The sequence below is a fragment of the Arenimonas sp. genome (genome assembly GCF_036275555.1).
Lineage (GTDB): Bacteria > Pseudomonadota > Gammaproteobacteria > Xanthomonadales > Xanthomonadaceae > Arenimonas.
In genome coordinates this window covers 1-56,019 of record NZ_DASUDO010000039.1, presented here as the reverse complement: position 1 = coordinate 56,019, position 56,019 = coordinate 1, and the positions used below count along the sequence as shown (strand labels likewise).

Below are 56,019 nucleotides of genomic sequence, written 5' to 3'. Positions count from 1 at the left end.
CAGTTTTTCCGGCGAATGTCGCAATGCAGCAGTGATTGGCACGTTGCTTGCTTGTCTCCGCCGGACTTCTTCCTGGCTCCCACCCATGCTCGATACCTCCCGGACGCCGTCCCCCGAACAGGACGGTGCCGAAGACGTGCTGCGCTCCGACGGCACGCTTGCCCTTCGGCCCTCGCGGCGCGGCCTGTACGTCCCGGTGGCGGCCAAGTTCACGCTGGTGCTCGTGCTGGCGCTGGCGTGGATGGCCTTCAGCATCTGGCTGTCGCAGCCCTGGCTGGGGGAGCTGACGCGCCTGGCCGGCCTGCCGTTCGCGCTGGTCACCATCGCCTTTATCGCCTACGTGCCGGGCTTCATGAACGCCTTCCTCGCGGGCTCGATCCTCAGCGACCGCCGGCCGGTGCGGAAACCCGTGGCGCATTACCCGGACATCGACGTGCTGGTGGCCTGCTACAACGAAGCCGGCAACATCGCCGACACCCTGCGCAGCCTGGCGGCGCAGGACTACCCGGGCCGCCTGCTGGTCACGGTGATCGACGACGGTTCGACCGACGACACCCTCGCGATCGCGCGCGAACAGGCCCTGCACCTGCGCCGCGCCGGGCTGGCCATCCACGTCGTGCCGATGCCGCGCAACGGCGGCAAGGCCGCCGCGCTCAACCACGGCCTGGCCAACACCCGCGCCGGGCTGGTGATCACCGTGGACGGCGACTCCTACCTGCGCACCGACGCGATCCGCAAGCTGGTCGAGCGCTTCCTGTCCGATCCCCCGAACACCGTGGCCGTGGCGGGCGCGGTGCTGGTGCGCAACTCGCGCGTGAACTGGCTGACCCGCGCCCAGGAGTGGGACTACTTCCACGGCATCGCCGCCGTGAAGCGCATGCAGAGCATGTACCACGGCACGCTGGTGGCGCAGGGCGCGTTCTCGCTCTACACGCGGCCAGCGCTGGAGCAGGTCGGCGGTTGGCCCGAATGCGTGGGCGAGGACATCGTGGTGTCCTGGGCCCTGCTCGAAACCGGCGCCCGCATCGGCTACTGCGAGGAGGCCTGCCTGTTCACCCAGGTGCCGGACCGGCTGGGCCAGTTCTCGCGCCAGCGCCAGCGCTGGTCCCGCGGCCTGATGGAAGCCTTCGCGCGCCACGGCCGGCTGCTGCTGAAGCCGCGGCTGAGCACGCTCTTCATCTGGTGGAACCTGCTGTTCCTGCCGATGGACCTGGTGTTCACCCTGATCTTCATCCCGGGCATCGTGGCGGCGCTGCTGGGCCACTACTGGATCGTGGGGATGATGACGCTGCTGGTGCTGCCGCTGGCCGCGGTCTGGAACGCGATCATCTTCCGGGTGCAGCAGCGCATGTTCAAAGGGCAGGGCATGCGCGTGCGCCGCAACATCAGCGGCTTCCTGTTCTATTCGCTGTTCTACACCCTGATCCTGCAGCCGGTCTGCGTGATGGGCTACCTGGCCGAGCTGTTGAGCCTGCGCAAGACCTGGGGGACGAAATGAGGCGCCTTGCGCTTGCACTGCTCGCGGCGCTGTCCGCATCCGCCGCGGCCGCCGATGCGCCGGGCCCCGCGCTGCGCGCCGAGGGTTTCGCGTCGTCGGATTCGGACGGCAACGACGCCCGGCGCGCCAGCCTGGGCTGGGACGTCTCGCGCCGGGACATCGAGCACTGGTGGGGCTTCCGCGCCGAGCGCGCCCGGTTCTCGGGCGAGGGCTGGAGCGATCGGGAGGAGCGCTTGTTCGTGCGCGCCGCAGGTGGCGAGGGCGGCTGGCGCTGGCAGGGCGAGGCCGGGACCAACGGCGACGACCTGCTGGGCAGTGCCAGCGTCCACAGCACCGATGCCCGCCGCAAGGAGTTCTTCCTCGAGCGCGACGTGCTGGAAACCCGCCGCGGCCTGGCCGAGGGCCGGGTGCACACCTATGCGGGCGCCGCCCTGGACTGGCCGCTGTCGGAGCGCTGGAGCGCCACCGGCCTGGTCGGCCTGCAGGACTTCGGCGGCGACAACCTGCGCCGGCACCTGCGGGCGAACCTGGTCTACGCGCTGGCGCCGTCGCAGGGCCTGAGCCTGCAGCTGCGGCTGCGCCAGTTCAACGACAGCGACCCGCGCGAGCTCGACTACTTCGCGCCCGGCCGCTACCGGCAGGCCCTGGGCGTGGTGTCGCTGCGGCGCTTCGTCGGTGGCTACCAGTGGCGGGCCACGGCGGGCCTGGGCCGGCAGGACTTCACGGGTGTCGCCAGCCAGCCGGCGCGCCTGCTGGAGCTCGATTTCCAGACCCCGAAGGACCGGGGCCACTACCTGCGGGTCACCGCGGGCTACTCCGACGCGCCGGCCGACGGCGCCAGTGGCGGCGCCGACTACCGCTATCGCTACGTGCGCCTCGAAGGCGTCTGGGCCCTGTGAAGCCACCTGTAGGAGGGCCTTCAGGCCCGAAGCTTTTCGGCGAAGGGCTTCGGGCCTGAAGGCCCTCCCACAGGGAATTCCGGGAGGGCGGAAACGCGAAAAGCCGGCTTGCGCCGGCTTTTTGCTTTCTTGCGTCGAATTGGTCGGGGAGACAGGATTTGAACCTGCGACTTCTACGTCCCGAACGTAGCGCTCTACCAGGCTGAGCTACACCCCGAGGGATTCGAGCCGGCTATTCTAGTGACCGAACCCGGCCTCGGCAAGCCCGGCGTTCACCGGGCCGCCCGGGGCGGCTCGCCGGGCGGCGCCAGAAGCTAGAATGCGCCATCGCCTTGGAGTGTCCCGCCTTGATCAAGCCCCGCACCACGCCCGGGGTCATGGAGCTGCTGCCCCGTGACCAGATCGCCTTCCAGCGCATGCTCGACGTCATCCGGCGCAACTACGAGCGCTTCGGCTTCCTGCCGGTGGAAACGCCGGTGTTCGAACTGTCCGAGGTGCTGCTCACCAAGACCGGCGGCGAGACCGAGCGGCAGGTGTACTTCGTGCAGTCCACCGGCGCGCTCAACAATTCGTCCGAAAGCGGGGGCGGCCAGCCCGAGCTGGCGCTGCGCTTCGACCTGACCGTGCCGCTGGCGCGCTACGTCGCCGAGCACGAGCATGACCTCGCGTTCCCGTTCCGGCGCTACCAGATCCAGCGCGTGTACCGCGGCGAGCGCGCCCAGCGTGGCCGCTTCCGCGAGTTCTACCAGTGCGACATCGACGTGATCGGCAAGGACGCGCTCAGCGTGCGCCACGACGCCGAGATGCCGGCGGTGATCCACGCGGTGTTCTCCGAGCTCGAGGTCGGCCCGTTCACCATCCAGCTCAACAACCGCAAGCTGCTGCGCGGCTTCTTCGAAGGCGTGGGCATCGCCGACGGCGAGCGGCAGGCGCTGGTGCTGCGCGAGATCGACAAGATCGACAAGCGCGGCGCGGACGCCGTGCGCGCCACCCTGGTCGGCGCGGACTTCGGGCTCGCGGACGGCGTGGCCGACCGGATCATGGCCTTCGTGCAGGTGCGCTCGAGCTCGCATGCCGATGCGCTGGCGCAGCTCGACGCGCTGGGTACCGGCAGCGAGATGCTGGAGCAGGGCCGCGCCGAGCTGCGCGAGGTGCTGGCGCTGCTGAAGGGTTACGGCGTGCCCGAGAAGAACTACGCGCTGAACTTCTCGATCGCCCGCGGCCTCGATTACTACACCGGCACCGTTTACGAGACCACGCTGGACGAACACCCGCAGATCGGCTCGGTCTGCTCGGGCGGCCGCTACGAGAACCTGGCCAGCCACTACACCAAGTCGAAGCTGCCGGGCGTGGGCATCTCGATCGGCGCGACGCGCCTGTTCTGGCAGCTGCGCGAGGCCGGCATCGTCTCCACCGCCGAGAGCTCGGTGCAGGCGCTGGTGGGCCTGATGGATGATGCCCGCCTGCCGGATTCGCTCGACATCGCCCGCCGCCTGCGCGCGGCCGGCATCAATGCCGAGGTGCAGCTGGAGGTGAAGAAGCTGGCCAAGCAGTTCCAGTATGCCGATCGCGCCGGCATCCGCTTCGTGCTGCTCTACGGCGAGGACGAGGCGGCGCGCAACGTGGTCAAGGTCAAGGACATGGCCTCGCAGGACCAGTACGAACTGGGCCGCGAGGAGCTGGCCTCGGTGCTCAAGGTCGAGCTGGAGCAGCAGCGCGCGATGGGGAAACCGCTGAAATGAAACCCATCACGCTCGACGGCCGCGGCCTCAACCGCGCTCAGCTGGCGGAAATCGCGCTGGGCGCGCCGGTGCGGCTCGACCCGGCGCAGATGCCGGCGGTGCAGCGCGCGGCGGATTTCCTGGCCGACCAGGTCAAGAAGCAGGAGCCGATCTACGGCGTGTCCACTGGTTTCGGCAGCAACGCCGACAAGCTGTTGGGCGCGCACCGGCTGCGCACCGGACTGCCGGGCGCTTCCGAGTCCAGCGACAGCGTGCTGGAAGAACTGCAGCACAACCTGATCGTCACCCATGCCGTGTGCGTGGGCGAACCGTTCCCGGCCGACGTGGTGCGGGCGATGATGGCGATCCGCATCAACACGCTGATGCGCGGCCATTCCGGCATCCGCCCGTCGGTGCTCGAGGCGATGGCCGCGCTGCTCAACGCCGGCATCGTGCCGGTGGTGCCGCGCAAGGGCTCGGTGGGCGCCAGCGGCGACCTCGCGCCGCTCTCGCACCTGGCCATCGTGCTGCTGGGCGGCGGCGAAGCTTTCTACGGCGGCGAGCGCCTGCCGGGCGCCGAGGCGCTCCGGCGTGCCGGGCTCGCGCCCGTGAAGCTGTCGCACAAGGAAGGCCTGGCGCTGAACAACGGCACCGCGCAGATGCTGGCCACCGCGGTGCTGGCGATCGAGAAACTCGAGGACCTGCTCGACACCGCCGACCTGGCCGCCGCGATGACGCTCGACGCCTTCGCCGGCCGCCTGCGCGCCTTCGACCCGCACGTGCACGCGCTGCGCCCGCATCCGGGCCAGGTGCACGTGGCCGCGAACCTTCGCCGCCTGCTCGACGGCTCCAGCCTCGCCGACATCGCCTACCACCTGGTGCCGCGCTTCCGGCAGTGGCAGCCCGAGAGCTGGGCGACGCCCGAGCAGCAGGCCCTCGGCTTCGACATCGGCTGGGACTGGGTGCCGTTCAGCCAGCGCCACGGCCGCGAGAAGTTCTACCAGCGTTTCCGCCCGTTCCGCGGCGGCAAGAAGCACCAGCCCCAGGACAGCTACTCGCTGCGCTGCATCCCGCAGGTGCACGGGGCGGTGCGCGATGCGCTCGAGCAGGCCAAGCGCGTCATCGACATCGAACTCAACGCCGTCACCGACAACCCGCTGCTCTTCCCCGATCTGGAAGGTGCCCGCGAGATCGAGGACCAGGTGGTTTCCGCCGGCCACTTCCACGGTATGCCGCTGGCGCTGGCGATGAGCTACCTCAAGGCCGCCATCCCGGTGCTGGCGTCCATCTCCGAGCGTCGCCTCAACAAGCTGGTCGACCCCGCCACCAACGACGGCCTGCCGCCCTTCCTGATCGGCAACGAGGACGGCACCGAGAGCGGCTTCATGATCGTGCAGTACACCGCCGCCGCGCTGGTGAACGACCTCGCCAGCCGCGCGCATCCGGCCAGCGTGTACTCGATCCCGACCAGCGCCAACGCCGAGGACCACGTGTCCATGGGCGCGAACGAAGGCCGCCACGTGCTCGAGATGACGGCCGACCTGGCGCAGGTGCTGGGCCTGGAGCTCTACACCGCCGCGCAGGCGCTCGACTACCGCCGCGACATGATCAACGCCGCCCGCCGGCTGGCCCGCGAGGCGGACGCCGAGGCGCTGGCCGCCAAGGTGCTGGGCGCGCCGCTGCCCGGTCATCCCGATCGCCCCGGCTTCCTGGCCGAGGTCGAGGCGCTGCGCGGCGAGTTGGCCGCGGCCGGCGAATTCCAGCCGGGCCGCGCGGTGCAGGCGGCCTGGGCCGCGCTGCGCGAGGCGATCCCGTTCATGGGGCGCGACCGCGCCATGGATGGCGACGTCGCCACCGCCGTTCGACTGGTCGAAGAGGGACGCCTGCTGTCGGCCGCCCGCGCCGCGCGCGACTAGAAACCCGCCGGCCTCGGGGCCGCGTTCCCGGCGCTCACTGCGCCGGGCCGGGCCTAGCTGATGCCCTCGGCCGCGTGCACGCAGTTGCGGCCGCGGTTCTTCGCCATGTACAGCGCGTCGTCGGCCTGGTGCAGCGCGTCGTCCACGCCCAGCCCCGCGCCCGGCCGCAGCAGGAACACGCCGATGCTGGCGCTGATGCGGATGTTGTTGCCGGCGTAGCGCACCGGCTCGCCGCAGATCTTCAGGCGCAGCTGCTCGGCCACCTGCACCAGCCGGTCGCCCGTGATGTCGGGCAAGGCCACCACGAACTCCTCGCCACCGAAGCGCGCCAGCAGCGCACCGTGGTCCACCAGGTTGTCGTGCAGGCAGCGGCCCAGCCAGCGCAGGCATTCGTCGCCGGCGAGATGGCCGTGGGTGTCGTTGACGTCCTTGAAGTGGTCCAGGTCGATCAGCAGCACGCCCAGCGACTGCCGGTGCTCGTTGGCCTGGTGCAGCTGCTGCTCGAACATGTCGCGGAAATGCCGGCGGTTGAACAGCCCGGTCAGCGCATCGCGGCGGTTGGATTCGCGCAGGCGCTGGTTCGCCTCGGCCAGCTGCTCCAGCGCGGTGCTGAGCTCCGAGGTGCGGCGCGCGACGTGGCGCTCGAGCTGCTCGTTGTGCTCGCGCACCAGCCGCTCGTTTTCGCTGCGCAGGCGCGCATAGCGGTAGGCGAGGGCGAAGGAGAGCAGGATCATCTCCATCGCCGAACCGATCTGGATGCCGTATTCAGTGAAGAAGTTCTTGTCCAGCAGGCCGAACGACACCGAGGCATACAGCGCCGTGCCCAGCAGCAGGAAGGCCCAGGCCATCAGGAACACCTTGGCCGGCGCGTAGCCATTGCGGATCGAGGTGATCGCCAGGTACAGGATGAACAGCGCGCCCGGGAACACCGCCAGCGTCATCGGCCGCACCACGGTGCGGTAGTCGAGCACGAAGGTGGCCAGGCCCATCAGCAGGAAGAACCCGATCAGCGCCAGCGAAATCTTGTTGGCGATCGGCTGTCGCGTCTCCAGCTCCAGGAACACGCGGCAGAACTGGTGCATCGCCACCTGCGACACCGCCATCGACAGCGGGATGGCCAGGTTGGCGAACCAAGGCGAGTTCGGCCACAGGTATTCGAAGGCCAGGCCGTTGAGGCAGAACATCACCAGGCCGAAGCCGGTGACATGGAACATGTACCAGAAGTGGCTGGCATCGCGCAGCGACAGCCACAGCACGAGGTTGTAGCAGAGCAGCGCCACCAGGATGCCGTAGAACAGGCCGATGCCGAACTGCGAGTCGCGTTCGAGCTCGGCGAAGGCGGTAGGGGTGTACAGCGCCAGCGGCACCTGCATCGAGCTGCGGCTGGCCACGCGCACCAGCAGCTCCACTTCGGTGCGCTGCGGCAGCGTCACCCAGAAGTTCGGGTGCCGGTAGCGGATGCTGCGCGCGCTGAACGGCAGGGTGTCGCCCGAGGCCATGTGCTCGACCCGGCCGTCTGGATAGCGCAGGTAGATGTCGACGTTGTCGAGCAGCGGGTAGTGCAGCACCAGCAGCCAGCGCTGCTCGGCCGGGTTCTGGTTGAACAGCGGGGCATGGAACCAGTACGCGCCCTGGGTGAATCCGAAGGCGGCGCTGTCGCCGGGCAGGGGCTTGAAGTCACCGCGGCTGGCCCGCGCGAACATGGCCGAGGCGTCGGCCCGGCCGGTTTCGTCGATGCCGTAGCTGAGGTGGGGGGTGAGCGCCAGCCGCTCCACGCCGGGCTCGAGCACGGCGGGACCGGCCGCGGTGGCGGCGGCGGCGCCGAAGGCGAGCAGCAGGCCCAGCAGCAGTGCGATCCAGCGGTTCGACGTCACGTCGGTCCCCCCTCCGAGGCGCGCCCATTATGCGCGGTGGCGGGGCGGACGGGTTCACTCCACGGGCTTGCTTTTGTAATAACACGCTATTACATTAGCGCCATGAAACGCCGCGACCCCGCCAGCCCGCCCCGCCGCCCGGACCTCGAGGACCTGATCCAGGCCCTCCTGACCCTGCGCTCGCCCGGCGAACTGCGGGCCTTCCTGGAAGATCTCTGCACCCCGTCCGAGCTCGAGGCCATGGCCGACCGCTGGGGCGTGGTGCCGCACCTGGTTGCGGAGGTCCCGTACCGGGAAATCCACGACCGCACCGGCGTCAGCGTCACCACCATCGGCCGCGTTGCCCGCTGCCTGGACCTGGGCGAGGGCGGCTACCGCCTCGCCGCCGAGCGCCTGGGCCACCGGGCCCACGACGCTTCGCACTGAATCCCACTGTTTCGGAACCCCGGAGGGCGTCATGAGGACGCACGACCGTTTACGCATTGCCATCCAGAAGTCGGGCCGCCTGTCCGACCCCGCCCGCGACCTCCTGGCCCGCGCCGGGCTGTCGTTCCGGGAAAGCCGCGACCGCCTGTTCTGCTACGGCGAGTCCCTGCCGATCGACCTGCTGCTGGTCCGCGACGACGACATCCCCGGCCTGATCGCCGAGGGCGCCTGCGACCTCGGCGTGGTCGGCGGCAACGTGCTCGAGGAGCAGGCTTGCGAACGCCTGGCCGACGGGCGCGGCGAAGCCTTCCGGCCGATCCGCGAACTCGGTTTCGGCCGCTGCCGCCTGTCGGTGGCCGTGCCCAATGACTGGGAATGGACCGGCCCGCAGCGCCTCGCCGGCCTGCGCATCGCCACCAGCTATCCGCAGCTGATGGCGCGCTGGCTGCGCGAGCAGGGCGTCGAGGCCACCCCGGTGATGCTGTCGGGTTCGGTCGAGATCGCGCCGCGCCTGGGCAAGGCCGAGGCCATCTGCGACATCGTCTCCACCGGCGGCACGCTGATGGCGAACCAGCTCAAGGAAGTGGCCGTGATCCTCGAGAGCCAGGCCCTGCTGGTCGCGCCCTCGCAGCCCTTTGGCGACGAGCGCGCGGAGCTGGCGGCGATGCTGCTGCGCCGCCTTGACGCGGTGATGAGCGTGCGGGCGAGCAAACTGGTGCTGTTCCAGGCGCACCGCGACCAGGTGGCCGAGCTGGTGAAGCTGCTGCCCGATGCCGAGACCCCGACCGTGATGGCCATCGAAGGCCAGCGCGACCAGGTGGCGCTGCAGGCGCTGTGCCGCAGCGCGATGACCTGGCAGCGCCTGGAAGACATGAAGCGCGCCGGCGCCTCCGGCCTGTTGGTCCTCCCCGTGGAGCAGATGCTGGCATGAAGCGGATCGAATGGAACCGGCTCGACGCCGACGCGCGGCGCGATTGCCTGGCGCGTCCCGGCGCGGGCGACCAGTCCGAGGTCGAGGCGGCGGTGAAGCGCGTGTTCGAACAGGTGCGCGCCGATGGCGACACCGCGCTGCGGGCGCTGACGCGACGCTTCGACGGCGTCGAGCTGGCCCGCTTCGAAGTAACCCCCGCGGAAATGGCCGCCGCCGTCGCCACCGTGCCCGCCTCGCTGCGCGCGGCCCTGGCCGAGGCGCGCGAGCGGCTGCTCACCTGGCACCGCGCCGGCATGGCCAGCGAGTTCGAGGTCGATACCGCGCCCGGCGTGCGCTGCGGCCGGCTGCTGCGCGCGATTCCGCGCGTGGGCCTGTACGTGCCGGCGGGCAGCGCGCCGCTGGTATCCACGGCGCTGATGCTGGGCGTGCCGGCGGTGCTGGCCGGCTGCGACGAGATCGTGCTGTGCACGCCGCCGCGCGCCGACGGCAGCGCGGACCCGGCGGTGCTGGCGGCGGCGGAGCTGTGCGGCGTGCGCCGCGTGTTCAAGCTCGGCGGCGCCCAGGCCATCGCCGCGATGGCCTTCGGCACCGAGACGGTGCCGCGCTGCGACAAACTGTTCGGCCCCGGCAACCGCTACGTCACCGCGGCCAAGCAGCTGGCGGCGATGATGGCCGGCGGCCCGGCGATCGACATGCCCGCCGGCCCGTCCGAGGTGCTGGTGATCGCCGATGCCGGCGCGCCGCCCGTGCACGTGGCCGCCGACCTGCTGTCGCAGGCCGAGCACGGCCCGGATTCGCAGGTGGTGCTGCTGACCGATTCCGCGGAACTCGTGGACGCGGTCGCCGCCGAAGTGCGGCGGCAGGTCGCCGAACTGCCGCGCGAGGCGATCGCCACGCGGGCGCTCGAGTTCGCGCGGCTGGTGAAGGTGGATTCGCTGGACGAAGCCTTCGCCATCAGCAACGAGTACGCGCCGGAGCACCTGATCCTCGCGCTGCGCGAGCCGCGCGCCTGGCTGGACAAGGTCAGCTGCGCCGGCTCGGTCTTCCTCGGCGATTTCGCGCCGGAGGGGCTGGGTGACTACTGTTCGGGCACCAACCACGTGCTGCCAACCAATGGCGCCGCGCGTGCCTGGAGCGGCGTCAGCGTGGCCAGCTTCCAGAAATCCATCAGCGTGCAGGAGGTCAGCCGCGCCGGCCTGGCGGCGATCGGTCCCTGTGCGGTCGAGATCGCCCGCGCCGAAGGCCTCGAGGCACACGCGCAATCGGTGCTGCGGCGCCTGGAGAACGTGCGATGAGCGCCATCCTGTCCCTCGTGCGCGAAGACCTGCGTGAGTTCGCGGGCTACAGCTCGGCGCGCCGCGCCGGCGTCACCGGCAATGTCTGGCTCAATGCCAACGAGAGCGCGTGGCGCAACCCCGCCGACGCGGGCCTGGGCGCCAACCGCTACCCCGATCCGCAGCCGGCGGCGCTGCGCGCGCGGCTGGGCGAGATTTATGGCGTGCGTGCCGAACAGGTGCTGGTGGGGCGCGGCAGCGACGAGGCCATCGACCTGCTGGTGCGTGCGCTGTGCGTGCCGGGCCGCGACGCGGTGGTGATCTCGCCGCCGGTGTTCGGCATGTACGCCGTCAGCGCGCGGCTGCAGGGTGCGCCGCTGGTGGAAGTACCGCTGCGCGACACCGAGGCGGGCTTTGCTTCCGACCTCAACGCGATGGCCGACGCCGCGGTGTCCAACGGCGCCAAGCTGGTGTTCGTGTGCTCGCCGGCCAACCCGACCGGGCAGGCGATCCCGCCCGCCGACCTGCTGGCGCTGGCGCGCCGCCTCGCGGGCCGCTGCCTCGTGGTGGTGGACGAAGCCTACGGCGAGTATTCCGACCAGCCCTCGGTGGCCGGCTTCATCGACCAGCAGCCGAACCTGGCGGTGCTGCGCACGCTGTCGAAGGCGCATGCGCTGGCCGCGGCCCGGATCGGCTGCCTGCTGGCCGCGCCCGAGCTGGTGGCGGTGCTGCGCAACTGCCAGGCGCCGTATCCGCTGCCTTCGCCCTGCGTGCAGCTTGCGCTGGCCGGCCTGTCCGAGCCGGCGCTGGTGCAGACCCGCAGCCGGGTGATCACCGTGCGCGCGGAGCGCGAGCGGCTGCAGCACGAACTTCCGGGCTTGCCCGGGGTGCGGCGCGTGTATGCCTCGCAGGGCAACTACATCCTGGTGCGCTTCGACGATGCCGGCGCGGCGTTCGCGCGGCTGTTGGCCGCGGGCGTGGTGGTGCGCGACATGCGCGCCTCGCCGCAGCTCGGCGACGCGCTGCGCATCAGCGTCGGCAGCCCGGCGGAGAACGACGCCATGCTGGCGGCGCTGCGGGCGGGGAGGGCGGCGGCATGAGCGGCCAGCGCATCCTGTTCGTCGACCGCGATGGCACGATCATCGAGGAGCCGGCTGATTTCCAGATCGATGCCTACGAGAAGATCCGATTCGTCGAGGGCGTGATCCCGGCCATGCTGAAGCTGCGCGACGCCGGCTTCCAGTTCGTGCTGGTGACCAACCAGGACGGCCTGGGCACGGCCAGCTTCCCGCGCGAGAGCTTCGAAGGCCCGCACGCGCTGATGCTGCAGGTCCTCGCCTCGCAGGGCATCACCTTCCGCGAGCAGCTGATCGACGAGAGCTTCGAGCACGAGAACAAGCCGACCCGCAAACCGGGCCTCGGCCTGGTGATGCACTACCTGCGCGACCGCGGCATCGACCTGGCCAATTCGGCCGTGGTCGGCGACCGCGACACCGACCTGCAGCTCGCGGCCAACCTGGGCTGCCGGGGGTTCAAGCTCAAGCCGGGGCCGGATACCTGGGCTTCGATTGCGCACGAGCTGGCCGACGCGCCGCGGGTGGCGAAGGTCGAGCGGGTGACCAAGGAGACGCGCGTGCGGATCGAGCTCGACCTCGACCGCGCCGCCGATCCGGTCGTGGCCACCGGGCTGGGCTTCTTCGACCACATGCTCGAGCAGCTGGGCAAGCACGGCGGCTTCGCGCTCCGGCTCACCTGCAGCGGCGACCTGCACATCGACGAGCACCACACCGTCGAGGACAGCGCGCTGGCGCTGGGCCAGGCGCTGAAGCAGGCGCTGGCCGACAAGCGCGGCATCGGTCGGTACGGCGATTCCTCCGGGCAGGGCGCGATCACGCTGCCGATGGACGAGACGCTGGCGAAGGCGGCGGTCGATTTCTCGGGCCGGCCCTATTTCGTCTTCGAGGGCAGCTTCCCGCGCGCCGAAGTGGGCGGGTTGGCGACCGAGCTGGTGCCGCACTTCTTCCGTTCGCTGTGCGAGACCGCGGGGCTGAACCTGCACCTGTCCGTGCAGGGCGAGAACACGCACCACATGGTGGAGGCCTGCTTCAAGGCCACGGCGCGTGCGCTGCGCCAGGCCATCCGCCGCGAAGGCCGCGAGCTGCCGACCACGAAGGGCGCGCTGTGAAGGTCGTGCTGGTCGATTCCGGCGGCGCCAACATCGGCTCCGTGCGGTACGCGCTGGAGCGGCTGGGCGTGTCCGCCGACATGACGGCGGATGCCAACACCATCCTCGCCGCCGACCGCGTGATCCTGCCGGGCGTCGGCGCCGCCGCCCCCGCCATGGCCCGCCTCCAGCAAATGAACCTGGTTGATTTGCTTCGGGGGTTGAAGCAGCCGCTGCTGGGTATTTGCCTCGGGATGCAGCTGCTGTTCGAGGGGTCGGAGGAGGGCGATGTCGAATGCCTGGGGCTGGTGCCGGGACGGGTGCGGAAGATGCCGGCATCGCCGGGCGTCCGGGTGCCGCACATGGGCTGGAACCGGCTGCGGCCGACGCGGCCGGATCCGCTGCTCGCGGGCGTGGGCGAGGGTGCGCAGGCCTACTTCGTGCACAGCTTCGCGGCGCCGGTGACGGCCGACTGCCTGGCGTCGTGCGAGCACGGCCAGCCGTTCGCGGCCATGGTCCGGCGCGGCAACGTCGCCGGCGCCCAGTTCCACCCCGAACGCTCGGGCGCCGTCGGCGCGCGATTGCTCCAGAACTTCCTGCAGGCCGACCCGGCATGAGCGACTTCACCCTTTACCCCGCCATCGACGTGCGCGACGGCCGCGTGGTGCGCCTGCGCCAGGGCGACTACGCGCAGGAAACCCGCTACGCCGACGATCCGCTCGAGCTGGCGGCGCGTTACGCGGCCGCGGGCGCACGCTGGCTGCACCTGGTGGACCTCGACGCCGCGCGCGCGGGCGGCTACACGCTGGCGCCGCTGCTGGGCGAGCTCAAGCGCCGTACGCGCCTGAAGGTGCAGACCGGTGGCGGCGTGCGCGGCGAAGTGGACGTGGAGTCCCTGCTGGCCGCCGGCGCCGACCGCGTGGTGGTCGGCTCGCTGGCCGTGCGCGAGCCGGGCCGCGTCGCCTCCTGGGTCGCGCGCTACGGCGCCGAGCGCATCACCGTTGCGCTCGACACCCGGCGCGACGCCGAAGGCCGCTGGCGCCTGCCCGTGCACGGCTGGACCGAGGAGGGCGGCCGCGAGCTCGACGTGCTGGCCGCCGCCTACGACGAGGTCGGCCTGCGCCACCTGCTGTGCACCGACATCAGCCGAGACGGCATGCTCAGCGGCCCGAACTTCGACCTCTATCGCTACCTGTGCGAGCGCTTCCCGCGCCTGCGCGTACAGGCCTCGGGCGGTGTCGCCGACGCCGGCGAAGTGGCCGTGGCCAAGGCCAGCGGCTGCGGCGGAATCGTGCTGGGCAAGGCGCTGCTGGACGGCCGCTTCACCCTGGCCGACGTGATCGCGGAGCAGGCGCCATGCTGAGCCGTCGCCTGATTCCCTGCCTCGACGTGAAGGACGGCCTGGTCGTCAAGGGCGTCAAGTTCCGGGACCACGTCGTGATGGGCGCGATCGAGGACCTGGCGATGCGCTACCGCGACGAGGGCGCCGACGAGCTGGTCTTCTACGACATCACCGCCAGCCCGCAGGGCCGCGGCGTCGACCGCGCCTGGGTCGAGCGCGTCGCCCGCATCATCGACATCCCGTTCTGCGTGGCGGGCGGCATCCGCTCGGTGGCGCAGGCGCGCGAGGTGCTGCTGGCCGGCGCCGACAAGATCTCGGTGAACACGCCGGCGCTGGAGCGCCCGGGGCTCATCAACGAACTGGCCGCTGAATTCGGCGTGCAGTGCGTGGTCGTCGGCATCGACAGCCTGCGCGACGCCGATGGCGAATGGCGCGTGCGCGCCTACACCGGCGACCCCGACCAGACCCGCGCGCTGCCGCGCCGCACCCTGGACTGGGTGGCGGAGGTGCAGCAGCGCGGCGCCGGCGAGATCGTGCTCAACTGCATGGGCTCCGACGGCGTGCGCACCGGCTATGACCTCGAGCAGCTGCGCGCCGTGCGGGCGATCTGCGAGGTGCCGCTGGTGGCTTCGGGCGGCGCAGGAACGGCGCGCCATTTCGCCGAGGTCTTCCTCGATGCCGACGTGGACGCCGCGCTGGCGGCCAGCGTCTTCCACTCCGGCAGCGTCCGGATCCCCGAACTCAAGACCGCCCTGCGCGCGCAGGGCATCGAGGTGCGCGATGTCGCCTGAGCAGATCGCCGGCCTGGCCTGGGACAAGCAGGGCGGCCTGCTGCCCGCCGTGGTGCAGGACGCCGGCACCGGCCGGGTGCTGATGCTCGGCTACATGGATCGCGCCGCGCTGGATGCGACGCTGGCCAGCGGCCGCGTGACCTTCTACAGCCGCAGCAAGCAGCGCCTGTGGATGAAGGGCGAGACCAGCGGCGACGTGCTCGAGCTGGTCCGGCTGGAGGCCGACTGCGATGCCGACACGCTGCTGGTGCAGGCCCGCCCGCGCGGCCCCACCTGCCACCTCGGCCGCGAGAGCTGCTTCCCGGAAGCGCCGGGCAGCTTCCTCGCCGAACTCGATGCGCTGGTGCAGGCGCGCGAGCGCGAACGCCCGGCCGGCAGCTACACCACGTCGCTGTTCGAAGGCGGCGCGCGCCGAATCGCCCAGAAAGTGGGCGAGGAGGGCGTGGAAACGGCGCTGGCCGGCGTGGCCCAGGACGACGACGCGCTGCTGGGCGAGGCGGCCGACCTCGTCTTCCACCTGACCGTGCTGCTGCGTGCGCGCGGGCTGGGCCTGGCCGACGTCGAACGGGTGCTGCGCCAGCGCCACGCCGCCAAGCGCTGAGATCCGCCGCCGGGTGATAATCGGGGCCTCGCCGGAGGACCCCATGCCCGCCATCGCCCGCGCCCTGCTTTGCCTCAGCCTGTTGTGGCCCCTGGCCGCGCTGGCGCTGCCGCCGCCGTGCAACAGCGGCCGCGTGTTCGAGGATCGCGACGGTGACGGCCGCTGGTCGCGGGGCGACCGGCCGCTGCCCGGCGTGCTGGTGTCGGACGGCCTGCGGCTGGTGCGGACGGATGCCGAGGGCGGTTACGGGCTGCCGGTCGAGGACGGCCGGACGATCTTCGTGGTCAAGCCCGCGGGCCACGCTTTCCCGACCGGCGAGGATGGCCTGCCCGAGTTCTGGCGGCACCAGCAGTACCACGCGGGCCCGGCGCTGAAGTACGGCGGCATCCCCGACGGATTCCCGGCCTGCCGCGATTTCGCGCTGCGGCGCACGGCGCCGTCGCGCGGCGCGCTCGACGTACTGGTGTTTGCCGATCCGCAGGCCAAGACCGCCGCCCAGGTGGATTACTACGACCGCGACATCATTTCCCCGCTGGTAGCCGCGGCGAAGGGTCGTCCCGCCGCGGCCCTGGGCCTGACGCTGGGCGATATCGCCAACGATGACCTTTCCCTGTACCCGGCGCTGAAGGCGGCGACCGCGCGCCTGCGCACGCCCTGGCTGCACGCGGCCGGCAACCACGACCTCGATTTCGACGCCGCGACCGACGAGGATTCGCTGCGCAGCTTCCGCAACGCCTTCGGCCCGGACACCTTTGCTTGGGAGGAGCCGCAGGCCAGCTTCATCGTGCTCGACGACGTGATCTACCGGCCCGGGCAGAAGCCGGCCTACATCGGCGGCCTGCGCGAGGAACAGTTCACCTGGCTCGCGGCCTACCTCGATACGCTGCCGCGCGATCGGCGCCTGATGATCGCTGTGCACATCCCGTTCTTCGACGAGCCCGGCCGCGAGACCTTCCGCCGGGCCGACCGCGAGCGGCTGTTCGCGCTGCTGGCGCCGTTCGCGAAAGTGCTGCTGCTCAGCGGCCACGGCCACGTCCAGCGCCACCACTACCACGACGCCGACGACGGCTGGCATGGCGCCTCGCCGCTGCACGAGTACAACGTCGGCGCCGCCTGCGGTGGCTACTGGGGCGGCGCGCCCGACGCCGAGGGCCTGCCCGATGCGCGCATGTCCGACGGCACGCCGAACGGATACGCCCGCCTGCGCCTCGCCCGCGACGGGGGCTACGCGCTGCACTGGCACGCCGCGCGCGCCGGCGACGAGGCGATGTCGCTGCACGCGCCGAAGGTGCTGCGGCGCGGCCACTGGCCGGGCGTTGGCCTGTTCGCCAATGTCTACATGGGCGACGCCGATACGCGGGTCGAGGTGCGGGTCAACGGTGGCGACTGGCAGCCGATGCGGCGCGTGGACGCCGCGGACCCGGCGCTGGTGGCCGAGAACGTGCTCGACGACCTGGCCGTCGCGCTCCGCGGCTACGACCGTCTGCCCGAGGCGGAAGCCTCGACCCACCTCTGGCGCTTCAACCTGCCGACTGACCTGGCGGCCGGCGAGCACGCCTTCGAAGTGCGCGCCTTCGACCGCTGGCGCGGCGAGCTCAGGGCTTCGGGGTCTTATCGGCTGGTGGACGCAGCGGAGTGAGGACGGCTGCCTTGGTGTTTTCCCCGGCCGTCGCCTCGAAGGCGAAGGGGTAGGGCAGCGCCGGGCCGGGTTCGAACCCGGCGCGCCACGCCGCCAGCCGCTCGCCGATGCGCGCCCCGCGATTGATCTGCGGGCGCGACGGTTCCAGGCCCTCGGCCAGTTCGCGCGCTTCGATCGCGGCGGTGGCCTGCACGAAGGCGGCATCGAAGTCGGTGGTCGCGTTCAAACCCTCCACCAGCCAGGCGCGCCCGAAGAAGGTCGCCACCGAGTCATTGCCGCAGCCAAACGAGGTGCGTTCGCGGTGCGCCGCCATCAGCAGCAGCGTGTCCGGCCCGCGCAGGGCCTTGGCGAAACCGCCCGAGTAGCAGGCCGAGATCACCAGCACGCGGTGGCGGATGCCGGCGTCGTCGAGCGCCGCGCGCAGTTCGCCGGGCGTGAGCAGCCGGTCGCGCCGTCCCTCGCGGCGCAGCAGCAATTCGTGCTGCTCGGTGCCGTGGGTGGTGAAGTAGGCCAGCAGCAGGTCTTCGTCGGGATCCATGCGGGCGGCGATGCCGTCCAGCGCCTGGCGCAGCGTGTGCGCGTTGGCTTCCGGCAGCGCACGCACCGGCGGCGGCTCGACGTGGTTGGCGAGCAGGATCACGCGGCCTTCGGCGTCCAGCCGCTGGGCGGCGAGGTCGCGCAGGTAGTGCACTTCGTTGCGGAACACCTGCTCGCTGCCGTCACCGGCGAAGCCGAGTACGAACAGGTCGGGATGGCCCGGCCGCTGCGGCGCCAGCTGCGCCAGGTCGGCGGCGAGCTGGGGGTCGGGTCCGCGCGGCGCCGGCGCGGGCTTGGTGAGGGATTTTGCGGACGCCAGGGCGACGCCGGCCGCCAGCAGCGGGCCGGCGAACAACAGCGCGAGCCCGGCGGCCCGGCGGCTCATCCCGCGGCCGGATCGATCGCGTCGAAGGTTTCGACGCGGCGGTGGCCGCCGGTATCCGCGCCCAGGCGCGGCTGCGGATAGTCCTCGCGTCGGTCCACCAGCACGGTGCCCAGGCCGGCGTCGCGCGCGGCGTCAAGCTCCTCGACCACGTCGGACAGGAACAGCACGTCGGCCGCCGGCACGCCCAGCGCCGCGACGATGCGGCGGTAGCTGCCGGCCTCGCGCTTGCCGCCAACTTCGGTGTCGAACCACTGCGAGAATAGCGGCTGCAGGTCACCTGCGGCGCTGTTGCCGAAGAACAGCTTCTGCGCCGGCACCGAACCGGAGGAGTACACGTTCAGCCCATGCCCGGCGGCATGCCAGCGACGCAGCGCGTCGGCCGCATCGGGGTAGATGTGCGCGCGGAAATCGGCGCGGCCATAGCCGTCCTTCCACACCATGCCCTGCAGCGCCTTGAGCGCGGTGTGCTTGCGGTCGGCGTCGATCCAGCCCTGCAGGGTCTCCACCACCAGCGCGTCCTGGCAGGCGCCGCCCAGCTCGGTGGCCACCGCATCCAGCCACCGCCGCACTTCCGGCTCATGCCCATGCGCCGCCACGAACCCGGGCAGCGCCCGCCGCGCATACGGAAACAGCACGTCCTTCACGAACGAAATGCTGCTGGTGGTGCCCTCGATGTCGGTGAGTATGGTTTTCATATTTTTGGACGCGGATTAACGCGGATAGAGCAAATTCTTGGTTGGTGTTTCGATCGCTGGTGACTGACGGTCCTGCCGCGCGCTGCCGGACCGCCCATGTATCAACTTCTTTTTGCTCTATCCGCGTTTATCCGCGTTAATCCGCGTCCAAAAGCCTCCAGAACAACGCTCACCCAGCCTGGCCGGGTTCGTAGCGGGGGAAGCGCTGGGCGATGTCGGTGCCGGTGAAGTGGCCGACCCAGCCATCGGGCTCGGTGAAGAAGCGGATCGCCACGAAGCTCGGCTCCGGGCCCATGTCGAACCAGTGCGTGGTGCCGTCCGGCACGCCGACCAGGTCGCCCTGTTCGCAGCGGATCTCGTAGACCTTGTCGCCCACGTGCAGGGTGAACAGGCCCGAGCCGGCGACGAAGAAGCGCACCTCGTCTTCCTTGTGGAAATGCTCGTCGAGGAACTTGGCGCGCATCGCGTCCTTGTTCGGGTTGTCCGGCGCGATCGACACCACGTCCACGGTCTTGAAGCCGTTCTCGGCGACCAGCCGGTCGATGTCGGCGCGGTAGGCGGCCATCACCTCGTCGGGCGTGGCGCCCGGCTGCACCGGCTGGGCGGCCTGCCACTGCTCGAAGCGCACGCCGATCCCGCGCAGGCGCTCGGCCATCGTGGCCAGGTCTTCGGTCGACGACAGCGGGGCCGACGGGTTGGTCTCGTCGAAGATGCGGAGGCGGCTCATGCGTTCAGTCTCCTCAGGTCGAGCTCGCAGGCGAACAGGAATTCGAAGGCCTCGAGGTGGCGGCGGGCCTCGGCCATGGTGCGGCCCCAGGCGTAAAGGCCGTGTCCATCGATCAGGTAGCCCCACATCGGCTGCTGGTCGAGCAGGGTGTCGACCCACGCGGCCAGCTCGGGCATGTCCTGCGTATTGGCCAGCACGGGCACGTCGATGGCCATTTCGTGGGTGTGGTTGCCGTGGAAAGCCTTCAGCAGCTCGTAGCCTTCCAGGTGCACGTGGCCCTGGGCCGCGTACAGCCGCGACGCCACCGTCTGCACGTGCGAATGGGTGTGCAGCACGCAGCCGATTTCGGGGTAGCGGGCGTAGAGCTGGGTGTGCAGCAGGGTCTCGGCCGAGGGGCGGTGCGGCGTGGCCACCGGCTGGCCCTTGAAGTCGACCACCATGATGTCCTCCGCCACCAGCCGGCCCTTGTCGCGGCCGGACACGGTGATGGCGGCGTGGCGGTCGTCCATGCGCATCGAGAAATTGCTGCTGGTGGCCGGCGTCCAGCCCAGGGCGGAGAGCTCCCGGGTGTTGGCGACGATCTCGGCGGCGCAGGCGGCCAGGCGGGCAGGGTCGAAAGGCAGGTTTTCCATGCCCGGAAGTCTAGCCGATGGCGCCGGCGGCGTCGGCTTGACCTGCATCAACGCTGTATTCACCGGGAAGGCATAGACTGCCCCCAGCCATCGGAATCCTCCGTAGCCAGACGAGACCGCCATGAACACCCAGAACCCGTCCCGCCGCCGTTTCCTCGTCCACGCCGCCGTCGCCGCCGTTGCGATCCCGTTCGCGGGCCGCTTCATCAGCACCGCACAGGCGCAGGCCCTGCCCAAGCTGTCGCTGGACGACCCGACCGCCAAGGCCCTGGCCTACGCCGAGGACTACACCAAGGTCTCGCACCCGAGCTTCAAGCCCGGCAGCAACTGCGCCAACTGCCAGTTCTTCACCGCCGCCACCGGCGCCTGCACCCTGTTCCCGAAGAACTCCGTGCCGGCCACCGCCTGGTGCAGCGCCTGGGCCAAGAAGGCCTGATGCCCACCGCCGGCCGTCTCGGCCGGTGAGACCACGGGGCCGTTAGAATCCCCGGCAGTGTCCTTGCCGGGGTTTGCCTTGTCCGCTTCCGAATCCACCTTCCTGCTGCTGGGCCTGCTGGCCGGACTGGTCCTGGCCGGGGCCGCGTCGCTGTGGATCGCCCGGCGCCGGCTGGACGAGGCCCGCGCCGCCGGCCGCGCCGAGCGCGAGCCCGAACTGGCCCGCGTGGCCAGCGAACTGCAGTCTGCCCAGGCCCAGGCCGCCGATCTTCGCCATCGCCTGTCCGTGCTGGAGGCCGAGTACCGCCAGCTGCGCGACCAGCGCGAGGCCGGCGAGACCCGCGCCGCCGCCCTCGAGGCGCGCCTGCAGGAGCAGCAGCAGGCCGCCGAACAGCGCTACCGCGACCTCGAGAGCTCGCGCGAGCGGCTCAAGGCCGAGTTCCAGGCCCTGGCCGCCGATATCCTCGAGGACAAGTCCAAGCGCTTCGGCGAGGCCAACGTGCAGCAGCTGGGCCAGCTGCTCAATCCGCTGCGCGAGCAGATCGATGGCTTCCGCAAGGTCGTCACCGACTCCTACGAGAAGGAAAACAACTCCCGGGTGGCGCTGCAAACCCGCCTGGACGACCTGGTGCGCCTGAACCAGACGCTCGGCCAGGAGGCCCAGAGCCTCAGCCGCGCGCTCAGCGGCGACAACCGCAGCCAGGGCTACTGGGGCGAACTCAAGCTCGAGCGCCTGCTTGAAACCGCGGGCCTCGAGAAGGGCCGCGACTACCTTACCCAGGAGAGCTTCAAGGACGGCGACGGCGACCGCTACCGGCCCGACGCCGTGCTGCGCCTGCCCGAGGACAAGAGCATCGTCATCGACGCCAAGATGGTGCTGCTCGACTACCAGCGCGCCTGCGAGGCCACCGACGAAGCCGAGCGCGAGCAGGCCTTCGTGCGGCACGGGCTTGCGCTGCGCGCCCACGTGAAGGAGCTGGGCGAGAAGGACTACAGCCGGCTCGAGGGCCTCACCAGTCCCGACATGGTGCTGATGTTCGTGCCGGTCGAGGCTGCCTTCCTCGAAGCGCTGCGGCGCGATCCCCAGCTCTACGCCTACGCCTTCGAGCGCAAGATCATCCTGGTCGGGCCCAGCAACCTGCTGGCCTCGCTGCGGCTGGTGGCGCAGATCTGGCGCACCGAGCACCAGAACGCCAACGCCAAGGCCATCTCCAGCCGGGCGGCGGTGCTGTACGACAAGTTCGCCGGGTTCGTGGACGACCTGGCCAAGGTCGGCGAGGCCCTCGGCAAGGCGCAGAAGGCGCACGACGATGCGCTGGGCAAGCTGGCGTCCGGTCGCGGAAACCTCGTGCGGCAGGCCGAAATGCTCCGCAAGCTGGGCGTATCCCCCAACCGCCGGCTGCCGGCCTCGCTGGCCCAGGACCCGGATGCCGCGGCGGCCGACGAGGATGCGCCGGAGACGGAATAAGCCCCGTCCACTTTTTCATGACCTTCCCGCGGCCGGGCTTGGTTAGACTCCGGGATTGATTTCGCGGAGCCCGCCCGAGATGCGCCGATTCCTCGCTTTCCTGCTGGCCGGCCTGTGCCTGCCCGCCACCGTCCTCGCCCAGGCGCCGGCCGCACCCGGCCTGGATGAACGCATCGATGCGATGTTCAAGCCGGTCGCCGACGCCATCGCCGGCGTGGTCCTGCACGCGGTGCCGGTGGGCGGGCAGGGCGCCGCGATCCCGCTGATCGTGGCCTGGCTGATCCTCGGCGGGCTGGTCGCCACGGTGGCCTTCCGCTTCATCAACGTGCGTGGGTTCGTGCACGGCTTCCGCCTGATCCGCGGCGATTACGCCGATCCCGGCAGCGTCGGCGAAGTCAGCCACTTCCGCGCCCTGACCGCGGCGGTGTCGGGCACCGTGGGGCTGGGCAACATCGCCGGCGTCGCGATCGCCATCACCATCGGCGGGCCCGGCGCCACGTTCTGGATGATCGTCGCCGGCCTGCTGGGCATGTCGGCCAAGTTCGCCGAGTGCGCGCTGGGCGTGATGTATCGCGTGCAGAACGCCGATGGCACGGTGTCGGGCGGCCCGATGTACTACCTCAGCCGCGGCATCGCCGCCAATTACCCGGCGCTGGCGGGGCTGGGCATGGCGCTGGCGGGCTTCTACGCGCTGTGCGTGATGGCGGGCGCGGCCGGCTCGGGCGCGATGTTCCAGGCCAACCAGGCCTATGCCCAGCTGCTGCAGGTCACCGGCGGCGCGGAGGGACCGCTGGCCGGCCGCGGCTGGCTGTTCGGCATCGGCATCGCCACGCTCACGGGCCTGGTGGTGCTGGGCGGCATGACCCGCATCGGCGCGGTCACCGCGCGCCTGGTGCCCGGCATGGCCCTGCTCTACGTCCTCGGCGCGCTGTTCGTGATCGGCAGCAACGTCGGGCAAGTCCCGGCGGCCTTCCAGGCCATCCTCGAGGGCGCCTTCACCGCGCCGGGCGTGCAGGGCGGCGTGATCGGCGCGCTGATCATGGGTTTCCAGCGCGCGGCCTTCTCGAACGAGGCAGGCCTGGGCTCGGCGGCGATCGCGCATTCGGCGGTGAAGACCCGCGAGCCGATGAGCGAGGGCTTCGTCGCGCTCTGGGAGCCGTTCATCGACACCGTGGTCATCTGCACGATGACGGCGCTGGTGATCATCATCACCAACCAGCACACGGTCGGCGGCGCCGACGGCATCGCGCTCACCTCCAATGCCTTCGCGACGGTGGCGCCGTGGTTCCCGTACGCGCTGACGGTGGTGGTCTTCCTGTTCGCGTTCTCGACCATGATCACGTGGGCCTACTACGGCGCGAAGGCCTGCGGTTTCCTGTTCCGCGAGTCGCGCTGGGCGCAGGCGGCGTTCACCTGGGTATTCCTGGCCATGGTGGTGGTGGGCTGCAGCGTGCCGCTGTCGAGCCTGATGGGCATGGCCGACTCGCTGGTGCTCTCCATGGCGCTGCCCAACCTGATCGGCGTCTACCTGCTGATGCCCGTGCTCCGGCGCGAACTGGCGTCGTACCAGGCGCGCCTGGCCTCGGGCGAAATCCGGCCAGTCGTGCGATCCTGACGCCCCCTCGCCCCCGAGTCCCCGATGACCGCCACGCCGCTGCCCGAACCCACGCTGTCGCTGGGTGAACAACTTCGCCTCGTGATCGAGCAGATGCCCGAGGGCGAGATCAGCCTGGGCGCGCTGATGGACGTGTTCGGCGACGAAGGGCTGCTCCTGCTGACGGCCTTGATGGTGCTGGTGTTCCTGGTGCCGGTGTCGATCCCGGGCGTGAGCACGGTGTTCGGCGGCGCCATCCTGCTGGTGGGCGTGAGCCGCCTGACCGGCCGGCCGCTGTGGCTGCCCCGGCGCCTGCGCGAGCGGGCGCTGCCCGGCGCCCGCGTGCGCGCGGCGCTGACCGGCGGGCTGTCCTGGGTGCGGCGCTTCGAACGCATCAGCCGGCCGCATCGCCTGCGGTCGCTGGCCGAATCACGCGGCTGGCTGGTGCTCGGCAACCTGGCTTTCATCTCGGCGGCGGTGCTGCTGATGGCGCCGCTGAGCTTCCTGCCTTTCAGCAACACGCTGCCGGCGATCGCGCTGCTGTTCTACGCCATCGGTTTCATCCAGCGCGATGGCGGCGCGGTGCTCATTGGCCATGTGGCCCAGCTGTCGGCGGCGGTCTATTTCGGCGCCGTGGCCGCCGGCGGCGGCGCAGCGCTCTCCCGGTTCCTGGGGTGATCGCCGCCCGGCGCGGGCGGTTCAGGCCTTGCGGTAGTTGTCCTGCACCGGGTACCGCCGCGCATACGCGATGAACGCCAGCGCCGCGACCGCGGCGAAGCCCGCGAAGAAGAACATCAGGAAGGCGTTCTCGCTCCAGCCCTGGCCCGTGATCCAGCCGATCACGGTCGGGTGGCGCACGGTGACATTGGTCAGCAGCACCCAGAGCCCGCCGAAGGTGCTGGTGAGGTACCAGAAGGCCATGATCACGCCCTTCATCGCGTGCGGGGCCTGGCTGTAGGCGAACTCCAGCGCGGTCGCCGAGACGAGCACCTCGCCGAACGTGAGCAGCAGGTAGGGCCAGGTCTGCCAGCCGATCGACAGGTTGGCGCCGGCATCGAGCTGCAGCTGGATGGCGCCGGCGATGACCCAGGCCACCGCCGAGAACGCGATGCCCCAGCCCATCCGCCGCAGCGGCGTCGGGTTGAAGCCGAAGCGGCGCAGGGCGGGGTAGAGCACCAGGTTGTTGAACGGGATCAGCATCATCACGAACAGCGGGTTCAGCGCCTGCATCTGCGAGGGCGAGGCGAACCAGCCGCGCAGGAACCCGGCCACGCCGTCGGGCAGGGACGAGAACGTGGGCATCACCATCTCGCCGCCCTGCAGCACCCAGGTCGAGGCCTTCTGGTCGAAGAGTGACCAGAACGGGGTGACCAGGGCGAACACGATCAGGATGCGCAGTACGGCCCGCACGCCGTCGATCGCCGCGTCGGGGTGGGCGCCGCGGGCGCGCTCGAGCTGGAGCGATGCGCCCCAGCCGACGCCGCCGATCAGCGTGCCCAGCGCGAGGCAGGCGGTGATCACGAAGCCCCATCCGCTCGGCCAAAGTGATGCGCCGGTGGCCCAGAGCCCCAGCATCAGGGTCGCCACGAGGATCGCCAGGGCGGCCATGATCGTGCCGAGGCCCGGTGCGCCGCGCGTCAGTGCGGTCTTCACGACGCTGAGGAAGGAATCCGGGTCCGGTCCGGACGGCGGGACGTTGACATACTGCTTGCGGCCCAGCCAGAAGATGAGCGTCGCGATGAACATCAGGATGCCGGGGATGCCGAAGGCCCAGGCGGCGCCCCAGTTACGCAGCACCAGCGGCATCAGCAGCGACGCGAAGAACGAACCGAAGTTGATGATCCAGTAGAACGCGTCGAACACCACGCGGGCGCGGCTCTTGTTGGTCTGGTCGAACTGGTCGCCGACGAAAGACACCACCAGCGGCTTGATGCCGCCCGAACCCAGCGCGATCAGGAACAGGCCGGTGAAGAAGCCCGATCGGCTGTCCTCGAACATCGCCAGGCAGGCGTGGCCCGCGCAGTAGATCAGCGAGAACCACAGGACGGTGTTGTACTTGCCGAAGTATCGGTCGGACAGCCAGCCGCCCAGCAGCGGGAAGAAGTACACGCCGATCACGAAGGTGTGGAAGATGTCCTTGGCGTAGCCCTGCCGGTCGAGGATCGGCAGCGCGGCCAGCAGTACGCTGGCGGCGAGGAACTCCACCAGGATGTTGCGCATGCCGTAGAAGCTGAAGCGCTCGCAGGCTTCGTTGCCGATGATGTACGGGATCTGCCGCGGCAGCGGTGCCGCGGGTACGGATTCAGCGGCGACGGACGGCGGATGGGGCATGGACTACTTCTTGTTCTGGTCGAAGATGCGGAAGAGGATCCAGGCCAGCAGCGCCACGGCGAGTGCGCCGGCGGTGGTGGTCCAGCCGGACGCGTAGAACAGCAGGCCACAGGCCAGCAGCGCGCCCAGGCCCAGCAACTTTTCCTTCAGGCCCGACGGCCGCTCCGGCGTGCCCACCAGCAGGCTCAGGCCGGCCGCGACGTAGGCCATCACCACCAGCAGCACGACCATGCCGATGATGGTTTCGAACTGGCCGGCCACGGTGGGGGCGAGGGTGAGGAAGGCGATCGCCGTCATCGCGCTGGCGACGATCAGCAGGCCCCAGCCGGCCGAGCCGTTGGGCAGCAGACGACCGAAGAGGCCGGGCAGGTAGCCGCGCTGCGCGGCGCGGGCGCCGGACTCGCCGGAGACCAGCATCCAGCCGCCGAGCGTGCCGGTGGCCTTCAGCGCCGCGGCCGCCGCGATCACCGGGATCGCCCACGGCCCGAAGATGCTGCCGGCCACCAGCGCGAAGGGCGCGCTCGAGGCCGCAAGCTCGGCGGCCGGCACGATGCCCATCACCAGCACCGACGACATCAGGTACACCACGCCGGCGAGCAGGATGCCGCCCAGCGTCGCGCGCGGCACGTTGCGGTCCGGGTCGTCGACGATGCCCGCGACCATCGCGCCGGTTTCCAGCCCCACGAAGGCCCAGAAGATCGGCGCGAGGTTGCTGATCACGACCGCCGTGTCGGACCGGCCGGTGACGTTCCAGGCTTCGCGGTACAGGCCCGCGTCGAAGTGGCCCCAACCGCCGACCAGCACCACCGCCACCGGCAGCAGGCCGAACACGACGCACAGCGACTGGAACTTGGCGACCTGGCGGGGGCCGAGCAGGTTCACGGCGAACATCAGCCAGATCAGCGCGACCTGGCCGGTGATGCGAATCGTGGTGTCGCCACCGTCCAGCGGCAGCAGGGTGACCAGGTAGCCAAAGGCGGCCACCGCGATCGCGTTGTTGCCGATCCACGACGAGGCCCAGTAGAGCGACGTGGCCAGGAAGCCCATGTCCCGGCCCAGGGCGGGCCGGACGTAATCGTCGGGGCAGTTGAGGTCGGGGTAGTCGCGGGCCAGGCGGGCAAAGGCACCGCCGAGGATCACCGCGATCACGGTGCCGACCAGCCAGCTGAGGGCGGTGACGCCGCCCTGGCCAGCCAGCGAGGCGGGCAGCAGGAAGAATCCCGATCCGATCATGTTGTTGGCCACCACGAAGGTGGCCAACAGCACGCCGATCTTCTTGGGCGAGGACGCCGTCATGCGGTCAGGCAGGGCAGGCCGCCGGTGCAGCGGCCCGCCGGGCCCTCAGCGCTTGTCCGGCGCGTCTTCCTTGAACTCGGGCATCTCCGGGGAGTCGAGCTGCTCCTGGCCCTTGTTCAGGCGCGAGTTGCGCATGCCGTAGACGAAGTACAGCACGATCGCGCCAAGCACGTACCAGCCGAAGAACACCAGCACGCGGGTCTCGACGGTGAAGATGAGCGCGAAGCAGGCCACGATGCCGACCAGCGGCAGCACCGGGTACAGCGGCACCTTGAAACCACGCGGGATGTTCGGGTGGGTGCGGCGCAGCCAGATCACGGCCAGGCAGACGATGCCGAAGGCGGCCAGCGTGCCCACCGAGGTCATGTCGCCCAGGGTGTTGATGTCGAAGAAGGCCGCGGCGATCGCCGTAAGCAGGCCGACCACGATGGTGTTGACCCAGGGGGTGCGGAACTTCGAATGCACCTTGGCGAAGACCGAAGGCAGCAGGCCGTCGCGGGCCATGGTGTAGAAGATGCGGGTCTGGCCGTACATCAGCACCAGCACCACCGAGGTCAGGCCGACGATGGCGCCGACCTTGATGATCTTGGCGAACCAGGCCCAGTCGGCGCCGAGGGCGTCCACCGCGACCGCGACCGGATCGGGCACGTTCAGCATCTTGTAGTTCACGACCATCGTCATGACGATCGAGACCAGGATGTAGAGGATGGTGCAGACGACCAGCGAGCCGATGATGCCGATCGGCATGTCCTTCTTGGGGTTCTTGGCTTCCTGGCCAGCGGTCGAGACCGCCTCGAAGCCGATGTAGGCGAAGAACACGATCGAGGCGGCGCGCAGGATGCCGTCCCAGCCGAACTCGCCCTTGTTGCCGGTCGGCTCGGGGATGAACGGGTCCCAGTTGCCCTTGAGCGCGTCGTAGTTCTGGATCACGTACCAGCCCACGACCAGGATGAAGGCGATGATCACCGTCATCTTCACCGCGACGATGAAGTTGTTGACCTTGGCGCTCTCGGACACGCCCACGACCAGCAGGGCGGCCAGTGCGGCGCAGATCAGGAAGGCGGGCAGGTTGAACAGCGTGGTCACCGCGGTGCCGTCGGCGTTGAGCACGGCGGCGCCGTTGCGCACCAGCGCGTGGCCGTAGGGGCCGGTCAATTCAGGTGGGATCACCAATCCGTAGTCACCCAGCAGGCTGACGACGTAGCCGGACCAGCCGACCGCGACCACCGAGGCGGCCAGGCCATACTCGAGCAGGAGCAGCGCGCCCATGATCCAGGCGGCGAACTCACCGATGGTGGTGTAGCTGTAGGTGTAGGCCGAACCGGACACCGGCAGCGTCGAGGACAGCTCGGCGTAGCACAAGCCCGCCAGCGCGCAGACCGCGCCGGCGATCAGGAAGGACAGCAGCACTGCTGGACCGGCATGCAGCGCGGCGGCATTGCCGGTGCGCACGAAGATGCCGGCGCCGATGATGCAGCCAATGCCGAGGAAGACCAGGTTCCAGGGGCCCAGGGTGCGCTTGAGCTGGCTGTTCTCGGTTTCGCGCTGGACCTGTTCGACGCTCTTTCGGAGCAGGAGCCGCTCCAGGAAGGTCCGCTGGGTGGTGCTGGCCATCAATCTATCCCCTTGTTCATCTCGTTCTGGGCCCGGCCATCTCGGGGACGGCGGGCATATTCTCGGCCGCGACCCGGGTCGCGGGCGGCGGCTAACCTTAGCCCAGCAGGCCGGGAGCCACAAGCCATTCTGGCCCCGCCTGCAGCCGCTATGCTGTGTGCCCCGCACCGGCTGCCCGACATGACCCAAGCACGTTTCGACCTCGCCTCGGCGCTGGCCGCGCACCGGACCGCCGACCTGGCGGAACAGGCCGCCGGCCGGCTGTTCGCGGAGTTCCTGGCGTCATCGCCCGACGCGTTCGAGCGGCATCATCCACCGGGGCATTTCACCGGCTCGGCCTGGCTGGTCAGCGCCGATGGCCAGCGCGTGCTGCTCACCCACCACCGCAAGCTGGGCCGATGGCTGCAGCTGGGCGGGCATGCGGACGGCGATCCCGACCTTGCAGCGGTGGCCTTGCGCGAGGCACAGGAAGAGTCCGGACTGACCGACCTGGTGGTCGAACCGGTGATCTTCGACCTCGACCGCCACGCCATCCCGGCCCGCGGCAGCGAGCCGGAGCACTGGCACTACGACGTGCGCTTCGTGGTGCGCGCCACCGGCAGCGAAGCCTTCGAGGTGAACGAGGAATCGCTGGCCCTGGCGTGGAAGCCGATCGCGGAGATCGCCGCCGATCCGGACGCCGACGAATCCCTGCGCCGCATGGCCCGCAAGTGGCTCAGCCGTTTATAAAAGGGATCAGACGCGGCCGTTGAATTCGCCGGTGGCGGTGCTGACCCAGATCTTCTCGCCGTTGGTGATGTACTCCGGCACCATGATCTCGATGCCGGTGTTCAGGCGCGCCGGCTTCGGGCGCTTGGTGGCGGTGCCGCCCTTGAGTTCCGGCGGGGTCTCGACCACTTCCAGCTGCACGCTCGGGGGCAGCTGCACGGCCACCGGGGCGTCCTCGATCAGCTGGATGTAGCAGCCTTCCAGGCCCTCGGTGATGTAGCCCGCGCTGTCGCCGACCACGTCCGCGTCGAGCTGGTAGGGCGTGTAGTCCTCGGCGTCGAGGAACACGAAGGCCTCGCCGTCCTTGTACGAGAAGGTGCACTCGCGGCGGCTGAGCTCGACTTCGCGCAGCTCGTCGTCGGCACCGGCGCTGAGGTCGTACTTCACGCCGCCCGGCACGCTGTACAGGGTGAAACGGAACTTGACGTTGCCGCCGCGGCCCTGCGGCGAGCTGCGCTCGATGTCGCGCACCTGGTACACGGTGCCGTTGTGCTCGATGACGTTGCCTTTCTTGATCTCGCCAGCTTTCATCTGCGTTCTCTGTCAATTGGTTTACTCCCTCCCCCACGCAGTGGGGGAGGGCCGGGGAGGGGGGACTCGGGATTACTTGGGCGCCAACCTGACCGCACCATCCAGGCGAATGGTCTCGCCATTGAGGTAACGGCTGCCCAGGATGTAAGCCACCAGGTTCGCGAACTCAGCCGGCTGGCCCAGGCGCGACGGGAACGGGATCGAGGCCGACAGCGACTGCTGCACGGCTTCCGGCATGCCGTCCACCATCGGGGTCCAGAAGATGCCCGGGGCGATGGTGTTGACGCGGATGCCGAAGCGGGCGAGTTCGCGCGCCATCGGCAGCGTCATCGCCACCACGCCGCCCTTGGACGCGGAGTACGCGGCCTGGCCGATCTGGCCTTCGTAGGCGGCGACGCTGGCGGTGTTGACGATCACGCCGCGCTCGCCGTCTTCGCCGGCGGCGTTGTGCTGCATCACGTTGGCGGCGGCCTTGGCCACGTTGAAGCTGCCGACCAGGTTCACCATCACGGTGCCAGCGAAGTTCTTGAGCGGCATCGGCGCGTCCTTGCCCAGGACGCGGCCGGCGCCGAGGATGCCGGCGCAGTTCACGGCGGCGTTGAGCCCGCCCATGAACTCGCGCGCGGCGGCGAGGTTGGCCTCGACGTTGGCTTCGTCGGTGACGTCGGTGCGGAAGTAGCGCGCCTTGTCGGCGCCCAGCGCGGCGACGGCGGCCGCGCCCTTCTCGTCGTTGATGTCGAGCAGCGCGACCTTGGCGCCCCCGGCGACCAGGTGCTCGGCCACGGCCAGGCCCAGGCCGGAAACGCCGCCGGTGATGACGGCGCGGGTGTCTTGGATCTTCATGGGAATCCCCCGGTAAACAGCCCGCGATTCTACCAAACCGCCCCCGTAGGAGGGACGTCAGAGGTCGAGGAGGTAGAAGCGGTTGCAGCCGAAGTGGCCGGTGGCGCCCATCGGGCCGTCCAGGCGGCGGAAGCCGGTGCGCTCGTAGAGCTTCTGGGCTGCGTCCATGCCGCGCAGGGTCTCGAGGTAGCACTGGCGGTGGCCCAGGCGGCGGGCCTCGTCCAGGCAGCGGGCCATCAGCGCGGCGCCGGCGCCGCGGCCGCGCAGCTCGGGCAGGAAGTACATCTTGCGCAGCTCGCACATGCCGTCCGGGCCGCCGTCCAGCGGCGCCACGCCGCCGCCGCCGAGCACGCGGCCCCCGGCCTCGACCACGAAGTAGGCGGCCCCGGGGCGATCGTAGGCAGCGCACATGCCGTCCACTTCCGGGTCGTGGATGGCGAAGCCGGGCCCGCTGGCGCCGAATTCGGGCATCACCGTGCGGATGATGCCGGCGACCGCCGCGTCATCGGCCGGGGTGATCGGGCGCAGGGTGAAGCCGTCAGTCATGGGTTACCTCGGGAACGGGAAGCCCGGCTTGGCGCAGGTAGGCTGCGAAGCTGTCGGGCTCCAGGCCAGGGCTGAACAGGAAACCCTGGCCGGTGCCGATGCCAAGGCCCAGCAGGAAGTCGCGCTGAGCCGGGCTCTCCACGCCTTCGGCCACCACGTCCAGGCCCAGGCCGCGGGCCATGCCGGCCACGGCCTGGCAGATCGCCACGTCCGAGGGGTTCGCGGGCACGCCCTGCAGGAAGCTGTGCGCCAGCTTCAACCCGTGGATCGGCAGGCGGCGCAGGTAGTTCAGCGCACTGTAGCCTTCGCCGAAATCGTCGATGGTCAGCACCACGCCCAGCGCCCGGAGCGCCTCGAAGGTGTTGAGGGTGTCGGGTGCGTCCTCGATCAGCACGCGCTCGGTGAACTCCAGCTCCAGCGCCGAGCCCGGCAGGCCGTGTTCGCGCAGCGCGTGCGCGATCGTCTGCACCAGGTCCTCGGTCAGGAACTGGCGGTAGGACACGTTCACCGCCACGCGCTCGAGCGGCAGGCCGGCATCGCGCCAGGCGGCCATCTGCCGGCAGGCGGCCTCGATCACCCAGGCGCCGATGCGGACGATGTCGCCGGTGGTCTCGGCGTGGCTGATGAAGTGGTCCGGCGAAATCTCGCCGAGGGTGGGGTTGTGCCAGCGGATCAGCGCCTCGGCCGTGCGCACCCGGCCATCCGCCAGCGACACCAGCGGCTGGAACACCAGCCGGAACTCGCCGTTGTCCAGCGCCCGCCGCAGCTGCGCCTCGATCTGCACGCGGTCGTGCTGCTGCTGCGCCAGTTCGGGGTTGAACACCTGCCAGGTGTTGCGGCCCTTGCGCTTGGCCGCGTACATCGCCGCGTCGGCGTTGTTGACCAGTTGCTGCACCGTGCGGCCGTGCTCCGGGTGGCGGGCGAGGCCGACGCTGGTGGTGATGGTGAATTCCTCGCCGGCGTAGCGGAAGCTGTCGCCGAAGGCGCGGGTGATGCGCTCGGCCAGCAGTTCGGCCATGCCGGCGCCGGCGCGCTGGTCGGTGACGACCAGGAATTCGTCGCCGCCGAAACGCGCCAGCAGCCCGGTGTCGCCAACGCAGCGCTCGAGCCGGCGCGCGGCGTTCACCAGCAGGTGGTCGCCGGCGGCGTGGCCCAGCAGGTCGTTCACCAGCTTGAAGCGGTCGAGGTCGACGTAGATCACCGTGGTGCCGGTGGCGTCGTCGCCCAGCCGGCGCTCGAGTTCGCCCAGGATGCCGTCGCGGTTGAACAGGCCGGTGAGCGGGTCGGTGCGCGCCTGGCTGCGCAGCGCCTCCTCGATCTGCCGGCGCTGGGTGATGTCCTGCAGCGTGCCGGTGAGTCGGGTGGACATCGGCGCGCGGCCCTCGGACTGGCCGATCAGGCGGGCCCAGTGGCGCTCGCCGTCCGGCCGCACCACCTGCACCTCGAGGTCGAAGCCGCCGCCGTCGCGGATCACGCTTTCGATCGCGTCCTCGACCGGCTGGCGGTGCGCCTCGGCGATCTGCTCCATCACGTCGTCGAGGGTCATGGGCGGGTCGTCGCGGCGGCCGATGATGCGCAGCGCCTCGTCGGTGAGGTAGAGCCGGCGGCGGCCGCCGTCCCACTCCCAGCCGCCGATGCGCGCCAGCGCCTGCGCGCGCAGGAACAGCGAGCTGTCGCGCTTGAGCTCGGTCACGTCCGAGAACAGCGAGATCACCTGGTGCGGCTTGCTGGCGCCCGGGTGGAACTGCGGCACCGACGTGGCCGAGATCCAGGTCAGCTGCTTGCGCCGGTGGTGGTAGAGGCCGAGCAGGGTGCTTTCGACGATCTCGCCGGTGGCCAGCGAGCGCAGCGGCGGCAGGTCGCGGAAGCTGATCGGATAGCCGCGGTGGTCGATCACCAGCCAGTCGTCGAAGCGCAGACTGGCGGCGATGTCGAGGCTGTCATCGATGCCGAGGATGCGGTACGCGGCCGGGTTGGCCGACAGCGGCCGGCCGTCGAAGCCCTGGAACAGCACGCCCTTGTCGATGGCCGACAGCAGCGCGTGGTAGTTGAGCTCGGCCTCCTGGCGCAGGCTCAGGTCGCGGGCGACGGCGATGATGTGGTGGTGCGGGCCGTCGTGGAAGCTGGCCGAGTGAACTTCAACCGGGAAGCGGGTGCCGTCGCCGCGCATGTTGCTGACTTCGACCACGTAGGTCTGGTCGCGCGCCAGCGCCTCCAGCACCGGACCCATGTGGTTGGGCGGCAGGTCGGGGTTGATCACGTGCACCAGCTTGCCGACGATCTCCTCGCGCGGGCGGCGGTAGGCCTTCAGGCCGGCGCGGTTGAGCGCGAGGATGCGGCCCTCGGCATCGAGGATGCTGACCGGGTCGGGCACCGCGTTGAAAAGGGTTTCGTAGCGCAGCCGCACGCTGTCGGCTTCGCGCTGCAGGCCGTGTAGTTCGGCGAGCAGGCCGGACAGCAGCAGGGCGTCCGCCGGCGCACCGGTGGTCAGGCAGTGCTCGAGCCGCGATACCAGCGTGGCGACGCGCGACGCGCCCTCGTCCTGCGTCGGGGTGGCGTCGTCGTCGCGGGGCGGATGGTCGGGCTGCATTCCGGTGTCGGTCGGCGCTGGCGGGGCTGGCCCGAGCATACACCGGCGGCCCGCCGCCGCCGCATCACCCCGCGGCCAGCGTGACCTTGCTGCCGGAGCCGCGGCCGAGCAGGGCGGCCAGCCAGCGGCCGGTGTCGACCAGGCGCGCGAGGTCCACGCCGGTGGCGATGCCCATGCCTTCGAGCATGTACACCACGTCCTCGGTGGCGACGTTGCCGCTGGCGCCCGGGGCATAAGGGCAACCGCCGGTGCCGGAGACCGCGGCGTCCACCACGGCCACGCCTTCCTCAAGGCAGGCCAGGATGTTGGCCAGGGCCTGGCCGCGGGTGTCGTGGAAGTGGATGGCCAGCGCCGCCATCGGCACCTCGGCCGCGACCGCGCGCAGCATGGCCCGGGCGGCGCCCGGGGTGCCGATGCCGATGGTGTCGCCCAGCGACACTTCGTAGCAGCCCAGCGCATGCATGCGGCTGGCCACGCGCACCACGTCGGCCACCGGCACCGCGCCCTGGTAGGGGCAGCCGAGCACGGTGCTGACGTAGCCGCGCACCTTCACGCCGTCGGCGCGGGCGCGTTCGAGCACCGGCTGGAAGCGCTCGATGCTCTCGTCGATCGAGGCATTGATGTTCTTGCGGTTGAAGGCCTCGGAGGCGGCGGTGAACACCGCCACTTCCTCCGCGCCGACCGCGCGGGCGCGCTCGTAGCCCTGCAGGTTCGGCACCAGCACCGGGTAGGCCACGCCCGGCGCGCGCGTGATGCCGGCGAAGACTTCGGCGGCATCGGCCAGCTGCGGCACCCACTTCGGGCTGACGAAGCTGGTGGCCTCGATGCTGCGCAGGCCGGTGGCGGTGAGGCGGTTGATCAGCTCGATCTTGGCGGCCGCCGGGATGATGGCCTTCTCGTTCTGCAGGCCGTCGCGCGGGCCGACTTCGACGATGCGGACCTGGGCGGGCAGGGTCACGGGCGTGGCTCCATCTTGCGGAACGTGGCCGGCTCGGCGTCGAAGAAGCCCGGGCGCGCCAGCACCTCGGCCGGCTGCTTCGCGACCAGCCGGTTGAACAGGCGGCGGTCGCGGGCGATCACTTCGCCGCTCAACTCGCCGTCGATGATGGCGTGGGCGATGGGTTTGTCATCGGTGGACCACAGCGCGAGCCGGTCGCCGGCGATCGCGAAGCGCACCAGGTGCACGTCGCCCGCGGGCACCGCGTGGTCTTCATCCAAGCTGCGCAGCAGCCAGCCGGCGTCGGTCCAGGCGTAGCGCTGGCCCGCGTGTTCGCCGAGGAAAAGCGGCGTCGATTCGCCGGTGCGCGGGCCTTCGGCCGTGCGCTCTTCGAACGACAGCTGGCAGTCACCCGAAATGCGCAGGATCATCTCGCCGTCGCCCGAAGGGCCGTCGTCGACCGAGTGCCACTCGCCGGCCACGGCCGGGTCGCAGGGCAGGGCCGCCAGCGGCGACTGCTCGAAGGTGGTGATCTGGCAGCCAGCCAAGGCCAGCAGCGCGGCCAGGGCCAGGGGAACGCGAGCGCGAAGCTTCATGACGCCTCCAGTTTCACCAGCACCGCATCGGATTCGACGAAGTCACCCGCTGCCGCCTGCACCGCCGCCACCGTGCCGGCGCGCGGCGCCTTCAGGCTCAGCTCCATCTTCATGGCTTCCATCACCAGCAGCTCCTCGCCCTCGGCGACGGCCTGGCCCGGGCTGGCCTTCACCAGCACGATGCGGCCGGGCATCGGTGCGACCAGGCGATCGCCGACGCCGGCGGCGGCATTGCCGTCGAATCGGAAGGCCGGCACGCGCTCCAGGCGTACGCGGTGTTCGCCGTCGTGGACGCTGGCCGAGGTGGCGTCGGCGTGCACGCGCATGCGCGACTGGCGGCCGTCGACCTCGGCGCCGAGGCGGCCGTCGGCGTGGCGGGCGCCGCGCACCGTGAGTTCGCGCTCGCCGATGCGCAGGCGGTAGTCGCCGGCGCTGCCGCGGGCGTGCACCTCGATGCGCTCGCCGCGGTGCAGGAAGCAGAGCAGGCGCTCGCCGGCGTGGCCCAGGCGCCAGCCGTCGGCAATCGCCCAGGGGCTGTGCGGGTCCGGGCTGGTGCCGGCGGCGGCGCGGGTGCTGGCCTCGTCGTGCAGCGCGGCCGCGGCCGCGGCCAGCGCCAGGTGGGCGTCGGGCAGGGCGGTGTCGCGCGGCAGCACTTCCTCGAGGTGGCGGTCGAGGTAGGCGGTGTGGATGGTGCCTTCGACCACGCGCGGGTGGCGCACGAGTTTCTCGAGGAATTCGATATTGGACTTCGGGCCGGCGATCTCGCAGTCGGCCAGGGCCTCGCGCAGGCGGGCCAGGGCGCGCGGGCGGTCGAGGTCCCAGACGATCAGCTTGGCGATCATCGGGTCGTAGAAGATGGTGACGGTGTCCCCCTCGACCACGCCGGCGTCGAGCCGCACGTGCGCCGACGGCGCCGGCAGCCGCAGCCGCTCGAGTTTGCCCGAGCCCGGCAGGAAGCCCTGCGACGGGTCCTCGGCGTAGAGCCGCACTTCGATTGCGTGGCCGCGGTGGGTGATGTCCTGCTGGTGCAGCGGCAGGTGTTCGCCGGCGGCGACGCGCAGCTGCCATTCGACCAGGTCGAGCCCGGTGACGAGCTCGGTGACCGGGTGCTCGACCTGCAGGCGGGTGTTTATTTCCATGAAGTAGAAATCGCCCTGCGGCCCGACGATGAACTCCACGGTGCCGGCGTTGACGTAATCGATGGCGCGCGCGGCCTCGACCGCCGCCTCGCCCATGCGCAGGCGCAGCTCGGGGGTGAGGAAGGGCGAGGGCGACTCCTCGACCACCTTCTGGTAGCGACGCTGGGCCGAGCACTCGCGCTCGCCGAGGTGGATGGTCTGGCCGTGGCGGTCGGCGAAGACCTGGATCTCGATGTGGCGCGGCTCGCCGATGTAGCGCTCAAGCAGTACGCGGTCGCGGCCGAAGGCGCTGGCCGCCTCGCGCTGGCAGCTCTCGAGCGCGGCGGCGAACTCGCTGGCGTCGCGCACGATGCGCATGCCCTTGCCGCCGCCGCCGTGCGCGGCCTTGATCATCAGCGGGTAGCCGATGCGGTCGGCCTCGGCCTGCAGGTGCGCGGGATCCTGGTTCTCGCCCGTGTAGCCCGGCACCACCGGCACGCCCTGCGCGTGCATCAGCTGCTTGGCGCCGGCCTTGCTGCCCATCTTGCGCATCGACGCCGCCGACGGCCCGATGAAGGTGATGCCCGCGGCCTCCACCGCTTCGGCGAAGTCGGCGTTCTCGCTCAGGAACCCGTAGCCGGGGTGGATGGCCTGCGCCCCCGCGCGCCTGGCCGCTTCGATGATGGCGTCCCCGCGCAGGTAGCTGTCTTGCGGCCGCGGCCCGCCGATCGGCCAGGCCTCGTCGGCCAGCCGCGCGTGCTGGGCGTTGGCATCGGCCTCCGAATACACCGCGACCGTGCGGATGCCAAGCCGCCGGCAGGTGCGGATGATCCGGCAGGCGATCTCGCCACGGTTCGCAATCAGGATTTTGTTGAACATTTAGTTTTTTTGGCCACTGATGAACACAGATGAACACGGATAGGAACAGGTGAATCGAGTTCAGTTGATCCTTCGCCTGAACTGGGGTTTCGGACCGAAATTGAGCAGCAGCCCTACCCTTATGCTTGTTGCCTTCAGGTAGTTGATGAGTTGGGCTTCATGCAGCCCGGAAACGGTTTGTGCCGCCTTTACTTCGACAATGAGCTTTCCAGGTACCAGCAGGTCTGCACGATACTCTCCGACCCTGTGGCCTCGAAAGGTGACATCGATGGCGGCTTGTTGGATTACCTCAAGACCCTTGTCTTTGAGTGCGATGGCCATGGCGTTTTCGTACACCTTCTCCAGAAATCCATATCCGAGCTCTGAGTACACGGAGTAGAACGCGCCGATCACAGTTTCGGTTGTTGGCCCCTGAATAAAGGCGCCTTTATCCGTGTTCATCTGTGTTCATCCGTGGCTAAAAACCAACTAAGCCCAGTTCGGAGCCCTCTTGTCGAGGAAGGCTGTGAGGCCTTCCTGGCCCTCGGGGGAGACGCGGAGGCGGGCGATGAGTGCGGCGTTCTCGGTGTCGGTGCGTTCGGCCGATTCCCGCGTGAAGCCGGCCATCCGAAGCGCCAGCTGCTTGGCCTCGCGCTGGGCGACCGGGCCGCCCTTGGCCCAGAAGTGCAGCGCACGGTCGACCGCGGCGTCCAGATCGGTGGCGGGTGCCAGCGTGTGCAGCAGGCCGATGTGCAGGGCCTCCTGCGCCTCGATCACCTCGGCGCCGGTGAACAGCCGACGCGCATGGCGCGGGCCGATAGCGGCGGTCACATAGGGCGAGATCACGGCGGGGACCAGCCCGAGCTTCACTTCAGAAAGCGAGAGCTTCGCGCCCTCCACCCCGATGGCGTAGTCGCAGCAGGCCACCAGGCCGACGCCGCCGCCGTAGGCCGAGCCGTTGACCCGGGCGATCGTTGGCTTGGAGAGGAAGTTGAGCGTGCGCATCAGCTTCGCCAGTCGCAGCGAATCCTCGCGGTTCTCGGCCTCGCTGGCCTGGGCCATGCGCCGCATCCAGCCCAGGTCGGCGCCTGCCGAGAAGGTGCTGCCGTCGCCGCTGAGCACCACGGCGCGGACCGCGGGGTCGGCGTCGAGGGCCAGCAGGGCGTCGGTGAGTTCGGCGATCAGGGTGTCGTCGAAGGCGTTGTGGACCTGCGGGCGGGCCAGCGTGAGGCGGGCGGTGCCGCCGCTGCGGTCCAGTCGGATGGCCTGGGTCATGCGGGCTCCTCGGGGCAAGCGCGAATGATAGCGGCTGGGCCGGGCGGGCCGGCACCCGCCCGCTATCGCGGCGCCGGGGATTGGCTTACAATGCGAATCATTCGCAACTGGAGCGTCGCCGCCATGACCCTTCCCGAGCTGCAGACCGGCCGCCACGGCGTGGTGTCCGGCGTGCACGACACCGGCCCCGGCGACGCCGTCGCGCGCCGGCTGCGCGACCTCGGCTTCGTGGCCGGCGAGACCGTGCGCCTGGTGACCCGCGGCCCGATGGGCGGCGAGCCGCTGCTGGTGCAGGTCGGCGGCACGCGCTTCGCGATGCGGTACGCCGAGGCCGCCCGCATCCGCCTGCAGCCGCAGGACGCCTGAGTGTCCGCACTCAACATCGCGCTGGTCGGTAACCCGAACTGCGGCAAGACCGCGCTGTTCAACCGCCTGACCGGCAGCCGCCAGAAGGTGGCGAATTACGCCGGCGTCACCGTCGAGCGCAAGGAAGGCCTGTTCCGCACGCCCGGTGGCCGCAGCGTGCGCGTGCTCGACCTGCCGGGCGCCTACAGCCTCGAGGCGGCCAGCCCGGACGAGGCCATCACCCGCGACGTCTGCCGCGGCGCGCTGCCCGGCGAGGCGGTGCCCGACCTGCTGGTGTGCGTGGCCGACGCCACCAACCTGCGCCTGCACCTGCGCTTCGTGCTGGAGCTGCGCCGGCTGGGCCGGCCGATGGTGTTGGCGCTGAACCTGATGGACGTGGCCCGGCGGCGCGGCATCCGCATCGACGCCGCGGCGCTGCAGGCGCGGCTGGGCATGCCGGTGGTGGAAACCGTCGCCGTCAAACGCGAGGGCGCCGCGGCGCTGCTGGCCCAGCTGGACGGCGCGCTGCCTCCCGCCGCGCCGGCCGACGACGACGGCGACCTGCACGCCCGCGTCTCGGCGCTGCTGGCCGAATGCGTGCAGATGCCCGCGCAGGGCACCAATCTGGACGATCGCCTGGACCGCTGGCTGCTGCACCCGGTCTGGGGCCTGCTGATCCTCGCGGCGGTGATGTTCCTGATGTTCCAGGCGGTCTTCAGCTGGGCCGGGCCGCTGCAGGACACGCTGGCCGGCTGGATTTCCCTGTTGGGCGAGGTCGTGTCCGGGGCGATGCCCGCGGGGCCGCTGCGCAGCCTGGTCGCCGATGGCCTGTTCGCAGGCCTGGGCACGGTGATGGAGTTCCTGCCGCAGATCCTGCTGCTGTTCGTCTTCATCCTCACCCTCGAGGAGTCGGGTTACCTGCCGCGTGCGGCCTTCCTGCTCGACCGGCCGATGCGCGCCGCGGGGCTGACCGGCCGCAGCTTCATCCCGCTGCTGTCGAGCTTCGCCTGCGCCATCCCCGGCATCATGGCCACGCGCTCGATCCAGGATCCGCGCGACCGCCTCGCCACGATCCTGGTCGCGCCGCTGATGACCTGTTCGGCGCGGCTGCCGGTGTACACGCTGCTGATCTCGGCCTTCATCCCGCGCGAGACGGTGGCGGGCGTGTTCAACCTGCAGGGCCTGGTGATGTTCGCGCTGTACTTCGCCGGCGTGGCCAGCGCGCTCGCGGCCGCCTGGGTGATCCAGCGCCTGCGCCGGGGCGAGGGCGAGCACGTGCTGCTGCTGGAACTGCCCAGCTACCGGCTGCCGAACCTACTCGACCTGGGCATCGGCCTGTGGGAGCGCGCGCGCGTGTTCCTGCGCCGCGTCACCGGCATCATCCTGTCGCTGACGGTGCTGCTGTGGTTCCTGTCGAGCTACCCGGCGCCGCCCGAGGGCGCGGTCGGACCGGCGATCGACTACAGCCTGGCCGGGCGCATCGGCCGCTGGATGGAGCCGCTGTTCGCGCCGATCGGCTTCAACTGGCAGATCTGCATCGCCCTGATCCCGGGCCTGGCGGCACGCGAGGTCGCGGTGGCGGCGCTGGCCACGGTGTACGCGCTGTCGGCCGCCAACGACGCCGAGGCGATCAGCGCCTTGTCGCCGCTGATCGCCGCCGACTGGTCGCTGGCCACCGCGCTGTCGCTGCTGGTCTGGTACGTCTACGCGCCGCAGTGCCTGTCCACGATCGCGGTGATCAAGCGCGAGACCAACAGTTGGAAGCAGGCGGGCATCGCCACCGTGTACCTGTTCGCGCTGGCCTACCTGGCCTCGCTGGTCACGTTCCAGCTGGCGCGGGCGCTCGGCGCATGAGCCCGGCGCTGCAAGCGGTCGTGGTGGCCGCGGTCGTCGGCGTCAGCGCGCTGTCGCTGCTGCGGGCACTGGCCCCGCGCGCGACCTGGCAGGCGCAGGCGCGGTTGTCGTACTGGCTGGAACGGCCGACGCGGCCAGCGGGGCTGCGGCGTTTCGGCGCTTGGCTGCGGCCGTCGCTGGCGGTGACGGCGAGCGCCTGCGGCACCGGCTGCTCGACCTGCAAGGCCTGCAAATAGCCGCCCATTCCCCTGCCCATTCCCCTGTAGGAGGGACTTCAGTCCCGAAGCTTTTCGCCGGAAAGCGTCGGGACTGAAGTCCCTCCTACAGGTGCGGGGCCTTTACATGCGGAAGACGCCGAAGCGGTCTTTCTCGATCGGGGCGTTGAGGCTGGCGGAGAGGGCCAAGCCCAGCACGCGGCGGGTGTCGGCCGGGTCGATGATGCCGTCGTCCCAGAGGCGGGCGGTGGCGTAGTAGGGGTGGCCCTGGCGCTCGTACTGGTCGCGGATCGGGGCCTTGAAGGCTTCCTCTTCCTCGGCGCTCCAGGTCTTGCCGGCGCCTTCGATGCCGTCGCGCTTGACGGTGGCCAGCACGCTCGCGGCCTGCTCGCCGCCCATCACGCTGATGCGCGCATTCGGCCAGGTCCACAGGAAGCGGGCGCCGTAGGCGCGGCCGCACATCGCGTAATTGCCCGCGCCGAAGCTGCCGCCGATCACGACCGTGAACTTGGGCACGTGCGAACAGGCCACGGCGGTCACCATCTTGGCGCCGTCCTTGGCGATGCCCGCGTTCTCGTACTTCTTGCCGACCATGAAGCCGGTGATGTTCTGCAGGAACACCAGCGGGATGTCGCGCTGGTTGCACAGCTCGATGAAGTGGGCGCCCTTGAGCGCGCTCTCGGCGAACAGGATGCCGTTGTTGGCGATGATGCCGACCGGGTAGCCGTGGATGTGCGCGAAGCCGCAGACCAGGGTCTTGCCGTAGCGCGCCTTGAACTCCTGGAACTCGCTGCCGTCCACCACGCGGGCGATGACCTCGCGGATGTCGAACGGACGGCGCGTGTCCTTGGGGATCACGCCGTAGAGCTCCTCGGCCGGGAACAGAGGCTCGCGGGGCGCCTGCACCGCCACCGGCAGCGGCTTCCTGCGGTTGAGGTGCTTGACGATGTCACGCGCGATTTCGAGCGCGTGGCGATCGTTCTCGGCGAAGTGGTCGGCCACGCCGCTCACGGACGTGTGCACGTCGGCACCGCCCAGCGACTCGGCGTCCACCACCTCGCCGGTGGCGGCCTTCACCAGCGGCGGGCCGCCGAGGAAGATCGTGCCCTGCTCGCGCACGATGATCGATTCGTCGCACATCGCCGGCACGTAGGCGCCGCCGGCGGTGCAGCTGCCCATCACCACGGCGATCTGCGGGATGTTCATCGCGCTCAACCGGGCCTGGTTGTAGAAGATGCGGCCGAAGTGTTCCTTGTCCGGGAAGACTTCGTCCTGCAGCGGCAGGAAGGCGCCGCCGGAATCGACCAGGTAGAGGCAGGGCAGGTGGTTCTCCATCGCCACTTCCTGCGCGCGCAGGTGCTTCTTCACCGTCATCGGGAAGTAGGTGCCGCCCTTCACCGTGGCGTCGTTGGCCACCACCACCACTTCCTGGCCGTGCACGCGGCCGATGCCGGTGATCACGCCCGCGGCGGGCGCGGCGTCGTCATACATGCCGCCGGCGGCGAGCGCCGAGAGTTCCAGGAAGGGCGAGCCAGGGTCGAGCAGGGCGGTGATGCGCTCGCGCGGCAGCAGCTTGCCGCGTTCGGTGTGCTTGGCGCGGGCCTTGTCGCCGCCGCCGAGCGCAACGCGCGCCAGCTGGGCCTCGAAGTCCGCGACCGCGGCGCGCAGGGCGGCGGCATTGTCCTGGAACTCGGGCGAACGGGGATCGACGTGGCTGGTGAGGAGGGGCATGCGCGCAGGCTCGACGGGGAACCTCGGGAGTTTACGGGCCGCGCGCGGAGGCGGCCAGCATCCGGTCGTGCAAAAGAAAACGGGCGCGACTTGCGTCGCGCCCGTTTACTTTGGAACCCGCGAAAGGCTTAGTTGCCTTCGGCGTCGTCGGCAGCTTCTTCAGCAGCGTCGGCGGCGTCATCGGCCATCTCGGCGGCGTCATCGGCCATATCGGCGGCAGCGTCGGCGGCCTCTTCGGCACCGGCTTCGACCGCACCAGCGGCGTCGGCAGCGGCGTCGGCGGCCACGTCGGCGGCGTCGGCAGCAACCTCGGCGGAAGCGTCGGCAGCGTCGGCAGCGACTTCGGTCGCGGCGTCGGAAGCGGCGGCAGCAGCGTCGGCGGCATCGGTGGCGGCAGCGTCGGCAGCAGCAGCGGCGTCGTTCGCCGCGTCAGCCGCCTGCTCAGCCTGGTTCGAGCAGGCCGCCAGGGCCAGGCCCAGGGCCATGGCGAGCAGGGTCTTGTTCAGGGACATGGGTTGTTTCCTCGTCTAGACGATTTTGAAGTAACAAGACGTGTGCCAGTCGGCACACGTGCACACAATCTTGACAAGAGTTTGGCGGGAGTCAAGCACAACAAGCGTTTTGGCGCGAAATAAATTTCCGGCCCCCCGCCCCCGACCGTACGGTCAGACCAGCTCGACCGCCACCGCGGTGGCCTCGCCGCCGCCGATGCACAGGGCGGCGACGCCCCGCTTGCCGCCCCGGCGCTTGAGCGCGTGGACCAGGGTGACCACCAGGCGGGCGCCCGAGGCCCCGATCGGGTGGCCCAGGGCGCAGGCGCCGCCGTGCACGTTCAGCTTCTCGTGCGGGATGCCCAGCTCCTTCATCGGGGCCATGGCGACCACGGCGAAGGCCTCGTTCACCTCGAACAGGTCGACGTCGGCCACCGACCAGCCGGCCTTGGCCAGCACGTTGCGGATGGCCGCCACCGGCGCGGTGGTGAACCACTCAGGCTCCTGGGCATGGCCGGCCTGGGCCACCAGGGTGGCGATCGGGGTGAGGCCGTGGGCCTTGGCGGCCGCCTCGGAGGCCAGCACGACCGCCGCGGCGCCGTCGTTGATGGACGAGGAGGCGGCGGCGGTGATGGTGCCGTCCTTCTTGAAGGCCGGGCGCAGGGTCGGGATCTTCGCGATGTCGCAGCGGCCCGGCTGCTCGTCGGTGTCCACGAGCACGTCGCCCTTGCGGCCGGCGACCGTCACGGGGGCGATCTCGTCCTTGAAGGCGCCGTCGGCCTGGGCCGCCAGGGCGCGGCGCACGGATTCGGCGGCGTAGGCGTCCTGGTCGGCGCGGCTGAACGCGTACTTGTCGGCGCACAGCTCGCCGAACACGCCCATGGCCTGCTTGTCGTAGGGGTTGGTGAGGCCGTCCCAGGCCATGTGGTCGAGCATTTCGGTGCTGCCGTACTTGGTGCCGGTGCGCGAGCCCATCAGCAGGTGCGGGGCATTGGTCATCGACTCCATGCCGCCGGCCACGACCACGTGGGCGGAACCGGCGCGGATCAGGTCGGCGCCCATCATGATCGCCTTCATGCCCGAGCCGCAGACCTTGTTGATGGTGGTGCAGCCGGTGGCCTTGGCCAGGCCGGCGCCCAGCGCCGCCTGGCGGGCCGGGGCCTGCCCCAGGCCGGCGGGCAGCACGCAGCCCATGATCACTTCGTCCACGGCCTCGGGCTTGACGCCCGACTGCGCGACCGCGGCCTGGATGGCGGTGCTGCCGAGCTGCGTCGCCGGCACGCCGGTGAACTGGCCGAGCAGGGCGCCGAGGGCGGTGCGCTTGGCACCGGCGATGAGGACCTTGGACATGGGGGCTCCGGGTGGATGCGGGAAGACGCAATTATGCCCGAGGCGGTTGGGGGGTGTGGGGGTGGAATCCGCCGAAGGGCGGGTGGGGAGGGATGGGGACGAGGAAATAGTGAGGAGGAGTTAGGAGGTAGTGGGAGCGGGGTTTCGCGAGATTGGCTCTCACTACCTCCTAACTCCTACCCACTACTTCCTGCTCCTGAACTGCCTTCAGCCTCGGTCCTCGAACAACTCCCGCCCAATCAGCATCCGCCGGATCTCATTCGTGCCCGCGCCAATCGCGTAAAGCTTGGCGTCGCGCAAAATCCGCCCCGTCGCGTACTCATTGATATAGCCATTGCCGCCCAACGCCTGGATGCCTTCCAGCGCGACCTGCACGGCGCCCTCGCTGGCGTGCAGCAGGCAGGCGGCGGAATCGACGCGGCTGGCGTGGCCGGCGTCGAAGTCGCGGGCCACCTGGTAGGCGAAGGCACGGCTGGACTGCAGCGCCGTGTACATGTCGGCGATCTTGCCCTGCATCAGGCCGAAGGTTCCGATCGCCTGGTCAAATTGTTTCCGCTCGCGGACGTAGGGCAGGGCGATGTCGAGCGCGGCCTGCATCAGGCCGATGGGGCCGCCGGTGAGCACCAGCCGCTCGGTGTTGAGGCCGCTCATCAGCACCTTGACGCCCTGGTTCACTTCGCCCAGCACGTTCTCGGCGGGGATCTCGCAGTCCTCGAACACCAGCTCGCAGGTGTTGGAGCCGCGCATGCCGAGTTTGTCGAGCTTCTGCGCGGTGCTGAAGCCCTTCATGCCCTTCTCGACCAGGAAGGCGGTCATGCAGCGCGAGCCCGCCTCCTTGCCGGCGGTGCGCATGTAGACGATCAGCACGTCGGCCTCGGGGCCGTTGGTGATCCACATCTTGTTGCCGTTGGCGACCCACTTGCCGTCGCGCAGCTCGGCGCGGCAGCTCATCGAGCCCACCACGTCGGAGCCCGCGCCCGGTTCGCTCATCGCCAGCGCGCCCTTGAGCTGGCCGCTGCACAGGCCGGGCAGGTACTTGCGGCGCTGGGCCTCGTTGCCGTTGCCGTAGAGGTTGGCGACGCACAGGTTCGAGTGCGCGCCATAGCTCAGGCCGACCGAACCGGAGGCGCGGGAGATTTCCTCCATTGCCACCAAGTGGGCGAGGTAGCCCATGTCCGAGCCGCCGTATTCCGAAGGAACGGTCAGGCCCAGCAGGCCCAGCTCGCCCAGCTTCGGCCACAGGTCGGCCGGGAACAGGTTGTCGTGGTCGATCTGCGCCGCCCGCGGGGCGATCTCGGCGTCGGCGAAGCGCCGGACGGCGTCGCGCAGGGCATCGAGGTCTTCGCCGAGGGGGAAGGTGCGCATGGTGACTCCGTGTCGTGGGGGATAGCCCGAAAGCATGACCGGCCCGACGTCGCGAGCCGGTCAACACATCGGGGTCAGGTCCAGAACCTGACCCCGTTCTTGCCTCAGTTGCCGCGGCGGCCCTGGAAGCGCGGGGCCGGGGCGCCCAGGTGCGGCAGGCGCAGCTTGCCGATCGCGCTGATGCGCTCTTCGGCCATGCGGTCGGCGGCCTTGTTGGTCGGGATGCCGTCGCGCTTGGCGATCTCGAAGATGCGGCCCAGGTTGTAGTAGATGGTGCGCATCATGCGCATCGCGCGCTCGCGGTTGTAGCCGTCGATCTCGAGCGAGACGTTCATCAGGCCGCCGGCGTTCACGGCGTAGTCCGGGGCGTACAGGATGCCCTTGTTCTGCAGCTCGACGCCGATCTCGTCGGTGGCCAGCTGGTTGTTGGCGGCGCCGCAGATCACCTTGCACTTCAGGCGGGGCAGGGTGTTGACGTTCACCGTGCCGCCCAGGGCGGTCGGCGAGTACACGTCGGCGTCGACGTCGTAGATCTCGTCCAGGGCCACGGCCTCGCAGCCGAACTCGTCCACGGCGCGCTGCACCGAGTCCTTGTTGATGTCGGTGACGAAGACCTTGGCGCCGCGCTCGCGCAGCAGCTTCACGAACTCCATGCCGACGTGGCCGACGCCCTGCACGGCGTAGGAGTAGTTGCCCACTTCCTCGTTGCCGAACTTGACCTGCAGCGCGGCCATCAGGCCCTGCAGCGTGCCGTAGGCGGTGAACGGCGACGGGTCGCCCGAGCCGCCGTGCACCTGGTGCACGCCGGTGACGAACTCGGTCTCGCGCAGCACGTATTCCATGTCGTTGACGTCGATGCCCACGTCCTCGGCGGTGATGTAGCGGCCGCCCAGCGAGTTCACGAAGCGGCCGAAGGCGCGGAACAGCGCCTCGGACTTGTCCTTGTTCGGGTCGCCCCAGATCACCGCCTTGCCGCCGCCCAGGTTCAGGCCCGACACCGCCGCCTTGTAGGTCATGCCGCGGCTCAGGCGCAGCACGTCGTTGAGCGCTTCCGCCTCGCTGGCGTAAGGCCACATGCGGGTGCCGCCGAGCGCGGGGCCCAGCACGGTGTTGTGGATCGCGATGATGGCCTTCAGGCCCGCGTCCTTGTTGTGGCAGAACACCACTTCCTCGTGGCCCGAGGTGGAGATGGTTTCGAAGATCATGGAAGGCTCCGGTCCGGCGGATGGCGCGGGCCTGCGCGAGTGCAGGCGTGCGCGGTTACTTTAAAAAGTATCCGCAAGTTATTGAATTAATGCGTTTTTGGCAGGAATGACGACCGCCACCCCCGCCTCAGGCGCGCCGTAGTGTAAAGCAAACGCTCTAACCGGGCAGTCCGCGCGGCGTGTCCGGTCTTGCCGCAGTGCAGCGTTGGTATCAGTGCTTGGCCGCCTTGTCTCTCCCCGGAAGGCGGCTGGCCAAAACCCTCGAGCAGGGTATTGGGCGGTCGCCACGCGATCGCCCATTTTTTTTGCCCGCGCGCCGGCCCGGGCTTCACGCGGCGTAGCCGACACGGCAAGCCCAATGGCGCCGCCTTCACGCGGATCCGCGCCATCGCCACCCAGCTCGCCAGCCCCGACACCACCGACGCCCCGGGCGACGAAGCCGCCCTGGTGGCGCTGGTCGGTCGCATGCGTTTTGGCGACACGGCGGCGCTGGGCCAGCTTTACGACCTCGCGCTGCCGCGGGTCTACGGACTGGCGATGCGGGTGCTGCGCCAGCCACAGGATGCCGAAGAAGTAGTCAGCGACGTCTTCCTGCAGGCCTGGGAGCAGGCGGCGGGTTTCTGCCCCGAGCGGGGCGCGGTGATGGCCTGGCTGCTGACGCTCACGTGGAGCCGCGCGGTGGACAAGCAGCGCCGCGGCCGCCGTCAGCGGCTCGAACAGCCGCTGCATCCGGACGGCCTGGACGAGTCGTATACGCCAGGTGAAGCCAATCCGGCCGATGTCCTCGACCGCCTCGGCAACACCCAGGCCGTGCAGCACGCCTTCCGCGCGCTGAGCCCGGCCCAGCGCAGCGTCATCGAACTCACCTACCTGGAGGACCTGTCCCAGCCTGAAATCGCGCAGCGCACCGGCCTGCCCCTGGGCACGGTGAAATCGCACGCCCGCCGCGGCCTGGCCGCGATGCGCGCCGCGCTGATGGCCGACGGTGAATCCGCATGAGCCCCCGCCGCCCCCCTCCCGCCGACGACCTGCTGCTCGCTGCCCTGGCTGGCCTGACGCCGGCCGAGGCGCCGCCGCCTGACCGCGCCGCCGACCTGCGCGCGCGCCTGCTGGCGGCCGCCGCGCGACCGCGCACCGTGGTGCTGCGTGCGAACGAGGGCGAGTGGGCGCCGTTCGTACCCGGCATCCGCATCAAGACCCTGCGCCGCGACGAGGCCGACGGCACCCAGACCAGCCTATGGCGCATCGAGCCCGGCGCCCAGGTGCCGCCGCACCCGCACACCCGCGAAGAGGAATGCCTGGTGCTCGAGGGCTCGGTCATCCACGACGGAATCGAGTACTTCCCGGGCGATTTCCTGCTCGCGCCCCCGGGCGAGCGCCACCAGCCCTTCCTGGCCCCGCGCGGCGCCCTGCTGATGATCCGCAGCGAACTGATCCCCGATCCCTCGCGGCTGGCCGGCCACGACGGCCACTGAAAATTTTCGAGGTCGCTGCATCCGCACCGCCCTCGGGGTGCGTAACGGTCACTGAACCCCACCCGGAGTGCGTCGCATGACCCGTTTGCTTGCCAGCGTGCTGGTCACGTTGTTCCTGGCCTGCCTGGCCCTCGTGGCCAGCGCGGAGCCGTCCACGGCCGCGTCGAACCCGAGCGCAAAGCGCCCGCCGTCGCCGCAGGAAGTGGCGCTGGCCAGCCCCGTGCCGATCTGGCAGCGCGGCGGCCTCCTGGTGGAGCAGGGCGGCCGCGCGCTCTACACCTATACCCCCGACACCCCGGGCCAGAGCCATTGCGACCTGCCCTGCGAAGCGCTGTGGCCGCCGCACTACGCCGCGGCCGATGCCAAGCCGCACGGCCCGTTCACGATTGCGCGCAGCTTCGACGGCCGCCCGATGTGGGCCTGGCAGGGCAAGCCCCTCTACCGCTGGATCTCCGACCGCAAGCGCGGCGCCGCCGGCGGCGATGGCGTGGCCGGCGTCTGGTTCCTGGTGCGCGTGCCGCCCGAGCTCAAGACCGCGGTGACGCCGTATTTCCCGATGCCGATGCCCCGCGCCGGCGCGACCCTGTCCACCCCGTCCCAAGCCAACCTGTCGAGGAAGCGCTGATGAACACCCGGAACACCCACCCCCAACGCCTCGCGCTCGCGCTGGCCCTGATGGCTGCGGCCGGGTTCGCCCAGGCCCAGGAGGCCGACGACGACGGCGCCGGCACCAGCGGCAAGCTGCTGCTCACCGGCGGCGTCAGCCAGGTCGAGGGCTCGGCCGGCGGCGGCCTCACCCCGTGGGCCGTGATCGGCGGCTATGGCACCCGCGACCAGATCGGCGCGAACGCCTTCTACACCAAGGTCAACGTCGACGATTACGCGCTCGACAGCTACGGCGTGCTGGTCGGCTTCTACGACCGCGTGGAGCTGAGCTTTTCGCGCCAGGAATTCGACACGGAAGCCGTGGGCGGCGCGCTCGGCCTGGGTAATGGTTTCACGTTCACGCAGGACACGATCGGCGTGAAGGTGAAGGTGGCCGGCGACGCGGTGCTGGAGCAGGACAGCTGGCTGCCGCAGATCGCGGTGGGCGCGCAGTACAAGAAGAACGACCAGCCGGGCGTGCTGGCCTTCGTCGGTGCCCGCGACGACAGCGGCGTGGACTACTACGTCAGCGCCACCAAGCTCTACCTCGCGCAGAGCCTGCTGCTCAACGGCACCGTGCGGTTCACCAAGGCCAACCAGTTCGGCATCCTGGGCTTCGGCGGCGACCGCAACGACGACTACGAGGCGCAGTTCGAAGCCTCCGCGGCCTACCTGCTCAGCCGCAACCTGGCCATCGGCGCCGAGTACCGCACCAAGCCCGACAACCTGGGCATCGCCACCGAGGACGATGCCTGGGACGTGTTCGTGGCCTGGGCCCCGATCAAGAACGTGTCGCTGACGGTCGCCTACGTCGACCTCGGCAACATCGTCATCCGCGACGAGCAGCGGGGCGTGTACGCCTCCCTGCAGGTCGGCTTCTGAGACCCCTGGAGAATTCCATGAAGACCCTGCTTTCGATCACTTTCGCCCTGCTGCTGGCCGCCGGCCCGCTGGCGGCCCAGGACGCCGCGGTGTCCGCCGAGGAACAGGCCATCCTCGCCGAGGAAGCCCGCCTGGAGGCCGAGGAGGCCGCCAGCGCCGCCCCGGTGAACGACCCGACCGCCCCGAACCCGGCGCCGGCCCACCCGGAACTGCGCCCCGTGCTGGAGGAGTTCGGCGGCGAAGCCGGCCTGACCAAGCTGATGGATACCTTCATGGCCGGCCTCATCGCCGACCCGCGCACCGGCCCGTTCTTCGCCAACTCCGACCAGGTGCGCGTGAAGCGCCAGCTGGTCGAGCAGTTCTGCGTGATCCTGGGCGGCGACTGCACCTACACCGGCCGCGACATGAAGAGCTCGCACCGCGATATGCAGATCGGCCGCGGCGACTTCAACGCCCTGGTGGAAGTGCTGCAGGTGGCGATGAATGAGCACAACGTGCCCTTCAGCGCGCAGAACAAGCTGCTGGCCAAGCTGGCGCCGATGCACCGGGAAATCGTCAACAAGTAATCGCTTGCGTGGGGCGGCGGGGCCGGCGCACTGGACATGGGCCGGCCCCGCTTTTATCTCAGTCCGGGATCCGCTGCGGCGCGGGCATGTGGATCAGGTGCTTGCGGAAGTTGATGACGGTGCCGGGCATCGCGTCGCTGACGACGAAGGCGATCGGCAGCTCCGGCTCCAGGTCGAGCATGACCCGGGCGGTGAAGCCGCGCGATTGAAGAAAGGCCGCGGCGGCGCGGGCGCTGGCTTCCGGGTCGTCGGACACGAGGCCGATGCTGGACGAGGCGCCGTCGAGCTTGGCGATGATCTCGGGGGTGGCGGTGTTGATGATGGTGCCGTCCCAGAAGATCGAGCGGAGCACGCCGCCGGAGTCGGCGCGGAAGCGCTCCTTGATGCCGTGCTGTCCCAGCAGCTCCACGATCGCGGCCTTGGCCTCCGGGGAGGCGGCCGAGAAAATGCGGGAGCCGTTGTCCGGGAAGGGCAGCGGGTTGCGGCCGTTGGCCAGCAGCACGGCCCAGCCCAGGAGCAGGCTGGCCAGCAGGGCGAAGAGGGCGAGGAGCCAGCGAGGAATGAACATGGGCGTGCTCTCCGGGGGCGCACCGGGTGGTGCGGTTCGGGTTAGTGAACGCCGCGCCTGTGGTATTTCGGACAAGCCGCCGGGCGTCGGTGCAAATTCAGCCGGGCCTGCCTAGACTTCAAGCCATGTCCGACCTGCGCATCGATGATCTCCCGGGAAGCTTTGGCTATGGCGCGGGGCTGCTGTACGGCCTGCCGCAGCCGCCGCGCTGGATGGGCGAGGTCAATCCCGACCTGCAGAAGGCCCTGCTGCTGCTCGACGGCGGCGAACTGCTGTTCGGCCAGCTAACCGGCCTGGACTGGGAAGGCGGCAACGTGATCCTGCGCGCCGGCGACACCACCCACTCCAATCCGATCGGCAGCCTGCGCGCGATCATGATCAGCGCCGAGGCCCGCGGTCGCGCGGTGGCCCCGCCGCAGTCGGTGGCCGCGACCCTGAAGTACCGCGACGGCGGAGAGTGGCGGCTGAGCGCGCACAGCGCCAGCGCCGACCTGTTCGGCGTCGGCTTCTTCGCCGTGGCCCAGGACGAGCTTCACTCCATCTTCGTGCCGTGGCGGGCCCTGGCCGAGCACCGGGTGGTGTTCGAGTCGGGCCTGGACGACCACCGCCGGGCGCGCCTGCAGCGCGAAGTGGCGTTCCGGCGCGGCGCCGAGATCGACCGGCTGCGGGCCGCGCGCCTGGACCTGGTGGCCGCCGACGGGCGCGATGCCTGCGACATCCGCCGCAGCACCTTCGCCAAGGCCTTCTGCGAGCAGCTGGGCGGCTGAGGCCGGGGGCGGGCCCCGCCGGGGCCGCGGGGTAGGGCGAACCATACGGTCGGCGCTACAATCGGGCGATCCCGCCCCTTGCCGTACGAGCGCGCCCCATGAGCACCCCTGCCGATTCCCTCCCGGACACCCAGGCCGAGCGCAGCCCGCTCCGCTTCGTCACCGCCGCCAGCCTGTTCGACGGCCACGACGCCGCCATCAACATCATGCGCCGCCTGATCCAGGCGCAGGGCGTGGAAGTGGTGCACCTGGGCCACAACCGCAGCGTCGAGGACGTGGTGCGCGCCGCGCTGCAGGAAGACGCCGACGGCATCGCGCTTTCCAGCTACCAGGGCGGTCACACCGAGTACTTCAAGTACATGGTGGACATGCTGAAGGAGCGCGGCGCCTCGCACATCCGCGTGTTCGGCGGCGGCGGCGGCACCATCACGCCCGAGGAAATCAAGGAGCTGCAGGACTACGGCGTCGAGCGCATCTACCACCCCAACGACGGCATGCAGATGGGGCTGGTGGCGATGATCGAGGACCTGGTGCGCCGCACCCGGGCCGCCGCCGATCAGGCGCGCGCCGAGGGCCAGGGCAAGAAGGCCAAGGGCGGCCTGCCGAAGGTGTCGATCGACGACGAGATCAGCATCGGCAAGATGCTCAGCGCCATCGAAGCCGGCAGCATCGAGGAAGCCCAGCTCGCCACGCTGCGCAAGGAATGGCAGCTGGCCGGCGGCAAGACGCCGGTGATCGGCCTCACGGGCACCGGCGGCGCGGGCAAGTCGTCCGTCACCGACGAGATCATGAACCGCTTCCTGCAGCACTTCCCCGAGATGCGCATGGCCGTGATCTCGGTGGACCCGACCCGCCGCCGCACCGGCGGCGCGCTGCTGGGCGACCGCATCCGCATGAACTCGCTGCGCAGCCCGCGCATCTTCATGCGCTCGATGGCCACCCGCCGCCAGCACGTGGCCACCAATGCCGTGCTCAAGGACTGCGTGGCCTTCCTGCGCGGCCAGGGCTTCGACCTGGTGCTGGTGGAAACCGCCGGCATCGGCCAGAGCGACTCGGAGATCGTCGACCTGGTCGACTTCCCGGTGTACGTGATGACCAGCGATTTCGGCGCCCCGAGCCAGCTCGAGAAGATCGACATGCTCGACTTCGCCGAGCTGGTGGTGCTGAACAAGTTCGACAAGCGCGGCGCCGAGGACGCCCTGCGCGACGTGCGCAAGCAGTGGAAGCGCAACCGCGTGGCCTTCGCGCTGAAGGACGAGGAGGTGCCGGTCTATCCGACCATTGCCAGCCAGTTCAACGACCCCGGCGTCAGCTGGATGTTCGCCAACCTCTGCCGCCTGGTGAAGGCCAAGGTGCAGCCCAACAGCCCGCACTGCGACTTCGAGCCCAAGGTGGACACGAGCCTGAAGGAGCCGCGCGCCACCGTGCTGATCCCCGGCGCCCGCACCCGCTACCTGGCGGAAATTTCCGAGCAGGGCCGCCAGATCAACGCCAGCATCGAGCGCCAGGCCGAGGCCGCCGACCGCGCCCAGCACTACTGGCAGAGCCTGCGCGACCTGGAAGACCCCGACCTGCCGCGCCAGCTCGACCAGTACGACCCGCACCACCTGATCCTGCAGCGCGCCCCGTCGGGCAGCTCGCCCAGCGGCAATGAATACCCGGCCTGCGGCGAGCGCCGCACCGGGGGCGAGCGCCGCAAGGTGGTGTTCAAGTGGCAGCAGGCCCAGGGCGTTGCCGAGGGCCGCCCGGTGCAGGAGGAGCGCCGCATCGCCACCATCGACCGCAGCCTGGTGACCCTGCGCCAGCGCTACAACGACGCGGTGAAGGCGCTCAGCGCCGAATCCATCGCGCTGCTACGCGAGTGGCCCGAGCGCCTGAAGTCGGTGACCGACGACACCACCGAGTACGAAGTGCGCGGCAAGGCGATCAAGGTCGAGAACTACCGCGAATCGCTGAGCCACCAGAAGATCCCGAAGATCGCCGCGCCCAAGTACACCAGCTGGGGCGAACTGCTGACCTTCCTGGGCAAGGAAAACCTGCCCGGCGCCTACCCGTACACCGGCGGCGTGTACCCCTACCGCCGCACTGGCGAAGACCCCATCCGCATGTTCGCGGGCGAGGGCACGCCGGAGCGCACCAACCGCCGCTTCCATTACCTGAGCGTCGGCCAGCCCGCGGCGCGCCTGTCCACCGCCTTCGACAGCGTCACCCTGTACGGCGAGGACCCGGCCGAGCGGCCCGACATCTACGGCAAGATCGGCAACAGCGGCGTCAGCATCGCCACGCTGGACGACATGAAGAAGCTGTACTCCGGCTTCGACCTGTGCGCGCCCACCACGTCGGTTAGCATGACCATCAACGGCCCGGCGCCGATGATCCTGGCGATGTTCATGAATACGGCCATCGACCAGCAGGTCGAGAAGTACCTGCGGGAAGACCAGGCCCGCTGGGACGACGCGCACAAGAAGATCGAGGCCTTCTTCGAAGGCAAGAAGCGCCCCGAGTACCACGGCGAACTGCCGCCCACGAACGACGGCCTGGGTCTCGGCCTGCTCGGCGTCACCGGCGACCAGCTGGTGGACCCGCTGACCTACGAGCGCATCAAGGCCGATACGCTGAAGCAGGTGCGCGGCACCGTGCAGGCCGACATCCTGAAGGAAGACCAGGCCCAGAACACCTGCATCTTCAGCACCGAGTTCGCGCTGCGGATGATGGGCGACATCCAGCAGTACTTCGTGGACCAGAAGGTCCGCAACTTCTACTCGGTGTCGATCAGCGGTTACCACATCGCCGAAGCCGGCGCGAACCCGATCTCGCAGCTCGCGTTCACGCTGTCGAACGGCTTCACGATCGTCGAGTACTACCTCGCGCGCGGCATGCACATCGACGACTTCGCGCCCAACCTGAGCTTCTTCTTCAGCAACGGCATGGACCCGGAGTACACCGTGATCGGCCGCGTGGCCCGCCGCATCTGGGCCCGCGCGATGCGCGAGCGCTACGGCGCCAACGAGCGCAGCCAGATGCTGAAGTACCACATCCAGACCTCGGGCCGTTCGCTGCACGCCCAGGAAATCCAGTTCAACGACATCCGCACCACGCTGCAGGCCCTGTACGCGCTGTTCGACAACTGCAACAGCCTGCACACCAACGCCTTCGATGAGGCCATCACCACGCCCACCGAAGACAGCGTGCGCCGCGCCGTGGCCATCCAGATGATCATCAACAAGGAGCTGGGGCTGAACTTCAATGAGAACCCCTGGCAGGGCAGCTTCATCGTCGATCAGCTCACCGATCTGGTGGAAGAGGCCGTGTACAAGGAGTTTGAGGCCATCAGCGAGCGCGGCGGCGTGCTGGGCGCCATGGACACCATGTACCAGCGCGGCAAGATCCAGGAAGAGAGCCTGTACTACGAGCACAAGAAGCACGACGGCAGCCTGCCGCTGGTGGGCGTGAACACCTTCCTGCCCAAGGAGCACGGTGGTGACATCGTCACCGAGATCGAGCTGATCCGCTCGACCGAGGGCGAGAAGGGCCAGCAGATCGACAACGTCAGCCGCTACCAGCGGCTGCGCAACGACCTGGCCGAGGGCGGCCTGACGGGCCTGCAGCGCACGGCGCGCGAGCGCGCGAACGTGTTCCAGGCGCTGATGGAAGCGGTGAAGACCCACTCGCTGGGCCAGATCTCGCATGCGCTGTACGACGTCGGCG

52 protein-coding genes and 1 tRNA gene are annotated in these 56,019 nt (G+C 70.1%); 29 read left to right on the top strand and 24 right to left on the bottom strand.

From position 1 onward, the window contains the following. Nucleotides 1-85 precede the first annotated feature (85 nt). Nucleotides 86-1,498, top strand: a complete 1,413-nt coding sequence (locus VFV21_RS10960) for a glycosyltransferase (RefSeq protein WP_329669464.1) — start codon at nt 86-88, stop codon at nt 1,496-1,498. Beyond that, a complete protein-coding gene (locus VFV21_RS10955; RefSeq protein WP_329669463.1) occupies nt 1,495-2,397 on the top strand; it encodes a hypothetical protein in 903 nt (300 codons plus the stop codon). Before VFV21_RS10960 ends, VFV21_RS10955 begins: the two co-directional genes overlap by 4 nt. A 140-nt stretch (nt 2,398-2,537) precedes the next feature. On the opposite strand, the gene VFV21_RS10950 is transcribed toward VFV21_RS10955, so the two are convergent. Further along, nucleotides 2,538-2,614 (bottom strand) — tRNA-Pro (locus VFV21_RS10950). Nucleotides 2,615-2,744: 130 nt separating this feature from the next. On the opposite strand from VFV21_RS10950, the gene hisS reads away from it, so the two are divergent. After that, nucleotides 2,745-4,139 (top strand): histidine--tRNA ligase, encoded by a 1,395-nt coding sequence (gene hisS / locus VFV21_RS10945; RefSeq protein WP_329669462.1) that lies wholly within the window; start codon nt 2,745-2,747, stop codon nt 4,137-4,139. Further along, nucleotides 4,136-6,034: an HAL/PAL/TAL family ammonia-lyase gene (locus VFV21_RS10940; RefSeq protein ID WP_329669461.1), complete on the top strand. Its 1,899-nt coding sequence runs from the start codon at nt 4,136-4,138 to the stop codon at nt 6,032-6,034. Before hisS ends, VFV21_RS10940 begins: the two co-directional genes overlap by 4 nt. A 53-nt stretch (nt 6,035-6,087) precedes the next feature. Here the strand turns inward: VFV21_RS10940 and VFV21_RS10935 are convergent, their stop codons facing one another. Then, nucleotides 6,088-7,908: a diguanylate cyclase gene (locus VFV21_RS10935; RefSeq protein WP_329669460.1), complete on the bottom strand. Its 1,821-nt coding sequence runs from the start codon at nt 7,906-7,908 to the stop codon at nt 6,088-6,090. 102 nt (nt 7,909-8,010) lie between these two features. Here VFV21_RS10935 and VFV21_RS10930 point away from each other — a divergent pair, with 102 nt between their 5' ends. From VFV21_RS10930 to VFV21_RS10885, 10 genes are read left to right on the top strand one after another with little or no spacing between them, the layout of a single operon-like run. Further along, complete coding sequence (locus tag VFV21_RS10930; protein WP_329669459.1) at nt 8,011-8,334, top strand: YerC/YecD family TrpR-related protein; 324 nt, start codon at nt 8,011-8,013, stop codon at nt 8,332-8,334. A 31-nt stretch (nt 8,335-8,365) separates the two neighbouring features. Beyond that, entirely contained in the window at nt 8,366-9,265 is a 900-nt protein-coding gene (hisG, locus tag VFV21_RS10925; protein WP_034212441.1) for an ATP phosphoribosyltransferase, read from the top strand. Beyond that, entirely contained in the window at nt 9,262-10,560 is a 1,299-nt protein-coding gene (hisD, locus tag VFV21_RS10920; RefSeq protein WP_329669458.1) for a histidinol dehydrogenase, read from the top strand. Before hisG ends, hisD begins: the two co-directional genes overlap by 4 nt. Beyond that, nucleotides 10,557-11,639 (top strand): histidinol-phosphate transaminase, encoded by a 1,083-nt coding sequence (gene hisC / locus VFV21_RS10915; protein WP_329669457.1) that lies wholly within the window; start codon nt 10,557-10,559, stop codon nt 11,637-11,639. Before hisD ends, hisC begins: the two co-directional genes overlap by 4 nt. After that, the gene (hisB, locus tag VFV21_RS10910) at nt 11,636-12,724 is read left to right on the top strand and encodes a bifunctional histidinol-phosphatase/imidazoleglycerol-phosphate dehydratase HisB (RefSeq protein WP_329669456.1); all 1,089 of its coding nucleotides are present in this window, start codon (nt 11,636-11,638) and stop codon (nt 12,722-12,724) included. Before hisC ends, hisB begins: the two co-directional genes overlap by 4 nt. Continuing rightward, entirely contained in the window at nt 12,721-13,320 is a 600-nt protein-coding gene (gene hisH / locus VFV21_RS10905; protein ID WP_329669455.1) for an imidazole glycerol phosphate synthase subunit HisH, read from the top strand. The genes hisB and hisH overlap by 4 nt, the downstream gene beginning before the upstream one ends. Then, nucleotides 13,317-14,066, top strand: a complete 750-nt coding sequence (gene hisA / locus VFV21_RS10900; protein WP_329669454.1) for a 1-(5-phosphoribosyl)-5-[(5-phosphoribosylamino)methylideneamino]imidazole-4-carboxamide isomerase — start codon at nt 13,317-13,319, stop codon at nt 14,064-14,066. The genes hisH and hisA overlap by 4 nt, the downstream gene beginning before the upstream one ends. Next, nucleotides 14,060-14,836, top strand: a complete 777-nt coding sequence (hisF, locus tag VFV21_RS10895; RefSeq protein WP_329669453.1) for an imidazole glycerol phosphate synthase subunit HisF — start codon at nt 14,060-14,062, stop codon at nt 14,834-14,836. Before hisA ends, hisF begins: the two co-directional genes overlap by 7 nt. After that, nucleotides 14,826-15,437, top strand: a complete 612-nt coding sequence (gene hisIE / locus VFV21_RS10890) for a bifunctional phosphoribosyl-AMP cyclohydrolase/phosphoribosyl-ATP diphosphatase HisIE (RefSeq protein WP_329669452.1) — start codon at nt 14,826-14,828, stop codon at nt 15,435-15,437. The genes hisF and hisIE overlap by 11 nt, the downstream gene beginning before the upstream one ends. 43 nt (nt 15,438-15,480) lie before the next feature. Then, the gene (locus VFV21_RS10885) at nt 15,481-17,076 is read left to right on the top strand and encodes a calcineurin-like phosphoesterase family protein (protein WP_329669451.1); all 1,596 of its coding nucleotides are present in this window, start codon (nt 15,481-15,483) and stop codon (nt 17,074-17,076) included. On the opposite strand, the gene VFV21_RS10880 is transcribed toward VFV21_RS10885, so the two are convergent. From VFV21_RS10880 to VFV21_RS10865, 4 genes are all read right to left on the bottom strand, one after another. After that, entirely contained in the window at nt 17,033-17,998 is a 966-nt protein-coding gene (locus tag VFV21_RS10880) for a C13 family peptidase (protein ID WP_329669450.1), read from the bottom strand. The two genes, VFV21_RS10885 and VFV21_RS10880, sit on opposite strands and share 44 nt — an antisense overlap. Continuing rightward, on the bottom strand, nt 17,995-18,693 hold the full coding sequence (gene mtnC / locus VFV21_RS10875) for an acireductone synthase (RefSeq protein WP_329669449.1): 699 nt from the start codon (nt 18,691-18,693) through the stop codon (nt 17,995-17,997). Before mtnC ends, VFV21_RS10880 begins: the two co-directional genes overlap by 4 nt. A 169-nt stretch (nt 18,694-18,862) precedes the next feature. Next, nucleotides 18,863-19,420 carry an acireductone dioxygenase gene (locus VFV21_RS10870; RefSeq protein WP_329669448.1) on the bottom strand — a complete coding sequence of 186 codons (558 nt, stop codon included), beginning with the start codon at nt 19,418-19,420 and terminating at the stop codon, nt 18,863-18,865. Beyond that, the gene (locus VFV21_RS10865; RefSeq protein ID WP_329669447.1) at nt 19,417-20,052 is read right to left on the bottom strand and encodes a methylthioribulose 1-phosphate dehydratase; all 636 of its coding nucleotides are present in this window, start codon (nt 20,050-20,052) and stop codon (nt 19,417-19,419) included. Before VFV21_RS10865 ends, VFV21_RS10870 begins: the two co-directional genes overlap by 4 nt. Nucleotides 20,053-20,173: 121 nt before the next feature. Here VFV21_RS10865 and VFV21_RS10860 point away from each other — a divergent pair, with 121 nt between their 5' ends. The 4 genes from VFV21_RS10860 (at nt 20,174) to VFV21_RS10845 (ending at nt 24,227) form a co-directional block, all read left to right on the top strand. Next, nucleotides 20,174-20,488, top strand: coding sequence for a high-potential iron-sulfur protein (locus VFV21_RS10860; RefSeq protein WP_329669446.1), 315 nt, complete (start codon nt 20,174-20,176; stop codon nt 20,486-20,488). A 78-nt stretch (nt 20,489-20,566) separates the two neighbouring features. Further along, complete coding sequence (rmuC, locus tag VFV21_RS10855; protein ID WP_329669445.1) at nt 20,567-21,955, top strand: DNA recombination protein RmuC; 1,389 nt, start codon at nt 20,567-20,569, stop codon at nt 21,953-21,955. A gap of 79 nt (nt 21,956-22,034) precedes the next feature. Beyond that, on the top strand, nt 22,035-23,570 hold the full coding sequence (locus tag VFV21_RS10850) for an alanine/glycine:cation symporter family protein (protein WP_329669444.1): 1,536 nt from the start codon (nt 22,035-22,037) through the stop codon (nt 23,568-23,570). A gap of 24 nt (nt 23,571-23,594) precedes the next feature. Next, entirely contained in the window at nt 23,595-24,227 is a 633-nt protein-coding gene (locus VFV21_RS10845) for an exopolysaccharide biosynthesis protein (protein ID WP_329669443.1), read from the top strand. A gap of 21 nt (nt 24,228-24,248) precedes the next feature. Here the strand turns inward: VFV21_RS10845 and VFV21_RS10840 are convergent, their stop codons facing one another. From VFV21_RS10840 to VFV21_RS10830, 3 genes are read right to left on the bottom strand one after another with little or no spacing between them, the layout of a single operon-like run. Next, nucleotides 24,249-25,880, bottom strand: coding sequence for an oligopeptide:H+ symporter (locus VFV21_RS10840; RefSeq protein ID WP_329669442.1), 1,632 nt, complete (start codon nt 25,878-25,880; stop codon nt 24,249-24,251). A 3-nt stretch (nt 25,881-25,883) separates the two neighbouring features. Beyond that, nucleotides 25,884-27,176, bottom strand: coding sequence for an amino acid permease (locus tag VFV21_RS10835; RefSeq protein WP_329669441.1), 1,293 nt, complete (start codon nt 27,174-27,176; stop codon nt 25,884-25,886). Nucleotides 27,177-27,221: 45 nt separating this feature from the next. Beyond that, entirely contained in the window at nt 27,222-28,790 is a 1,569-nt protein-coding gene (locus VFV21_RS10830) for an amino acid permease (RefSeq protein WP_329669440.1), read from the bottom strand. Nucleotides 28,791-28,970: 180 nt separating this feature from the next. Between VFV21_RS10830 and VFV21_RS10825 the strand changes: the two genes are divergently transcribed. Beyond that, entirely contained in the window at nt 28,971-29,519 is a 549-nt protein-coding gene (locus tag VFV21_RS10825) for an NUDIX hydrolase (RefSeq protein ID WP_329669439.1), read from the top strand. Nucleotides 29,520-29,525: 6 nt separating this feature from the next. On the opposite strand, the gene yeiP is transcribed toward VFV21_RS10825, so the two are convergent. The 9 genes from yeiP to VFV21_RS10780 all read right to left on the bottom strand — a co-directional run bounded on the left by yeiP (nt 29,526) and on the right by VFV21_RS10780 (nt 38,852). Then, a complete protein-coding gene (gene yeiP / locus VFV21_RS10820; RefSeq protein WP_290889588.1) occupies nt 29,526-30,089 on the bottom strand; it encodes an elongation factor P-like protein YeiP in 564 nt (187 codons plus the stop codon). A 72-nt stretch (nt 30,090-30,161) separates the two neighbouring features. After that, nucleotides 30,162-30,932, bottom strand: a complete 771-nt coding sequence (locus tag VFV21_RS10815) for an SDR family NAD(P)-dependent oxidoreductase (protein ID WP_329669438.1) — start codon at nt 30,930-30,932, stop codon at nt 30,162-30,164. Between the two features lie 57 nt (nt 30,933-30,989). Then, nucleotides 30,990-31,478, bottom strand: a complete 489-nt coding sequence (locus tag VFV21_RS10810) for a GNAT family N-acetyltransferase (RefSeq protein WP_329669437.1) — start codon at nt 31,476-31,478, stop codon at nt 30,990-30,992. Beyond that, complete coding sequence (locus VFV21_RS10805) at nt 31,471-34,068, bottom strand: sensor domain-containing protein (protein ID WP_329669436.1); 2,598 nt, start codon at nt 34,066-34,068, stop codon at nt 31,471-31,473. Before VFV21_RS10805 ends, VFV21_RS10810 begins: the two co-directional genes overlap by 8 nt. A gap of 64 nt (nt 34,069-34,132) precedes the next feature. Further along, a complete protein-coding gene (locus tag VFV21_RS10800; protein WP_414638559.1) occupies nt 34,133-35,026 on the bottom strand; it encodes a hydroxymethylglutaryl-CoA lyase in 894 nt (297 codons plus the stop codon). After that, nucleotides 35,023-35,601, bottom strand: coding sequence for a hypothetical protein (locus VFV21_RS10795; RefSeq protein ID WP_329669435.1), 579 nt, complete (start codon nt 35,599-35,601; stop codon nt 35,023-35,025). Before VFV21_RS10795 ends, VFV21_RS10800 begins: the two co-directional genes overlap by 4 nt. Beyond that, the gene (locus VFV21_RS10790; protein ID WP_329669434.1) at nt 35,598-37,598 is read right to left on the bottom strand and encodes an acetyl/propionyl/methylcrotonyl-CoA carboxylase subunit alpha; all 2,001 of its coding nucleotides are present in this window, start codon (nt 37,596-37,598) and stop codon (nt 35,598-35,600) included. The genes VFV21_RS10795 and VFV21_RS10790 overlap by 4 nt, the downstream gene beginning before the upstream one ends. Before the next feature lie 60 nt (nt 37,599-37,658). Beyond that, a complete protein-coding gene (locus VFV21_RS10785) occupies nt 37,659-38,039 on the bottom strand; it encodes a GxxExxY protein (RefSeq protein WP_329669433.1) in 381 nt (126 codons plus the stop codon). A gap of 27 nt (nt 38,040-38,066) precedes the next feature. Beyond that, complete coding sequence (locus VFV21_RS10780; RefSeq protein ID WP_329669432.1) at nt 38,067-38,852, bottom strand: enoyl-CoA hydratase-related protein; 786 nt, start codon at nt 38,850-38,852, stop codon at nt 38,067-38,069. Nucleotides 38,853-38,975: 123 nt separating this feature from the next. On the opposite strand from VFV21_RS10780, the gene VFV21_RS10775 reads away from it, so the two are divergent. Genes VFV21_RS10775 through VFV21_RS10765 form a run of 3 tightly spaced genes read left to right on the top strand, consistent with a single transcriptional unit; the run spans nt 38,976 to nt 41,287 of the window. Further along, on the top strand, nt 38,976-39,218 hold the full coding sequence (locus VFV21_RS10775) for a FeoA family protein (RefSeq protein ID WP_329669431.1): 243 nt from the start codon (nt 38,976-38,978) through the stop codon (nt 39,216-39,218). After that, nucleotides 39,219-41,051 (top strand): ferrous iron transporter B, encoded by a 1,833-nt coding sequence (feoB, locus tag VFV21_RS10770; protein WP_329669430.1) that lies wholly within the window; start codon nt 39,219-39,221, stop codon nt 41,049-41,051. Continuing rightward, nucleotides 41,048-41,287 carry a DUF6587 family protein gene (locus VFV21_RS10765; protein WP_329669429.1) on the top strand — a complete coding sequence of 80 codons (240 nt, stop codon included), beginning with the start codon at nt 41,048-41,050 and terminating at the stop codon, nt 41,285-41,287. Before feoB ends, VFV21_RS10765 begins: the two co-directional genes overlap by 4 nt. 102 nt (nt 41,288-41,389) lie before the next feature. Here the strand turns inward: VFV21_RS10765 and VFV21_RS10760 are convergent, their stop codons facing one another. The 5 genes from VFV21_RS10760 to VFV21_RS10740 all read right to left on the bottom strand — a co-directional run bounded on the left by VFV21_RS10760 (nt 41,390) and on the right by VFV21_RS10740 (nt 47,408). Next, nucleotides 41,390-42,997, bottom strand: coding sequence for a carboxyl transferase domain-containing protein (locus tag VFV21_RS10760; protein WP_329669428.1), 1,608 nt, complete (start codon nt 42,995-42,997; stop codon nt 41,390-41,392). A 128-nt stretch (nt 42,998-43,125) separates the two neighbouring features. Then, nucleotides 43,126-43,509 carry a hypothetical protein gene (locus VFV21_RS10755; protein ID WP_329669427.1) on the bottom strand — a complete coding sequence of 128 codons (384 nt, stop codon included), beginning with the start codon at nt 43,507-43,509 and terminating at the stop codon, nt 43,126-43,128. Between the two features lie 153 nt (nt 43,510-43,662). Beyond that, a complete protein-coding gene (locus VFV21_RS10750; RefSeq protein ID WP_329669426.1) occupies nt 43,663-44,838 on the bottom strand; it encodes an acetyl-CoA C-acyltransferase in 1,176 nt (391 codons plus the stop codon). 207 nt (nt 44,839-45,045) lie between these two features. After that, the gene (locus VFV21_RS10745; RefSeq protein ID WP_329669425.1) at nt 45,046-46,203 is read right to left on the bottom strand and encodes an acyl-CoA dehydrogenase family protein; all 1,158 of its coding nucleotides are present in this window, start codon (nt 46,201-46,203) and stop codon (nt 45,046-45,048) included. A 104-nt stretch (nt 46,204-46,307) separates the two neighbouring features. Continuing rightward, a complete protein-coding gene (locus VFV21_RS10740; RefSeq protein ID WP_329669424.1) occupies nt 46,308-47,408 on the bottom strand; it encodes a Glu/Leu/Phe/Val dehydrogenase dimerization domain-containing protein in 1,101 nt (366 codons plus the stop codon). A 273-nt stretch (nt 47,409-47,681) separates the two neighbouring features. Here VFV21_RS10740 and VFV21_RS10735 point away from each other — a divergent pair, with 273 nt between their 5' ends. From VFV21_RS10735 to VFV21_RS10715, 5 genes are all read left to right on the top strand, one after another. Then, nucleotides 47,682-48,407: a sigma-70 family RNA polymerase sigma factor gene (locus VFV21_RS10735; protein WP_329669423.1), complete on the top strand. Its 726-nt coding sequence runs from the start codon at nt 47,682-47,684 to the stop codon at nt 48,405-48,407. Beyond that, complete coding sequence (locus tag VFV21_RS10730) at nt 48,404-48,883, top strand: cupin domain-containing protein (protein ID WP_329669422.1); 480 nt, start codon at nt 48,404-48,406, stop codon at nt 48,881-48,883. The genes VFV21_RS10735 and VFV21_RS10730 overlap by 4 nt, the downstream gene beginning before the upstream one ends. A 76-nt stretch (nt 48,884-48,959) precedes the next feature. After that, complete coding sequence (locus VFV21_RS10725) at nt 48,960-49,508, top strand: hypothetical protein (RefSeq protein WP_329669421.1); 549 nt, start codon at nt 48,960-48,962, stop codon at nt 49,506-49,508. Then, entirely contained in the window at nt 49,508-50,410 is a 903-nt protein-coding gene (locus tag VFV21_RS10720) for a DUF3034 family protein (RefSeq protein ID WP_329669420.1), read from the top strand. The genes VFV21_RS10725 and VFV21_RS10720 overlap by 1 nt, the downstream gene beginning before the upstream one ends. A gap of 17 nt (nt 50,411-50,427) precedes the next feature. Next, nucleotides 50,428-50,976, top strand: a complete 549-nt coding sequence (locus VFV21_RS10715; protein ID WP_329669419.1) for a group 1 truncated hemoglobin — start codon at nt 50,428-50,430, stop codon at nt 50,974-50,976. Nucleotides 50,977-51,034: 58 nt separating this feature from the next. Here the strand turns inward: VFV21_RS10715 and VFV21_RS10710 are convergent, their stop codons facing one another. Then, nucleotides 51,035-51,544, bottom strand: a complete 510-nt coding sequence (locus VFV21_RS10710) for a hypothetical protein (protein WP_329669418.1) — start codon at nt 51,542-51,544, stop codon at nt 51,035-51,037. Between the two features lie 125 nt (nt 51,545-51,669). Between VFV21_RS10710 and VFV21_RS10705 the strand changes: the two genes are divergently transcribed. Next, nucleotides 51,670-52,311, top strand: a complete 642-nt coding sequence (locus VFV21_RS10705) for a hypothetical protein (RefSeq protein ID WP_329669417.1) — start codon at nt 51,670-51,672, stop codon at nt 52,309-52,311. A 98-nt stretch (nt 52,312-52,409) separates the two neighbouring features. After that, nucleotides 52,410-56,019 (top strand): methylmalonyl-CoA mutase family protein (locus VFV21_RS10700; RefSeq protein ID WP_329669416.1); only part of this gene is annotated, 3,610 nt, incomplete at its 3' end.

Bases quoted from the DNA above. Each gene is read 5' to 3' on its own strand.
- VFV21_RS10745 (WP_329669425.1), bottom strand. From the start codon at position 46,203: ATGCGCACCTTCCCCCTCGGCGAAGACCTCGATGCCCTGCGCGACGCC.
- VFV21_RS10940 (WP_329669461.1), top strand. From the start codon at position 4,136: ATGAAACCCATCACGCTCGACGGCCGCGGCCTCAACCGCGCTCAGCTG.
- mtnC (WP_329669449.1), bottom strand. From the start codon at position 18,693: ATGAAAACCATACTCACCGACATCGAGGGCACCACCAGCAGCATTTCG.
- VFV21_RS10885 (WP_329669451.1), top strand. From the start codon at position 15,481: ATGCCCGCCATCGCCCGCGCCCTGCTTTGCCTCAGCCTGTTGTGGCCC.
- hisIE (WP_329669452.1), top strand. From the start codon at position 14,826: ATGTCGCCTGAGCAGATCGCCGGCCTGGCCTGGGACAAGCAGGGCGGC.
- VFV21_RS10775 (WP_329669431.1), top strand. From the start codon at position 38,976: ATGACCCTTCCCGAGCTGCAGACCGGCCGCCACGGCGTGGTGTCCGGC.
- VFV21_RS10825 (WP_329669439.1), top strand. From the start codon at position 28,971: ATGACCCAAGCACGTTTCGACCTCGCCTCGGCGCTGGCCGCGCACCGG.
- VFV21_RS10780 (WP_329669432.1), bottom strand. From the start codon at position 38,852: ATGACCCAGGCCATCCGACTGGACCGCAGCGGCGGCACCGCCCGCCTC.
- hisF (WP_329669453.1), top strand. From the start codon at position 14,060: ATGCTGAGCCGTCGCCTGATTCCCTGCCTCGACGTGAAGGACGGCCTG.
- VFV21_RS10810 (WP_329669437.1), bottom strand. From the start codon at position 31,478: ATGACTGACGGCTTCACCCTGCGCCCGATCACCCCGGCCGATGACGCG.
- VFV21_RS10815 (WP_329669438.1), bottom strand. From the start codon at position 30,932: ATGAAGATCCAAGACACCCGCGCCGTCATCACCGGCGGCGTTTCCGGC.
- VFV21_RS10760 (WP_329669428.1), bottom strand. From the start codon at position 42,997: ATGCCCCTCCTCACCAGCCACGTCGATCCCCGTTCGCCCGAGTTCCAG.
- VFV21_RS10785 (WP_329669433.1), bottom strand. From the start codon at position 38,039: ATGAACACGGATAAAGGCGCCTTTATTCAGGGGCCAACAACCGAAACT.
- VFV21_RS10830 (WP_329669440.1), bottom strand. From the start codon at position 28,790: ATGGCCAGCACCACCCAGCGGACCTTCCTGGAGCGGCTCCTGCTCCGA.
- VFV21_RS10705 (WP_329669417.1), top strand. From the start codon at position 51,670: ATGTCCGACCTGCGCATCGATGATCTCCCGGGAAGCTTTGGCTATGGC.
- VFV21_RS10795 (WP_329669435.1), bottom strand. From the start codon at position 35,601: ATGAAGCTTCGCGCTCGCGTTCCCCTGGCCCTGGCCGCGCTGCTGGCC.
- VFV21_RS10930 (WP_329669459.1), top strand. From the start codon at position 8,011: ATGAAACGCCGCGACCCCGCCAGCCCGCCCCGCCGCCCGGACCTCGAG.
- VFV21_RS10865 (WP_329669447.1), bottom strand. From the start codon at position 20,052: ATGGAAAACCTGCCTTTCGACCCTGCCCGCCTGGCCGCCTGCGCCGCC.
- VFV21_RS10955 (WP_329669463.1), top strand. From the start codon at position 1,495: ATGAGGCGCCTTGCGCTTGCACTGCTCGCGGCGCTGTCCGCATCCGCC.
- hisD (WP_329669458.1), top strand. From the start codon at position 9,262: ATGAAGCGGATCGAATGGAACCGGCTCGACGCCGACGCGCGGCGCGAT.
- yeiP (WP_290889588.1), bottom strand. From the start codon at position 30,089: ATGAAAGCTGGCGAGATCAAGAAAGGCAACGTCATCGAGCACAACGGC.
- hisB (WP_329669456.1), top strand. From the start codon at position 11,636: ATGAGCGGCCAGCGCATCCTGTTCGTCGACCGCGATGGCACGATCATC.
- VFV21_RS10720 (WP_329669420.1), top strand. From the start codon at position 49,508: ATGAACACCCGGAACACCCACCCCCAACGCCTCGCGCTCGCGCTGGCC.
- VFV21_RS10845 (WP_329669443.1), top strand. From the start codon at position 23,595: ATGACCGCCACGCCGCTGCCCGAACCCACGCTGTCGCTGGGTGAACAA.
- VFV21_RS10740 (WP_329669424.1), bottom strand. From the start codon at position 47,408: ATGATCTTCGAAACCATCTCCACCTCGGGCCACGAGGAAGTGGTGTTC.
- hisG (WP_034212441.1), top strand. From the start codon at position 8,366: ATGAGGACGCACGACCGTTTACGCATTGCCATCCAGAAGTCGGGCCGC.
- VFV21_RS10750 (WP_329669426.1), bottom strand. From the start codon at position 44,838: ATGTCCAAGGTCCTCATCGCCGGTGCCAAGCGCACCGCCCTCGGCGCC.
- VFV21_RS10755 (WP_329669427.1), bottom strand. From the start codon at position 43,509: ATGTCCCTGAACAAGACCCTGCTCGCCATGGCCCTGGGCCTGGCCCTG.
- VFV21_RS10870 (WP_329669448.1), bottom strand. From the start codon at position 19,420: ATGAGCCGCCTCCGCATCTTCGACGAGACCAACCCGTCGGCCCCGCTG.
- VFV21_RS10880 (WP_329669450.1), bottom strand. From the start codon at position 17,998: ATGAGCCGCCGGGCCGCCGGGCTCGCGCTGTTGTTCGCCGGCCCGCTG.
- VFV21_RS10710 (WP_329669418.1), bottom strand. From the start codon at position 51,544: ATGTTCATTCCTCGCTGGCTCCTCGCCCTCTTCGCCCTGCTGGCCAGC.
- VFV21_RS10715 (WP_329669419.1), top strand. From the start codon at position 50,428: ATGAAGACCCTGCTTTCGATCACTTTCGCCCTGCTGCTGGCCGCCGGC.
- VFV21_RS10730 (WP_329669422.1), top strand. From the start codon at position 48,404: ATGAGCCCCCGCCGCCCCCCTCCCGCCGACGACCTGCTGCTCGCTGCC.
- VFV21_RS10850 (WP_329669444.1), top strand. From the start codon at position 22,035: ATGCGCCGATTCCTCGCTTTCCTGCTGGCCGGCCTGTGCCTGCCCGCC.
- hisC (WP_329669457.1), top strand. From the start codon at position 10,557: ATGAGCGCCATCCTGTCCCTCGTGCGCGAAGACCTGCGTGAGTTCGCG.
- VFV21_RS10805 (WP_329669436.1), bottom strand. From the start codon at position 34,068: ATGCAGCCCGACCATCCGCCCCGCGACGACGACGCCACCCCGACGCAG.
- hisA (WP_329669454.1), top strand. From the start codon at position 13,317: ATGAGCGACTTCACCCTTTACCCCGCCATCGACGTGCGCGACGGCCGC.
- VFV21_RS10765 (WP_329669429.1), top strand. From the start codon at position 41,048: ATGAGCCCGGCGCTGCAAGCGGTCGTGGTGGCCGCGGTCGTCGGCGTC.
- VFV21_RS10790 (WP_329669434.1), bottom strand. From the start codon at position 37,598: ATGTTCAACAAAATCCTGATTGCGAACCGTGGCGAGATCGCCTGCCGG.
- VFV21_RS10835 (WP_329669441.1), bottom strand. From the start codon at position 27,176: ATGACGGCGTCCTCGCCCAAGAAGATCGGCGTGCTGTTGGCCACCTTC.
- VFV21_RS10960 (WP_329669464.1), top strand. From the start codon at position 86: ATGCTCGATACCTCCCGGACGCCGTCCCCCGAACAGGACGGTGCCGAA.
- VFV21_RS10860 (WP_329669446.1), top strand. From the start codon at position 20,174: ATGAACACCCAGAACCCGTCCCGCCGCCGTTTCCTCGTCCACGCCGCC.
- VFV21_RS10725 (WP_329669421.1), top strand. From the start codon at position 48,960: ATGACCCGTTTGCTTGCCAGCGTGCTGGTCACGTTGTTCCTGGCCTGC.
- VFV21_RS10840 (WP_329669442.1), bottom strand. From the start codon at position 25,880: ATGCCCCATCCGCCGTCCGTCGCCGCTGAATCCGTACCCGCGGCACCG.